General features: G+C 71.3%; 50 protein-coding genes. 39 read left to right on the top strand and 11 right to left on the bottom strand.

All coding sequences use genetic code 11. The annotated features are described in order from the left end of the window. Nucleotides 1-1,245 (bottom strand): FG-GAP-like repeat-containing protein (locus VGN50_RS01165; RefSeq protein WP_327442797.1); only part of this gene is annotated, 1,245 nt, incomplete at its 3' end. Nucleotides 1,246-1,517: 272 nt separating this feature from the next. Here VGN50_RS01165 and VGN50_RS01160 point away from each other — a divergent pair. The 3 genes from VGN50_RS01160 (at nucleotide 1,518) to VGN50_RS01150 (ending at nucleotide 4,500) form a co-directional block, all read left to right on the top strand. Then, a complete protein-coding gene (locus tag VGN50_RS01160) occupies nucleotides 1,518-2,213 on the top strand; it encodes a hypothetical protein (RefSeq protein WP_327442796.1) in 696 nt (231 codons plus the stop codon). A gap of 82 nt (nucleotides 2,214-2,295) precedes the next feature. Further along, a complete protein-coding gene (locus tag VGN50_RS01155; protein WP_327442795.1) occupies nucleotides 2,296-3,204 on the top strand; it encodes a GNAT family N-acetyltransferase in 909 nt (302 codons plus the stop codon). Between the two features lie 111 nt (nucleotides 3,205-3,315). Continuing rightward, nucleotides 3,316-4,500 carry a thiolase family protein gene (locus tag VGN50_RS01150; protein WP_327442794.1) on the top strand — a complete coding sequence of 395 codons (1,185 nt, stop codon included), beginning with the start codon at nucleotides 3,316-3,318 and terminating at the stop codon, nucleotides 4,498-4,500. Between the two features lie 60 nt (nucleotides 4,501-4,560). On the opposite strand, the gene VGN50_RS01145 is transcribed toward VGN50_RS01150, so the two are convergent. After that, nucleotides 4,561-6,132, bottom strand: coding sequence for an alkaline phosphatase family protein (locus VGN50_RS01145; RefSeq protein ID WP_327442792.1), 1,572 nt, complete (start codon nucleotides 6,130-6,132; stop codon nucleotides 4,561-4,563). A 158-nt stretch (nucleotides 6,133-6,290) separates the two neighbouring features. After that, nucleotides 6,291-7,328, bottom strand: a complete 1,038-nt coding sequence (locus VGN50_RS01140; protein ID WP_327442791.1) for a LacI family DNA-binding transcriptional regulator — start codon at nucleotides 7,326-7,328, stop codon at nucleotides 6,291-6,293. A 170-nt stretch (nucleotides 7,329-7,498) separates the two neighbouring features. Between VGN50_RS01140 and VGN50_RS01135 the strand changes: the two genes are divergently transcribed. The 4 genes from VGN50_RS01135 to VGN50_RS01120 are packed head-to-tail and all read left to right on the top strand — an operon-like array spanning nucleotide 7,499 to nucleotide 10,830. Next, nucleotides 7,499-8,536, top strand: coding sequence for a substrate-binding domain-containing protein (locus VGN50_RS01135; RefSeq protein WP_327442790.1), 1,038 nt, complete (start codon nucleotides 7,499-7,501; stop codon nucleotides 8,534-8,536). Between the two features lies 1 nt (nucleotide 8,537). Then, nucleotides 8,538-9,563 carry an ABC transporter permease gene (locus VGN50_RS01130; protein WP_327442789.1) on the top strand — a complete coding sequence of 342 codons (1,026 nt, stop codon included), beginning with the start codon at nucleotides 8,538-8,540 and terminating at the stop codon, nucleotides 9,561-9,563. Next, nucleotides 9,563-10,423, top strand: coding sequence for an ATP-binding cassette domain-containing protein (locus tag VGN50_RS01125; protein WP_327442787.1), 861 nt, complete (start codon nucleotides 9,563-9,565; stop codon nucleotides 10,421-10,423). Before VGN50_RS01130 ends, VGN50_RS01125 begins: the two co-directional genes overlap by 1 nt. Next, nucleotides 10,420-10,830 carry a universal stress protein gene (locus VGN50_RS01120; protein ID WP_327442786.1) on the top strand — a complete coding sequence of 137 codons (411 nt, stop codon included), beginning with the start codon at nucleotides 10,420-10,422 and terminating at the stop codon, nucleotides 10,828-10,830. Before VGN50_RS01125 ends, VGN50_RS01120 begins: the two co-directional genes overlap by 4 nt. Here VGN50_RS01120 and VGN50_RS01115 read toward each other — a convergent pair. After that, entirely contained in the window at nucleotides 10,821-12,389 is a 1,569-nt protein-coding gene (locus tag VGN50_RS01115; RefSeq protein WP_327442784.1) for a phospholipase D family protein, read from the bottom strand. The two genes, VGN50_RS01120 and VGN50_RS01115, sit on opposite strands and share 10 nt — an antisense overlap. Nucleotides 12,390-12,618: 229 nt before the next feature. Here VGN50_RS01115 and VGN50_RS01110 point away from each other — a divergent pair, with 229 nt between their 5' ends. Genes VGN50_RS01110 through VGN50_RS01095 form a run of 4 tightly spaced genes read left to right on the top strand, consistent with a single transcriptional unit; the run spans nucleotide 12,619 to nucleotide 16,547 of the window. Further along, a complete protein-coding gene (locus tag VGN50_RS01110; RefSeq protein ID WP_327442782.1) occupies nucleotides 12,619-13,521 on the top strand; it encodes a DMT family transporter in 903 nt (300 codons plus the stop codon). 9 nt (nucleotides 13,522-13,530) lie between these two features. Beyond that, nucleotides 13,531-14,193, top strand: a complete 663-nt coding sequence (locus VGN50_RS01105) for an MBL fold metallo-hydrolase (protein WP_327442781.1) — start codon at nucleotides 13,531-13,533, stop codon at nucleotides 14,191-14,193. Between the two features lie 42 nt (nucleotides 14,194-14,235). Beyond that, nucleotides 14,236-15,006, top strand: coding sequence for an ABC transporter ATP-binding protein (locus VGN50_RS01100; RefSeq protein WP_327442780.1), 771 nt, complete (start codon nucleotides 14,236-14,238; stop codon nucleotides 15,004-15,006). Then, entirely contained in the window at nucleotides 14,982-16,547 is a 1,566-nt protein-coding gene (locus tag VGN50_RS01095; protein ID WP_327442779.1) for a hypothetical protein, read from the top strand. Before VGN50_RS01100 ends, VGN50_RS01095 begins: the two co-directional genes overlap by 25 nt. A 25-nt stretch (nucleotides 16,548-16,572) precedes the next feature. Here VGN50_RS01095 and ppgK read toward each other — a convergent pair whose 3' ends face one another. Continuing rightward, nucleotides 16,573-17,334, bottom strand: a complete 762-nt coding sequence (gene ppgK / locus VGN50_RS01090) for a polyphosphate--glucose phosphotransferase (RefSeq protein WP_327442778.1) — start codon at nucleotides 17,332-17,334, stop codon at nucleotides 16,573-16,575. A gap of 55 nt (nucleotides 17,335-17,389) precedes the next feature. Then, a complete protein-coding gene (gene map / locus VGN50_RS01085; protein WP_327442777.1) occupies nucleotides 17,390-18,256 on the bottom strand; it encodes a type I methionyl aminopeptidase in 867 nt (288 codons plus the stop codon). Between the two features lie 49 nt (nucleotides 18,257-18,305). Between map and VGN50_RS01080 the strand changes: the two genes are divergently transcribed. Next, the gene (locus VGN50_RS01080; protein ID WP_327442776.1) at nucleotides 18,306-18,494 is read left to right on the top strand and encodes a methionine aminopeptidase; all 189 of its coding nucleotides are present in this window, start codon (nucleotides 18,306-18,308) and stop codon (nucleotides 18,492-18,494) included. Between the two features lie 40 nt (nucleotides 18,495-18,534). On the opposite strand, the gene VGN50_RS01075 is transcribed toward VGN50_RS01080, so the two are convergent. From VGN50_RS01075 to VGN50_RS01060, 4 genes are all read right to left on the bottom strand, one after another. Beyond that, nucleotides 18,535-19,170 carry a class I SAM-dependent methyltransferase gene (locus tag VGN50_RS01075; RefSeq protein WP_327442775.1) on the bottom strand — a complete coding sequence of 212 codons (636 nt, stop codon included), beginning with the start codon at nucleotides 19,168-19,170 and terminating at the stop codon, nucleotides 18,535-18,537. A gap of 84 nt (nucleotides 19,171-19,254) precedes the next feature. Continuing rightward, nucleotides 19,255-20,268, bottom strand: coding sequence for a glucose-6-phosphate dehydrogenase (coenzyme-F420) (gene fgd, locus VGN50_RS01070; RefSeq protein ID WP_327442774.1), 1,014 nt, complete (start codon nucleotides 20,266-20,268; stop codon nucleotides 19,255-19,257). Between the two features lie 19 nt (nucleotides 20,269-20,287). Beyond that, complete coding sequence (gene panB / locus VGN50_RS01065; protein ID WP_327442773.1) at nucleotides 20,288-21,187, bottom strand: 3-methyl-2-oxobutanoate hydroxymethyltransferase; 900 nt, start codon at nucleotides 21,185-21,187, stop codon at nucleotides 20,288-20,290. A 92-nt stretch (nucleotides 21,188-21,279) separates the two neighbouring features. Next, a complete protein-coding gene (locus tag VGN50_RS01060; RefSeq protein ID WP_327442772.1) occupies nucleotides 21,280-21,573 on the bottom strand; it encodes a hypothetical protein in 294 nt (97 codons plus the stop codon). A 277-nt stretch (nucleotides 21,574-21,850) separates the two neighbouring features. On the opposite strand from VGN50_RS01060, the gene VGN50_RS01055 reads away from it, so the two are divergent. The 11 genes from VGN50_RS01055 (at nucleotide 21,851) to VGN50_RS01005 (ending at nucleotide 35,264) form a co-directional block, all read left to right on the top strand. Continuing rightward, nucleotides 21,851-23,401, top strand: a complete 1,551-nt coding sequence (locus VGN50_RS01055) for an NAD(P)/FAD-dependent oxidoreductase (protein WP_327442771.1) — start codon at nucleotides 21,851-21,853, stop codon at nucleotides 23,399-23,401. Between the two features lie 58 nt (nucleotides 23,402-23,459). Next, a complete protein-coding gene (gene glnA, locus VGN50_RS01050) occupies nucleotides 23,460-24,797 on the top strand; it encodes a type I glutamate--ammonia ligase (protein ID WP_327442770.1) in 1,338 nt (445 codons plus the stop codon). 29 nt (nucleotides 24,798-24,826) lie between these two features. Beyond that, nucleotides 24,827-27,856, top strand: a complete 3,030-nt coding sequence (locus VGN50_RS01045; protein WP_327442769.1) for a bifunctional [glutamine synthetase] adenylyltransferase/[glutamine synthetase]-adenylyl-L-tyrosine phosphorylase — start codon at nucleotides 24,827-24,829, stop codon at nucleotides 27,854-27,856. A gap of 164 nt (nucleotides 27,857-28,020) precedes the next feature. Continuing rightward, nucleotides 28,021-29,367 carry a histidinol dehydrogenase gene (gene hisD, locus VGN50_RS01040; RefSeq protein WP_327442768.1) on the top strand — a complete coding sequence of 449 codons (1,347 nt, stop codon included), beginning with the start codon at nucleotides 28,021-28,023 and terminating at the stop codon, nucleotides 29,365-29,367. Further along, a complete protein-coding gene (locus VGN50_RS01035; protein ID WP_327442767.1) occupies nucleotides 29,364-30,521 on the top strand; it encodes a histidinol-phosphate transaminase in 1,158 nt (385 codons plus the stop codon). The genes hisD and VGN50_RS01035 overlap by 4 nt, the downstream gene beginning before the upstream one ends. Then, entirely contained in the window at nucleotides 30,518-31,132 is a 615-nt protein-coding gene (gene hisB / locus VGN50_RS01030; protein ID WP_327442766.1) for an imidazoleglycerol-phosphate dehydratase HisB, read from the top strand. The genes VGN50_RS01035 and hisB overlap by 4 nt, the downstream gene beginning before the upstream one ends. After that, nucleotides 31,129-31,749 (top strand): hypothetical protein, encoded by a 621-nt coding sequence (locus VGN50_RS01025; RefSeq protein ID WP_327442765.1) that lies wholly within the window; start codon nucleotides 31,129-31,131, stop codon nucleotides 31,747-31,749. The genes hisB and VGN50_RS01025 overlap by 4 nt, the downstream gene beginning before the upstream one ends. A 1-nt stretch (nucleotide 31,750) precedes the next feature. Further along, nucleotides 31,751-32,434 carry an imidazole glycerol phosphate synthase subunit HisH gene (gene hisH, locus VGN50_RS01020; protein ID WP_327442764.1) on the top strand — a complete coding sequence of 228 codons (684 nt, stop codon included), beginning with the start codon at nucleotides 31,751-31,753 and terminating at the stop codon, nucleotides 32,432-32,434. A 49-nt stretch (nucleotides 32,435-32,483) separates the two neighbouring features. Then, entirely contained in the window at nucleotides 32,484-33,227 is a 744-nt protein-coding gene (priA, locus tag VGN50_RS01015; RefSeq protein ID WP_327442763.1) for a bifunctional 1-(5-phosphoribosyl)-5-((5-phosphoribosylamino)methylideneamino)imidazole-4-carboxamide isomerase/phosphoribosylanthranilate isomerase PriA, read from the top strand. Further along, a complete protein-coding gene (locus tag VGN50_RS01010; protein WP_327442762.1) occupies nucleotides 33,224-33,958 on the top strand; it encodes an SseB family protein in 735 nt (244 codons plus the stop codon). The genes priA and VGN50_RS01010 overlap by 4 nt, the downstream gene beginning before the upstream one ends. A 79-nt stretch (nucleotides 33,959-34,037) precedes the next feature. Continuing rightward, nucleotides 34,038-35,264: an MFS transporter gene (locus VGN50_RS01005; RefSeq protein ID WP_327442761.1), complete on the top strand. Its 1,227-nt coding sequence runs from the start codon at nucleotides 34,038-34,040 to the stop codon at nucleotides 35,262-35,264. 30 nt (nucleotides 35,265-35,294) lie between these two features. Here VGN50_RS01005 and VGN50_RS01000 read toward each other — a convergent pair whose 3' ends face one another. After that, nucleotides 35,295-35,654 carry a DUF1844 domain-containing protein gene (locus VGN50_RS01000; protein ID WP_327442801.1) on the bottom strand — a complete coding sequence of 120 codons (360 nt, stop codon included), beginning with the start codon at nucleotides 35,652-35,654 and terminating at the stop codon, nucleotides 35,295-35,297. A gap of 379 nt (nucleotides 35,655-36,033) precedes the next feature. Between VGN50_RS01000 and infC the strand changes: the two genes are divergently transcribed. The 16 genes from infC to argH all read left to right on the top strand — a co-directional run. Further along, entirely contained in the window at nucleotides 36,034-36,699 is a 666-nt protein-coding gene (gene infC / locus VGN50_RS00995; protein ID WP_414694498.1) for a translation initiation factor IF-3, read from the top strand. 86 nt (nucleotides 36,700-36,785) lie between these two features. Continuing rightward, on the top strand, nucleotides 36,786-36,980 hold the full coding sequence (gene rpmI, locus VGN50_RS00990) for a 50S ribosomal protein L35 (protein WP_327442760.1): 195 nt from the start codon (nucleotides 36,786-36,788) through the stop codon (nucleotides 36,978-36,980). 78 nt (nucleotides 36,981-37,058) lie between these two features. Continuing rightward, the gene (gene rplT, locus VGN50_RS00985) at nucleotides 37,059-37,436 is read left to right on the top strand and encodes a 50S ribosomal protein L20 (RefSeq protein ID WP_327442759.1); all 378 of its coding nucleotides are present in this window, start codon (nucleotides 37,059-37,061) and stop codon (nucleotides 37,434-37,436) included. Nucleotides 37,437-37,477: 41 nt separating this feature from the next. Continuing rightward, the gene (locus VGN50_RS00980; protein WP_327442799.1) at nucleotides 37,478-38,290 is read left to right on the top strand and encodes an RNA methyltransferase; all 813 of its coding nucleotides are present in this window, start codon (nucleotides 37,478-37,480) and stop codon (nucleotides 38,288-38,290) included. A 28-nt stretch (nucleotides 38,291-38,318) separates the two neighbouring features. Then, on the top strand, nucleotides 38,319-39,440 hold the full coding sequence (locus VGN50_RS00975) for an ATP-binding protein (protein WP_327442758.1): 1,122 nt from the start codon (nucleotides 38,319-38,321) through the stop codon (nucleotides 39,438-39,440). A gap of 135 nt (nucleotides 39,441-39,575) precedes the next feature. Further along, a complete protein-coding gene (gene pheS, locus VGN50_RS00970) occupies nucleotides 39,576-40,682 on the top strand; it encodes a phenylalanine--tRNA ligase subunit alpha (RefSeq protein WP_327442757.1) in 1,107 nt (368 codons plus the stop codon). Next, complete coding sequence (pheT, locus tag VGN50_RS00965; RefSeq protein WP_327442756.1) at nucleotides 40,682-43,246, top strand: phenylalanine--tRNA ligase subunit beta; 2,565 nt, start codon at nucleotides 40,682-40,684, stop codon at nucleotides 43,244-43,246. The genes pheS and pheT overlap by 1 nt, the downstream gene beginning before the upstream one ends. Further along, nucleotides 43,243-43,977 carry an SDR family NAD(P)-dependent oxidoreductase gene (locus tag VGN50_RS00960; RefSeq protein ID WP_327442755.1) on the top strand — a complete coding sequence of 245 codons (735 nt, stop codon included), beginning with the start codon at nucleotides 43,243-43,245 and terminating at the stop codon, nucleotides 43,975-43,977. The genes pheT and VGN50_RS00960 overlap by 4 nt, the downstream gene beginning before the upstream one ends. 44 nt (nucleotides 43,978-44,021) lie before the next feature. After that, nucleotides 44,022-45,059, top strand: a complete 1,038-nt coding sequence (gene argC, locus VGN50_RS00955) for an N-acetyl-gamma-glutamyl-phosphate reductase (RefSeq protein WP_327442754.1) — start codon at nucleotides 44,022-44,024, stop codon at nucleotides 45,057-45,059. Further along, a complete protein-coding gene (locus VGN50_RS00950; protein ID WP_327442753.1) occupies nucleotides 45,056-45,466 on the top strand; it encodes an ACT domain-containing protein in 411 nt (136 codons plus the stop codon). Before argC ends, VGN50_RS00950 begins: the two co-directional genes overlap by 4 nt. Then, complete coding sequence (gene argJ / locus VGN50_RS00945; protein WP_327442752.1) at nucleotides 45,463-46,614, top strand: bifunctional glutamate N-acetyltransferase/amino-acid acetyltransferase ArgJ; 1,152 nt, start codon at nucleotides 45,463-45,465, stop codon at nucleotides 46,612-46,614. Before VGN50_RS00950 ends, argJ begins: the two co-directional genes overlap by 4 nt. Then, nucleotides 46,611-47,594, top strand: coding sequence for an acetylglutamate kinase (gene argB, locus VGN50_RS00940; protein WP_327442751.1), 984 nt, complete (start codon nucleotides 46,611-46,613; stop codon nucleotides 47,592-47,594). The genes argJ and argB overlap by 4 nt, the downstream gene beginning before the upstream one ends. Beyond that, complete coding sequence (locus VGN50_RS00935) at nucleotides 47,591-48,799, top strand: acetylornithine transaminase (RefSeq protein WP_327442750.1); 1,209 nt, start codon at nucleotides 47,591-47,593, stop codon at nucleotides 48,797-48,799. The genes argB and VGN50_RS00935 overlap by 4 nt, the downstream gene beginning before the upstream one ends. Then, the gene (gene argF / locus VGN50_RS00930) at nucleotides 48,796-49,734 is read left to right on the top strand and encodes an ornithine carbamoyltransferase (RefSeq protein ID WP_327442749.1); all 939 of its coding nucleotides are present in this window, start codon (nucleotides 48,796-48,798) and stop codon (nucleotides 49,732-49,734) included. The genes VGN50_RS00935 and argF overlap by 4 nt, the downstream gene beginning before the upstream one ends. Further along, the gene (locus VGN50_RS00925) at nucleotides 49,731-50,285 is read left to right on the top strand and encodes an arginine repressor (protein ID WP_327442748.1); all 555 of its coding nucleotides are present in this window, start codon (nucleotides 49,731-49,733) and stop codon (nucleotides 50,283-50,285) included. The genes argF and VGN50_RS00925 overlap by 4 nt, the downstream gene beginning before the upstream one ends. Nucleotides 50,286-50,359: 74 nt before the next feature. Continuing rightward, on the top strand, nucleotides 50,360-51,406 hold a 1,047-nt coding region (gene argH, locus VGN50_RS00920; protein ID WP_327442798.1), incomplete at its 3' end, for an argininosuccinate lyase.

The following is a 51,406-nucleotide window of genomic DNA, read 5'->3' as shown; positions in this document are numbered from 1 at the left end:
GTCGTAGGCCGCGTTCCACTGCTTGCCGTTGGCCGGGACGGTGCCGCCACCGGCAGGCGTCGTGACATCGAAGCTGGACGGCAGCGACGTGAACGAGCTCAGCGGGTAGCTGACGTGCTTCTGCGTGTCCGGGTAGGTCTTGACGCTGTCGTCGCTACCGGTACCGGGCTGGTTCGAGGTCACCGACCACTGGTGCCACGAGCAGGCCGAGATGGTCTGAGGACCGGCATCTCCGCTCCACATGTTGTTGTTGACCACGTAGTCGCCGGTGCTGAATGACCCGTCCGAGGCCGAGGACGTCCAGGTCGGCGTGCAGGAGGCAGGCCCGTCGGAGGCAGGCTGGTCGGGGAACCGGATGCTGTTCCAGCCGGTGCCGATGACGGGGTACGGGCTGATCCAGCCGCCGGCGCCGTCGCCGCGGTACATCCGCAGCGTGCCATCGCTCAGCCGGGCCAGCACGTCGCTGTGGCCGTCGCCGGACCAGTCTCCGGCACCGAGGAGCGCCGTGAAGCCGCCCCAGTTGGTCCCGACGACTCGCGTGGCGGCGAAACCGCCAGTGCCGTTGCTCCGATAGAGATCGAGCTGGCCGGTCGCGGTGTTTCGCGCGAGGAAGTCAGGTGCGCCGTCGCCGTCGAAGTCACCGGTCGGCATGAAGGAGTCCATGGGTCCCCACCCACTGCCGATCACGCTCATGCCGAGGAAGCCACCAGCCCCGTTGCCGCGGTAGAGCCGGAGCGTGCCGTCGCTCTTGACGGTCGCCAGGAGGTCCGGATGGCCGTCGCCGTCCCAGTCGCCGGGGGAGAAGATATGGCTGAAGGCCTGCCACCCGTTGCCGATGGTCCGGCTCGGCGCGAAGCCCCCGGCGCCGTTGCCGGGGTAGAGCATCAGTGCACCGGTGGAGGGGTTGCGGGCGATGATGTCCGTCCCGCCGGTGCCGTCCCAGTTGCCCACCATCCGGATCTGGTCGAGGCCGTTCCACCCCTGACCGACCTGGGTCGGTGCGCCCGCGAACCCGCCCGCACCATCGCCGCGGTACATCCACAGACGCCCGTCAGCCGTCGGTGCCACGATGTCGGCCCTCCCGTCGCCGCTCCAGTCGGAGGCAGCGGTGGGATTGACGGCGGCGGGGGCTCCCTGCGCCGGCAGGCTCTGCGCCGGTAGGCTTCCCATCGCGAGGGTGACTGTGGCTGCCGCCACCAGCGCAGACAGGGTTGCCTTGAGAGTCATCGTTGCCTTGAGGTTCATCGCTTTACCACCTTCCGCAGCGCGGATGCTCCGGAAGACCTGTGGTCATGCGGTTCGGCGGGGCTCGCGGCTGCTCGGCCCACGGAGCGCAGTGCAGTGTCGGTCGTCTCCATGACGTACTCCTTGGCTCGCAAGACCACGGAAGCGTACCCTCAGGCCTCGCTTGCGGCCTGTTGCGGCGGGTTCCGTCTCATAGAGTGAAGAGGTCCGGTCTCAGAGAATGAGCCAGACGCCGGTGTTTCATGATGGGTGCGGCTGGGTAGTGGTGCGTGGTGAGTACTACTGAGTCCAGAGACAATGGCGAGTTCAGCCGCGACGCCGCGACCGTCGACGAGCCCGTCGATGAGCGCCGTGACACCGATCCCGCGGTCGTGGAGCGTCGCCGAGACACCATGGCCGCCGCACACGGCACGGCCCTGCAGGCCGAGCGCGAGCAGTTCGGCGGGATGAAGTTCGGGTCGGCCTTCTTCGGCTGGCTCACCGCCATGGGGATGGGCGTGATTCTCACCGCGATCCTGGCCGCAGCAGGTGCTGCCGTGGGCGTGACCAAAGGCGCCGACGCCTCGAAGGTGAGCACCCAGGCCAGTCAGAATGTCGCGAGCGTCGGCATCATCGGCGCCATCGTGCTGGCCGTCCTCGTCTTTCTCAGCTACTTCGCGGGCGGCTACGTCGCCGGTCGGATGGCGCGCTTCAACGGTGCTCGCCAGGGCGTTGCCGTATGGCTGTGGGCGCTGCTCGTCGCCATCCTCGTCGCCGTGGCCGGTGCGGTTGCGGGAAGCAAGTACGACGTGCTGTCCAGGCTCAACGGGTTCCCGCGGATCCCGGTCAGCCAGGGCACGCTCAGCACGGCGGGCATCGTGGCGCTGGTCCTCGTGGCGGTCACCAGCCTGGTCGGGGCGGTCCTCGGCGGCCTGGCGGGCATGCGCTACCACCGGCGGGTGGACCGGGCAGGTCTCGAGGCGATCTGACCGCCGCTGGCTCCCCGGCGATCGCCGGCGATCCGGCGGTAAATGGCGAGCCTCGGCCGGCGCGCCTGGCTAGCCTCCCCTGGTGAGCGCGAACCCAGCCGACGGCCTCAGCCTCGAGTTCTCCACCGACCCCGGCGAGTTCCTCGACACCGCCGGTGGCTACCTGGCCGCAGATCCCCTCGTCAGCACCGTCGTGACCACCGTCGCCGACCGGGCGCGGGCGCAGCAGGCAGCGGGCGTAACGCAGCCCGAGCGCGACTGGTGGCTCGTCGTCAGGGGCGGCGGCGATGCCGTGGTCGGGGCGGCGATGCGGACGGCGCCGTTCGCGCCATACCCGCTGTTCCTCCTGCCCATGCCGGAGGAGGCCGCCACCGCGCTCGCGACCGCCCTGCACGAGCGTGGCGAGGAGGTGAGCGCTGTCAACGGCGCGCTGCCCGCGGCGGAGCGCTGCGCCGCCGAGCTGGCCCGCCTCACCGGCGGAAAGCTGGTGGTGGCCCAGCACACGAGGCTGCACGTGCTCGAGCAGCTCGTCCAGCCGGAGCGCGTTCCCGGCCGGCTCGTGGCCGCCACGCAGGCCCACGCCGACCTCGTTATGGAGTGGCTGACCGCCTTCATGGGCGATGCTGACGAGCAGGCCGGGCGCCCGCGCGGCTCCAGTCCCCACGAGCTCGACCCCCACACGGTGGCCCGGCGCCTGGACGCAGGCGAGCTGTGGTTCTGGGTCGACGACGCGGGCCGGCCCGTCCATCTCACCGCGGTGAACCCGGCGTCGTTCGGGGTGTCCCGGGTCGGACCGGTCTACACGCCGCCGGAGCACCGCGGCCATGGCTGGGCGAGCAACGCCGTGGCCGAGGTCTCTCGGCGGGTCCAGGCCGAGGGTGTGCGGGTGTGCCTGTTCACCGACCAGGCGAACCCGACCTCGAACAAGCTGTATGCCGCCCTGGGCTACCGGCCTGTGGTCGACATGGCCAACCTGCTCGTGATCCGCTGACCTGGGAGTCCGCGCACCATGGGAGGCTGCGACCAGCTGTTCGCCCGACCACCGAAGGAGCCGCCCCGTGCCTGACGTCGATGCCACTGAGCTGACTGAGGGAGCGTCCCGGTGAGCGAGGTGTTCGTCTACGACGCCATCCGCACCCCGTTCGGGAGGTATGGCGGTGCCCTCGCCGGGTCCCGCCCGGATGACCTGGCCGCGCTCGTGCTGCGTACGCTGCTTCAGCGCAGCCCGGACCTGGACCCCGCCCAGGTGGGCGAGGTGGTCCTGGGCAACGCCAACGGGGCCGGAGAGGACAACCGCAACGTCGCGCGCATGGCGGGGCTCCTGGCCGGACTCCCCGTCACCATCCCGGCCACGACGGTGAACCGACTGTGCGGGTCGAGCCTCGACGCGACCATCGCCGGTGCCCGGCAGATCGCGCTGGGGGAGTCCGACGTCGTCGTGGTCGGCGGTGTGGAGTCGATGACGCGCGCCCCCTGGGTCCTGCCCAAGTCGAGCCGGGCGTTTCCCGCGGGCAATGCCGAGCTCGTCTCGACCACGCTCGGGTGGCGGCTCGTCAACCCCGCGATGCCCGAGGTCTGGACCGTCTCGCTCGGCGAGGCCACCGAGCAGCTGCGGGAACGGGAAGGCGTCTCCCGCGAGGACCAGGACGCGTTCGCTCTGCGCTCCCACCGGCTCGCCGCACAGGCCTGGGACGCCGGCTTCTACGACGGTCTCGTCGTGCGAGTCCCCGGCGTGGAGCTGGACCGCGACGAGTCGATCAGGGCGGACACCACCCCCGAGAAGCTTTCCGCGCTGGCGCCGGTGTTCCGCAGGGAGGGCACCGTGACCGCAGGCAACGCCTCACCACTCAACGACGGCGCCTCGGCTGCAGTGCTGGGCAGCGCGGGAGCCGCCGAGATGCTCGGGCGCGCTCCGGTCGCCCGGGTCGCAGGGTGGGGTGCGGCGGCGAACGAACCCCAGCTCTTCGGCTTCGCGCCGGTCGAGGCCGCGAACACCGCACTCCAGCGGGCCGGCATCGGCTGGGGAGAGGTCGGCGCGGTCGAGCTCAACGAGGCCTTCGCCGCACAGTCGCTCGCCTGCATCCGCGCATGGGACGTCGACCCGGACCTGGTCAACCAGCACGGTGGGGCCATCGCGATCGGTCACCCGCTCGGCGCGTCGGGCACCCGCGTCCTGGGCACTTTGGCGCGCTCGCTCGAGCGCAGTGGCCGGCGCTGGGGGGTGGCGGCGATCTGCATCGGCGTGGGTCAGGGTCTTGCCGTCGTCCTCGAGAACATGGCGGCCTGAGGCACGGGCCGCGACCCCTGACCGGCTGGCGTTCTGCCAGCCGGTCAGGGGGCCCGTCGGCTAGTCGGTCGGCTGACCGGTGCTCGGGTCGAGCACCAGGTGCCGGGTCGCGCGCCGTCCGCCGTGGAAGGCGAACAGGTTGTCCAGAGTGCCGGCCTTGGCGTCGAAGGAGCTGTCGCCGATCCGTCCTGTGCTCCAGTTGTCCTCGACGAACCTCAGGATCGAGCTCTGGTCCGTCACGGTGTGGTCGACGAAGTTGCTCTTCGCGTAGGGAGAGATGACCAGCAGCGGCTGACGCGGACCGTAGCCGCACCGGTCCTGGTATCCGCCGGACACCCGTGCCGGGTTGGCGCCGCACTGCCCCGGTGCCGTCAGCGCGTCGGTGGGGTCCTGCGACTGGTTGACGATCGGAGACATCTGGTGGTCGTACCAGCCGTCACTGTCGTCGTAGGCCACGACGACGGCGGTGTTCTTCCAGTCGGGGGTCTTCTGGAGCCGGTTGACCGTGTCGACGAGGAAGCGCTGCTCGTCCAAGGGCGTGGAGTAGCCGGCGTGGCCGTCCTGGTATGCGGCGGCCTTGAGGTAGCTGACCGACGGCATGGTGCCGGCCTTCACCGAGGCCCAGAAGTCGGAGAGGTCGTACTGGTGGTTGGCGGGGCCGGCGTGACCGATCTCGGCGACCGACGCGGGCCGCGTGTGCTGGAGGTTGGCCGTGCTGGGGTAGTACTGGAAGGGCTCGTGGTGGGGGATGTAGTCCTTGCTGGTGACCCCGCCCACGTCGGTGTGGGTGGCCGTGCAGTCGGCGAAGCCGCCCTGGAACCAGCCCCAGCTGACGCCCTTGGCGTTGAGCAGGTCACCGACGTTCTTGTTCGTGGACCCGGGCACCGTGCTGCTGGTGTCGCGGGTGTCGCACTTGTCGCCGGTGGGCTGGGGGTCGCCGATGACAGTGCTGCTGCTGGCGGGCACCGCGGTGCCGTCGGTCGTGAAGCCGTGGGTCTGGCCCGAGACGAGGTTGAGCGCCCCAGGCGTGGAGGGACCGAACGTGCTCGAGTACGAGTTGTCGCTCATGGCGAAGTGCTGGGCGTAGTTCCACAGTCCGGTGACGGTGTTGCCGTCGTAGTAGCCCATGACCAGGCCCTTGCCCGTGCCGTAGTCGGCACAGGTGCCCGCGCCGCGGCCGACGGTCTCCACGAACTTGTCCATCGCGCCGGCGTCGAACGCCTTCTGCTCGTCGGTGTAGCTGTGGTCCTGGTCGCACGTCTGCGCCTGGTTCCGGCCCAGGCGGAACGGCTGCACCGAGTTCGGGTTGTTGGGAGCCTGCAGCGACGGGCCCAGCCCGTTGACGCTGGGCGTGCCGGGCTTGGCGACGAAGCGCGGCTCACCGGCGGTGTTGGCGGCATGGGGGTAGGTCGCGAAGTAGTGGTCGAACGAGACGTTCTCCTGGTAGATCACTACCAGGTGCTTGATCGGCGTCGTCGTGGTCGCGGACACGCGACCAGCTCGGGGTGACGCGGTGGCCGGCCCGGAGGCGGACGCCGCGATCGCGGGCAGGCCGGCAGCCAGCAGAGAGGCCGCGACGGCCGTGGTGAGCAGGGGGCCGCGCCCCCGGCGTGTGGTGGTTGAGGAAGTCATCGACGAGCTCCTTGGAGGTTGTCAGGTGGCCGCAGCGTGCGGCTCCCGCCACGCTCACGCGCCTCGCGAACCGCCGGGGGCGCAGCACATGTCGTCCAGGTGAACACTGGCCCAAGGGACGGCGGACATCTGGACGACGAGCCCCGGAGACGGCGGCTTCAGCCCACACTCGCGCTCACGGCGTCGGGGCGGCATCCGCAGCTCTCGCGGTGCTCGATCTCGGCCGGGAGCCGCACGATGTGCCGTGGCGCGAACGGGTCCGCCAGCCGGCGCAACAGTAGCTGCACCGCCTGGGCGCCCATGGCGTGGAAGGGCTGGGCAGCCGCGGTCAGGGCCGGCGACATGGCGCTGGCCCACTCGAAGTCGTCGAAGGTGACCAGTGCCACGTCGTCCGGCACGTGACGGCCCGCCTCCTTGAGTGCGAGCAGCGCGCCGATCGTCATGGCGTTGTTGCCGCTGAAGATCGCCGTGGGCGGGTGGTCGAGCCGCAGCAGCTTCGCGGTGGCCGCGCGACCACCGGCCACCGTCGAGTGAGCGGCCACGGCCAGCCCGGCGTCGACCGGCACGCCGAGGAGCTCGTGGGCGCGGACGTACCCGCGCCAGCGCTCCTTCGTGGTGGACAGTCCCTCGAGGCCGGTCAGCATGCCGATCCGGCGATGCCCGAGGTCCAGCAGGTGCTCGACCAGCGCGACGGAGACGGCCTCGTTCTCCGTGCCCACCTGGTCGCAGCGCACGTCACTCATCCGGTCGACGAGCACGAACGGGGTCTGGTGTTTGCGTAGCAGAGGCAGGGTCACCGACTCCCACCCGGGCGTGGGAGCGATGACGATTGCCTCGACGTTGTGGGCCAAGAGCATCGCCACGGCGGCCGCCTCGCGCTGAGCGTCGTCGTGGGTGTCACACAGCAGCAGCGCGAAGCCCGCGCGGCTCGCCTCCGACTCCACCCCCTGGATCAGCTCACCGAAGTAAGGGTTGGAGGCGCCGGTGATGGCCAGCCCTAAGACTCGTCCGGTGCGGGGACGCACGGCCAGGGGTGGTGGCTCGTAGCTCAGGCTCTCCAGCGCGTGCCGCACACGGTCGCGGGTGTCGGGGGCCACGAACCTCGTCCCGTTCACGACGTGCGAGACGGTCGTGATGGAGACCCCCGCCAGCGCTGCGACATCGGCCAGGCGCGAGGCGCGCCGTGGGGGCTTCATTGCCACATCGTCAGGGGGCCGGAACATTTCGCGCAACCATTTGCGCAAACTATTTTCCTCGAGTTGCGCGACTCCTAGATTGGCCGAAACCTTTGTTGCAGAGGGCAGTACCCAGACAAAGGAGCCGAGTCCCAACCAACGCCGCTTCGGCCTCGACCAGGAGAAGTCCTATGAACCGCCCCAGCATCGCCCGCCCGGCCGTCCTGGCCATCGCACTGGCATCGACCGCAGGCCTGTGCCTCGGCGCCTGTAGCACCACCAAGACCTCCGGGCCCGGCTCCGCCGGCAGCAGCGGAGGCTCCAACGGCCCCATCAAGATCGGGCTCGTCACCAAGACCGACAGCAACCCGTACTTCGTCAAGCTGCGCGAGTCCGCGAAGGCGGAGGCCGCCAAGCACGGGGACAGCGTCATCGCGCTGGCGGGCAAGTTCGACGGTGACAACGCCGGCCAGGTGACCGCCATCGAGAACCTCGTCCAGCAGGGTGTGAAGGGCATCCTCATCACCCCCAGTAACTCCGGCGGTGTCCTCGACGCCATCAAGAAGGCCCAGGACGCCGGGGTCATCGTCATCGCGCTCGACACGGCGACCACGCCGGCGAACGCGGTCGCCGCCACCTACGCGACCAACAACGAGCAGGCGGGCAAGCTGCTGGGCCAGTACGTCAAGGCGCGCATGGGCAGCACCAAGCCGCAGATCGTCGCCATGGACCTCGACCCCAGCGCCTCCGTCGGCATCCAGCGCCACAACGGCTTCCTCGAGGGGATGGGCCTGCCGCTGCAGACGCCCGACGTCATCGGCAGCGCCCTGACCCAGGGTGACCAGACCAAGGCGCAGGCGGCGATGGAGAACCTCCTCCAGCGCGTCGGCGGCCAGGTCAACGTGGTGTACAACATCAACGAGCCCGCGGCCCGTGGCGCCTACCAGGCCCTCAAGGAGAAGGGGCTCAACGGCAAGGTGATCGTGGGCGCCATCGATGGTGGCTGCGCCGGCGTCCAGAACGTCAAGGACGGCGAGTTCGTCGCCACGGTCATGCAGTTCCCGAAGAAGATGGCCGAGGACGGCGTCAACGCCGTCGTCGCGTATGCCAAGTCAGGGACGAAGCCGTCCGGCTTCATCGACACCGGCGCGACCCTCATCACTGACAAGCCCGTTCCCGGCCTGGCGTCCAAAGACACCACCTGGGGCGCCGCGAACTGCTGGGGCTGACATGTCCACGACGACGAACGCCACGTCCGGACGAGCCTCCGAGCCCGCGCCGCAGCCGCGCCGCGGCCGCGGTGACGGCATAGGCAGGCTCTTCGCCCGCAACCCGGTCCTCGGGCCGACGGCGGCGCTGGTGCTGGCCATCGTGTTCTTCTCGGTCAGCACGAGCACGTTCTTCAACATCGACAACTTCTCGCTCATCGTGCAGCAGTCGGTGGTGATCGGGACGTTGGCGCTCGGACAGACCCTGGTCATCCTCACGGCGGGGATCGACCTGGCCAACGCCTCGATCGCGGTGTTCGGGACTCTGCTGCTCACGCGGCTGACGATCGGGCACCTCCCGAGCGGGCTGGCCATCCTGGCCGGCCTGGTGGCCTGCACCCTGGCCGCGACCGTCTCGGGGCTCTTGGTGACCCGCATCAAGCTGCCCCCGTTCATCGTGACCCTCGGCATGCTCGCCGTGATGACGGCCGTGACCAACCTCTACAGCACGGGCACCACCTTCGCCGTGCCGAACGGGGCGCTGACCTGGCTGGGCAACTCGCTCTACCTCTTCGGCCGGGTCCAGTTCACGATGGGCATGATCCTGGCGGCCATCCTCTTCGCCGTGATGTGGTTCGTCCTGGGCAAGACCGCCTGGGGCAGACATGTGTATGCCGTGGGCAACGAGCCCGAGGCGGCCCGCCTGACGGGCATCCACATCGACCGGACGCTGGTCAGCGTCTACGCCGTGGCCGGTCTCATCTACGGCTTCGCCGCGTGGATGGCCTTGGGCCGCACGCCGACGGCGGACCCGAACGCCTACCAGACGGGCAACCTCGACAGCATCACCGCCGTGGTCATCGGAGGCACCAGCCTCTTCGGTGGTCGCGGGGGAGTCGTGGGGACGGTCGTGGGCGCGCTCATCGTGGCGATCCTGCGCAGTGGCCTGACGCAGATGGGCATCGACTCCAACTACCAGAACCTGGCAACCGGTGTGCTCGTCATCGCCGCTGTCGCGTTCGACCAGGCGACCCGGAGGAGGGCGTGATGAGCACGGTGACCCAGGACGACACGACGGTGCGGAGCACCGCAGCACCCGAGCCGGTGATGACGGGCCGAGGCCTGGTCAAGCGCTACGGCCATGTGACCGCCATCAACGGCGCGGACTTCGACCTCTATCCCGGCGAGGTGCTGGCCATCGTCGGGGACAACGGGGCCGGCAAGTCGAGCCTCATCAAGGCACTGACCGGGGCCGTGACACCGGACGAGGGCACGATCACCCTGGACGGCAAGGAGGTGAGGTTCCACTCCCCGCTGGAGGCGCGGCGGGAGGGCATCGAGACGGTCTACCAGACGCTGGCGGTCGCGCCCGCCCTCGATATCGCCAGCAACCTCTTCCTCGGCCGCGAGCAGCGCAGGGAGGGTCTGTTGGGCAGGCTCCGTCTGCTCGACAAGAAGAAGATGCGGACCGCGGCTCGGGACGAGCTCAACTCGCTCGGCATCGCCACCATCCAGGACATCACCCAGCCGGTGGAGACCCTGTCCGGTGGTCAGCGACAGGCGGTCGCCGTGGCCCGAGCGGCCATGTTCGGCAGCAAGGTCGTCATCATGGACGAGCCGACCGCGGCCCTCGGCGTGCGCGAGACCGCGCAGGTGCTCGAGCTGATCAGGCGGATCAGCGGCCGCGGCCTGCCGGTCGTGCTGATCAGCCATGACATGCCGGCCGTCTTCGAGGTCTCCGACCGGATCCACGTCCACCGGCTCGGCCGGCGGGCCGGGGTCGTCGACCCCAAGCAGGTGTCGATGAGCGACGTCGTCTCCTTCATCACGGGCGCGGAGCAGATCCCCGCGAACGCCGACATCACGAACGTGGCTCCGCGCTCCACCGGTCATGGAGGTGCGTCGTGACCATCGTCGTCGGGTACATCCCCACAGATGAGGGCATGGCGGCGGTGGACCACGCCATCGCTTTCGCGCAACGCGACGACAGCCGCTTGGTGGTCGTGAACACCGGGCACCACGGCGACAACGCGCATCCGCTGTTCGCGTCGGGGGCTGACCTCGACGCCCTCGACGCCCGGCTCGAGGAAGCCGGCGTCGAGCACGAGATCCGCCAACCGACCGCCCACACCTCGGCGGCGGCCGAGATCCTCTCGGCGGCGAGCGAGGTCGGCGCGGAGCTGATCGTGATCGGCATACGCCGTCGTTCTCCCGTGGGCAAGCTTGTCACGGGGAGCACAGCGCAGCAGGTACTGCTGGACTCCGAGTGCGCGGTGCTCGCGGTCAAGCCGGCGAAGCCGCAGCGCTACAGCTGACCGCGCAGCCGCATGGTCAGGGGTCGCCCGTCGGGGTCGTAGACGACGCGATAGAGCACCTCCGCCCAGGAGCGGGTGCGCGCTGACAGCACCGGGTCCTTGATGGGCCGCAGCTGTCCCGGCGGCCGGGTCCCGACCCGGCCGCCGTCGTGCCAGGCCGACAGTGCGGCCGCGGCTGAGGCGTACGCGTCGAACACGTCCGAGAGGGGCAGCGGGGCAGAGTCGTCGTCGAGCCGCCCGAGGTGCTCACGGGCCAGCGTCGTCCGCAGGCCCCGCGCATAGTCCTGGTGGTAGACGGCGGCGGACACCTCGGAGTCATGGGTCCACGAGCGCCGGTTGAAGTTGTCCGACCCCACGTTGGCCCACTCGTCGTCGACGATGCACACCTTGGCATGCACGTAGACCGGTGTGCCCGCGGCATTCTCCACTCCGTAGAAGGCAACGCGGCCGGGGGCCGCCTCCTTGAGCTGGTTCATGAGATGGCTGCGGCCCAAGAGGTTCGGTGGCTTGGAGATGCGCCCGTCCTGGTCGGGCAGGTGCGGTAGCACGGCGACCAGGCGCAGGCCGGGCTCGCGCTTCAGAGCGTCGGCGAAGGCCGTCGCGACCTGTGGCGACCAGAGGTACTGGTCCTCCACGTAGATGAGGTGCTTGGCTCCGGCCAGCGCCTTGGTGATGCCCCTTGCCACACTGCGCTCACCGCGCGGCGCGAAGGGGTAGCCACCCAGCCGCTTGGGATAGGTGCGCAGCAGCTGGACAGGGTGAGACCCCGTCGGGGCGGGGTCGGGCTCCTGGGGCGGCAGGGGAGTGGTGCGGATGTTGTCGTGGTGGAGCCGGTCGCCGAGCCAGCGCAGGGGTGAGCGTCCCGGTGGTTGGGGGTCGTCCCAGCGCTCGCGGAACACCGCCTCGACGTCGCCGACCGCAGGGCCGGTGATGGCCAGCTGCACGTCGTGCCACGGAGGCCGGCTCCCGTATGCCGCTGCCATGGGCTGGGTCTGCGGGTCACCTCGGTGCGAGTGGTCGTCGCGCCGGCTGTGGCACAGGTCGATGCCCCCGAGGAAGGCGATGTCCAGATGCGGCCGCGCCGGATGACGCAGGACCACGAACTTCTGATGGTGGGACCCGCCGACCCGGACGCGCATGTCGAGCAGGCACTGGCCGCCGGCCGCGTTGATCTCCTCGCCGATGTGCCGGTTCTCCGCGCTGGAGAACGACAGCCGGTCCCAATGTGAGCGCCAGATGAGGCCGCGCACGTCGACTCCCCGCGCTGCCGCACGCGCCAGTACCGCGCCGATGGCGCTGTCCGGGCTGCCGTCGAGCCGCTCGTCGGGGTCGCCGCGCCAGTCGACGAACATGACCAGGTCGCCCGCCTCGAGAGCGTCCAGCCGCCGTCTCAGCTCCCCGAAGTAGGTGGCGCCGTGGACCAGCGGTACGACGTGGTTGCCCTCGGTCCACGGGGTGCCGCCCGGATGACGCCGGTCGAGGACGGTCGCGGGGTTGCCGCGTTCGGCCGCGCTGAGGAACCAGTCCCTGACGTCCATGCCCGCCTCTCTCGTCTGCACCTGACCCGTTCAGGTGCGCTGGTCACCCTACGGGCAGGGATACCGCTGCGGCTCGGGAACCCGTCGAGAGTGACGCGCGGGGTCTTCGCCGGGGCGTGTGAGGCCGCCGCCATGGACGCGCGGGACGTTCAGGACTGCGTACTGGAGGCCCGCACCGGGTACGTTTCCGTCTTGGGGTGTCGCCGAGCGCGCGGTCGCCCGAACACCCAGCCGAGCCGACGAGAGGGACGTGAACCACTCCATGGTCATCATCGTGACCCTCTGTGCCACCGTGTTCTTCGCCCTGTCGACGGCGCTCAAGCACCGCAGTGCCTCGACGCTCCCCGAGTCCAGTGCGAAGGGACGCGCTCGACTAGGGCATTTCGTGACCGCCACCTTGGCGCACCGGTGGTACCTCGCCGGGCTCGCGGCCGATGCCGTAGGCCTGGCGCTGCAGGCCCTCGCGCTACACATCGGTGCGGTCTCCGTCGTCCAACCGCTGCTCGCGACGGCACTGCTCTTCTCACTGGTCCTGAACCACGCCGCAGCCCGGACCCGGATCAGCCGCGCCGAGCTCGGCTGGGGGGCGCTGCTCGCGGCCTCAGTCGTCGCCTTCCTCGTGTGGTCGGGCGCCTCCACCGCGGGCATCCATGCCAGCACGGCGGACCGCGGCGCCGCTGTTGCCGTGGCCATCCTGGCCGTCGTGCTGGGGACGATCTGCGTCATCGTCGCCCGCAAGCTGCCGTCCGGAGCCAGGGCGGCGCTGCTGGGGGTGGTGGTCGGCACGATCTATGCCTGCACGGCAGTATTGATCAAAGCGGTCACCAGTGTGGCCGCCCGCGGGGGTCTGGCGGCAGTGCTGACGAGCTGGCAGCTTCCGGTGCTCATCCTGGCGGGGGCCGCCGGCCTCGTGCTGGCCCAGGTCGCCTTCCGGTCGGGCCCGTTGAACGCCAGCCTGCCCGCCATGGCCACGCTGGACCCTTTGCTCAGCGTCGTCCTCGGCGTCATCGTCTATGACGAGCAGCTCCGCACGGGGTTGTGGGACACCGCGGGAGAGGTCGTCTCGCTCGCTGCGCTGGCCCTGTCCGCGGTCGCGCTGAGCCGCCTGACGGCCGACCGTGAAGAGGTGCAGGCCGCGTCCGCTCGGGGCTAGGTTTGAGCAATGCGGATCACCCACCTGGGCCACGCCTGCCTGCTCGTCGATGTCGCAGAGGCGCGCATCATGGTCGATCCTGGCGGCTGGTCGCCGCAGGCTCACGAGCAGCGGGACCTCGACGCCGTGCTGGTGACGCACCAGCACCCCGACCATCTCGACCGCGCACGCCTGCCCGACCTGCTGCGCGCCAACCCCCGGGCCCGCCTCCTCACCGACCCCGAGACTGCCGCGATCCTGCGCGAGGACGGTGTCGAGGCGCAGCCCTTCGGCCCGGGCGACGAGGCCACCGTCGGGGCGGCGACCGTCACCGGGGTCGGTGAGCTGCACGCGCTCATCCACGACGAGCTGCCCCGGGTGCACAACACGGGCATGCGGGTCACCGCCGAGGGCGAGCCGGTCTTGTTCCACCCCGGCGACGCCCTGGACGCCGAGCCCGGGGACGTCGACGTCCTGGCCTTCCCGCTCAACGCGCCCTGGCAGCGCAGCCGGGAGATGACCGCGTTCCTGAGGCGGCTCGCCGCGCCCCACGCGGTCCCCGTCCACGACGCGCTGCTCAGCGAAGCCGGCCGGGCTCTCTACCTCGGACAGGCGCGCAGCCTGGGGTCGAGCCGGACGCAGGTCCACGACCTGGCGGGCTCCGGACCCACCGAGTTCACCGCCACCTCGTGAGAAGCGCCGTACGCGAGGCCCAGCGCCGGTAGCGTCGCGCCCATGCCCGACCGCCAGCCCGCACTCACACTCCGGGGCCTCACGAAGCACTTCGGCGCCACCGTGGCGGTCGACCGGCTCGACCTCGACGTGCCTCGCGGCTCGTTCTACGGTCTCGTCGGCCCCAACGGCGCCGGGAAGACCACCACCCTGTCGATGGCGACGGGACTCCTGCGCCCGGACGCCGGCCTGGTGAGTGTGCTCGGCATCGACGTCTGGTCGGACCCCGTGGGCGCCAAGGCGCGCATCGGGGTACTCCCGGACGGGCTCCGCGTCTTCGACCGGCTCACCGGCCGCCAGCTCGTGACGTATGCCGGGCTGCTGAGGGGCATGGACCGGGCTCTGGTGGCCCAGCGCGTCGACGAGCTGCTGGTCGCCCTCGGCCTCACCGAGGCCTCGGAGAAGCTGGTCATCGACTACTCCGCGGGCATGACCAAGAAGGTGACGCTGGCCTGTGCCTTGGTGCATGCACCGCGGCTGCTCGTGCTCGACGAGCCGTTCGAGGCCGTGGACCCGGTCTCGGCCAGAACCATCCGGTCGATCCTCGAGGACTTCGCCGGCAGCGGGGGCACCGTGGTCCTGTCGAGCCATGTCATGGATCTCGTCGAGCGGATCTGCACCGACGTCGCGATCATCGTCGACGGCAGGGTGCGGGCCGCAGGTCCGGTCGAGCTGGTGCGCGCAGGCGGCACGCTCGAGGACCGTTTCCTCGACGTGGTGGGTGGCAGCACCGACGTGAGGGGACTGGCATGGTTGCGCACCTCCTCCGACTGAAGCTCCACCTGTTGCGCAACGGGCTGCGCCGGGGCGTGGCCGCCGTCATCGGGATGGCGCTGGGCCTGATCTACGGTGGCGGCTTCGTCGTGCTGGCCGTGGCGGTGCTGGTCGCCCTGCGCGTGCACGCGGACCTCTCGGCGACCCGCATGGTGGTCGTCCTCGGCGGTGCCGGCGTCATGGCCGGCTGGGCGCTGCTGCCGGTGGTGGTGTTCGGCATCGACCCCACCCTCGACCCGGTCCGCTTCGCCACCTATGCCGTGCCTGAGCGCACCCTGGCGCTGGGACTCGCGCTGACCGGGCTGGTGGGCCTGCCGGGCCTCGGGACAGTGGTGCTGGTGCTCGGGATGGTCGTGGGCACCTCCTATGGTGCGGGTGCGGTGCTCGTGGCCGTGGCAGGGGGGCTCTGCGGCCTCGCGGCGTGTGTCCTGCTCAGCCGGATCGTTACGGGTGTTGCCGCCGCCGTGCTCGCCACGCGGCGCGGGCGTGACCTGGCCGGCCTCGGCGGTGTGCTGGTCGTGTTCGCCGCGATCCCCGCCATGACCATGACCGGGGGCGGATCGCGACGAGCGCTGCTCCACGGCCTCGCCGACGTCCTGGCCTGGACCCCGCTGGGTTGGGCGTGGGGCGCCCCGGTCGACGCCGCACTCGGCAGCTGGGGGCCGGCGCTGCTGCGCCTCGTGCTCGCCGCAGGCTGGTGTGTCGCGCTGTTCGCGGTGTGGCAGCGAGTCCTGGTCAGTGCCTTACGCAACCCCCGCACGGTCACCTCCGAGGGCGGCAGCCGTGGCGGGCTGGGCCTGTTCGCGAGGCTTCCCGCGACCCCGATGGGGGCGATCGCCGCGCGCGCCGGCACCTACTGGGTGCGCGACCCACGCCTCAACCTGCCCGCCGTGATGACCGTCCTGCTGCCCGCCGGGCTGCTGGTCCCCGGGATCGGCTCCGGGTCGGAGCTGGCCCTGGCAGCGATGCCGGTGGCGTCGGCATACCTCATCGGCTGGGGCCAGCACAACGACGTGGGCTACGACTCCACCGCGTTCTGGATGCACGTCGCGGCCGGGGTGGACGGGCGCAGCGACCGGCTGGGGCGGCTGTTCCCGTCCGGGCTCATCGCGGCCTTCTGCGTGCCCGCCTACGCCCTGCTCGGGCCGCTGGCCGGCGGCTCCTGGCGGCTTCTGCCCGCGTCGCTCGGGGCGGGCCTCGGGGTGGCCCTGAGCGGCTTCGCCGTGGCGTGCGTGACCAGCGCGGTCAAGCAGTATGCCGTGCCGGCGCCGGGCGAGAACCCGTTCACCAGCCGCCCGGGGTCGGTGGGCGTCACGATGGCCGTGCAGACCCTGTGTGGCGCTGCCGTGGTCGGGCTGTCACTTCCGGTCCTGGTACTCGCCCTGCTGTCGTGGCTGGGGTGGTCGTGGGCTCCGTGGGCGGCGCTGGTCGTCGGGCCGCTGGTGGGCGCCGCCGTCCTGGCTGTCGGGGTGCGGGTCGGCTCGGAGCTGTTCCGGCGACGCCAGTCAGACCTCCTGCAGGACCTCGTGTCGATGCGCTGACCTCGACGCGCTCAGACTGCAGAGCTCAGTCGTTCTTGTGAGCCGCCAGGTGTGCCGCCCCGATGATTCCGGCCTTGTTGCGCAGCGTGGCGGGCACGATCGGGGTGCGCAGCTTCAGCAGGGGCAGGAACTGGTCGGCGTCCTTGGAGACGCCACCGCCGACGACGATGAGGTCGGGCCACAGCAGCGCCTCGAGCTGGCTGTAGTAGCGCTGCAGGCGGGTGGCCCATTCGGCATAGCTGAGCCCTTCCTTCTCCTTGATGGACGAGGCGGCCCGCGTCTCCGCGTCGTGCCCGTCGATCTCGAGGTGGCCGAGCTCGGAGTTGGGGATGAGCACGCCGTCGTAGATCAGGGCCGATCCGATGCCGGTCCCGAGGGTCGTCATGACCACCAGACCCTTGTGCCCCTTGGCCGCCCCGTAGTGCAGCTCAGCGACGCCCGCGGCGTCCGCATCGTTGACCAGGATGATGTCGTGCTCGAGGACCTTCTCGAGCATGGGTTCGGCGTCGAAGTCGAGCCAGAGCTTGTCGATGTTGGCGGCCGAGCGCACCACGCCGTGGGTGACGACCCCGGGGATGGTCACGCCGATGGGCGAGTCGCCCCGGACGTCGTCGAAGTGGTCGGCGACCTGCGCGATCACCGCTGCCACCGCCGTGGGCGTCGAGGGCACCGGTGTGTCGACCCGCATCCGCTTGGCGGCGAACTCTCCGGTGGTCAGGTCCACCGGGGCGCCCTTGACGCCACTGCCACCGACATCGATCCCCAGGGGGAGTCCGTGCTTGGCCAACTGTCCGCCTCCTTGCGGGTCGCCCGGCTCACGTCAGGTGGTCAGGGCAGGGTGGTCAGGGCAGAGTGAGGATCTCGTTGCCGCTGTCGGTGATGAGGATGGTGTGCTCGAACTGCGCCGAGCGCAGCCTGTCCTTGGTGACCACGGTCCAGCCGTCGTCCCACATCTCCCACTCGTGGCCACCGCCGAGGTTGAGCATCGGCTCGATCGTGAACGTCATGCCGGGCTCGATGAGCGTGCGGTACGACGGCGCGGCGTCGTAGTGGGGGACGACCAGCCCGCTGTGGAACATCCGCCCGATGCCGTGGCCCGTGAAGTCGCGCACGACGCCGTAGCCGAACCGCCGGGCATAGCTCTGGATGACCCGACCGATCACGTTCAGCTCGCGCCCGGGCATGGCCGCCCTGATCCCGCGCATCATCGCCTCGTGGGTGCGCTCGACCAGCAGCCGGGACTCCTCGTCGACATCGCCACACAGGTAGGTCGCGTCGGTGTCGCCGTGGACCCCGTCGATGTAGGCGGTGATGTCGATGTTGACGATGTCGCCGTCCTCGAGCGGGCGGCTGTCGGGGATGCCGTGGCAGACCACCTCGTTGACCGAGGTGCAGAGGGACTTCGGAAAACCCTTGTAGCCCAACGTCGAGGGGTAGGCCCCGTGGTCGAGGAGGAACTCGTGGCCGACCCGGTCGATCTCGTCCGTCGTCACCCCCGGCGCGATGACGGCGGCGGCAGCCTCCATGGCCTGGGCGGCGATCCGGCTCGCCACCCGCATCCTGGCGATGGTCTCGGCATCCTTGACCTCCGACGCGTGGTCCTGGGCCGGCGCGGGCTTGTCGACATACTCCGGGCGCTCGATGGACGCGGGCACGGGTCGGCGCGGCGACACGACGCCCGGGGCCACGCTTGCGTACGTCAACGGCATACGGTGGAGTCTAGGGACGTCCGCGGATCCGTCGACATGGAGGGCACTGATGGCCTACTGGTACAACCTCACCACCGGCCAGGTGGAAAGCGAAGACAACAAGAGTCAGAGCGACGACCTCATGGGGCCGTACGACTCGCAGGCCGAGGCCTCCAAGGCTCTCGACACTGCACGTCAGCGCACCGAGGCCTGGGACGAGGAGGACAAGGCCTGGGACGAAGGTCCGTCTGACCGCTGAAGAGTCCCGCGTCCAGTCGTAGCGGGTCAGCCGTAGTGGCTCAGTCGTTGCGCCGGTGCACGGACACCGCATACCCGGCATCGGGTCGCCACGATGCACGGTCCCAGCTGGCGTAGCGCCGCAGGAACGACAGGCCGGCGACCTCGCAGGCCCGGTCGTAGTCGGCGAGCGGGGTGACCGGGCACCCGGGCGGGAGATGGTCGGTGTCGAGGCCGAACCCGGCGACGAGCAGACCGCCCGGCTCCAGGTGCGCCGTGAGTCTCTCGACGGCTTCGAGCAGGGTCCCCGGGGCGAGCAGCGGGATGACGTTTCCGGCCAGGATGGCCAGCGCGAAGGCCTGCGTGCGCAGCTCGAGGCGGCTGAGGTCCTGGCGCACCCAGCGCGTGGCAGGGTCGCGGCGCTCGGCCACGGCGACCATCTCGGCGTCGGCGTCGACACCCACGCAGTCGTAGCCCAGGCTCGTGAGCTGGGTCGCGACGCGGCCGGTGCCGCAGCCGGCGTCGAGCACCCGGGCGGGTGCGGGCAGGAGCGACTCGACGAACGCCGCCTCGCCGTGGATGTCGACTCCACTGGCCGCGAGATCGTCGAAGCGCTGCTGGTATGCCGTCGCGCCGCCCAGTCCGCCGGAGACCTCCGACCACCGTGTGCGGGGCTCGGGAGAGGTGGTCTCGCTCATGGCTCCAGACTAGGTTCGCGGCTGGTTCGAGGGAACCCGGGGAGAGGCGTGTTCGCCTACGGCCTGGCGCTCGCGGCTACCGCCTCAGGCGAGCTCGCGAAGCCCCGGCAGCACCCGCTCCGCGAAGGTGTCGAGGAATCGCGCCTGGTCGGGCCCGGGCCCGTGGAACACCAGGTGGGTGAAACCCCAGTCGACGTACTGCTTGACTGCGGCGACGACCTCCTCCGGGTCGTCGGAGACGATCCACCGCTGTGCCACCTGCTCGTCGGGCAGGGCGTCGCCGAGGCGCTCCATCTCCAGCGGGTCGCTGGTGCCGTGCTTCTGCTCGGCGGTCAGCGACAGAGGCGCCCAGAAACGGCAGTTCGCGACCGCCTGGTCGCGGTCGGGGTCCCACGACAGCTTGATCTCGATCATCCGGTCGAGCTCGTCGTGTCCACGGCCTGCCTTGGTGAGCCCCTCGTCGACGGCCGGAAGCAGCTTGTCGCGGTAGAGCTCCTCGCCCTTGCCGGAGGTGCAGATGAACCCGTCACCCGAGCGACCGGCGTAGCGGGCCACGAGGGGGCCGCCGGCGGCGACATAGACGGGCACGGGCTCGTCCGGGCGGTCATAGACCGTGGCGTCGACGGTGCGGTAGTAGTCGCCTTCGAAGGTCACGCGCTCCTGGGTCCAGAGGGCGCGCATCAGGCTGACCGACTCTCGCAGGCGTGCGAACCGCTCCTTGAACTCCGGCCACTGGTCGCCCCCGACCGACCCGACGACGACCTCGTTGAGCGCCTCACCGGTGCCGACGCCGAGCATGACCCGGCCCGGGTAGAGGGACCCGAGCGTGCCGAAGGCCTGGGCCACCACCGCTGGGTTGTAGCGGAAGGTCGGCGTCATGACGGAGGTGCCGATCTGGACTCGCTCGGTGCGCTCGCCGAGGGCAGCGAGCCACGCCAGCGAGAACGGCGCATGGCCGCCGTGGTGGCGCCAGGGCTGGAAGTGGTCCGAGATCATCACGCTGTCGAACCCCACGCGCTCGGCCTGGACCGCGTAGTCCAGCAGCTCGCGGGGTGCGAACTGCTCGGCCGATGCCTTGTACCCGATGCGCAGCGTCATGGGCCCCACCGTATGCCGCCTACTCGAGGAAGGAGTTCTCGGCCGCCGGGAACGCACCTGAGGCGACGTCCGCGGCATACATCGAGGCGGCCTGGCTGAGGGCGCCGCGCAGGTCCGCGTACTTCTTGACGAACCGGGGGGCCTTGCCGCCGCGCAGTCCCGCCATGTCCTGCCAGACGAGGACCTGGGCGTCGCAGTGTGGGCCCGCGCCGATGCCGATGGTCGGGATGCTCAGCACCTCGGTGACCCGGGCCGCGAGGGGAGCGGGGACCATTTCCATCACCACGGCGAAGCAGCCCGCGCGCTCGAGGGCGACGGCGTCCTCGACCAGGCGGTCGGCGCTGTCACCGCGGCCCTGGACGCGGTAGCCGCCCAGGACGTGCTCGCTCTGGGGGGTGAACCCGATGTGGCCCATCACCGGTATGCCGGCGCGCACGAGCAGCTCGACCTCCGGCACCATCGGCTTGCCGCCCTCGAGCTTGACGGCGTGCGCCATGCCCTCCTTCATGAACCGGGTGGCGGTGGCCAGAGCCTGCTGGGGGCTCGCCTGGTAGGACCCGAACGGGAGGTCGGCGACGACCATCGCGTGCTTGGCTGCCGAGGTCACGGCGCGCACGAGCGGGACGAGGTGGTCGACCGTCACGGGCACGGTCGTCTCGAACCCGTAGACGTTGTTGCCTGCGGAGTCGCCGACAAGGAGCACCGGGATGCCGGCCTCGTCGAAGATCTCGGCGGCATACATGTCATATGCCGTGAGCATCGCCCACTTCTCGCCCTTCTCCTTCATCGCCTGGAGATGGGGGACCCGGACTCGGCGTTGAGGGGCGGCCTGGGCTCCCGTTCCGTAGGGGGCGAGGGTCTCGCTGAGGCCGGAGGACGGGTTGCCGGAGGCGGACGGGGAGGTGGGCTGGTCGCTCATGTCCGCATCCTAGGAGGCAGGTCCGGCCGGCAGGCGGCTTTGACCAGCCGCGTGCCGGCGCGCTCGGGCGCTCGGATCGCGAAGGCACGGGTTCAGCGCAACGGGTCGCGTTCGAGGGCCCGAGCCCGGGCCCGCGTGACGAGCAGGGCGCACCCAGCCGGGCGCGAGAGCGGTCCCCAGGCGGTGGCCATGAACGGGGTGCGCCTCCACGGCGTCATCCGGTCGCCTGGTCGCATCATGGCCTCCGACGGGCACCGGGCGCCCTGCGCCGGCCGCGCGCTGACCGTGTGGGCGTGAGAGTCGGCCGGGACGACGGTCGAGGGGGTGCTCTGGGCGAGCAGGAGAACGGCTGCCGCGGCGGTGGTCAGTGCCAGCTGAGTGCTCATTGCCAGTGCCTTCTGGCCCTTCTGGCTCCCTGTGGCCCGTTGGGTGGTGGTGCGTGTGGTTGGCCCCTAGTGCTCCCTATCGTCTCGCGGGTCGAGCCACGACGGTTCCGTCCAATGTCGTAAGTCCTCTTGGCACCGTCACGACTGCAGCCTTGGCGCCAGTACTCGTGGCGGGTTCAGTCGTGTAGCCACGACTGCTGTCAAGCGGGCAACACAGGGGGAGGCCGAGCCGGCGTGAAGCGGGCCACGGCGACGGCTCCACCCGTAGAGTGCCGCCGTGGACTACGACGACGTTGTCATCGGTGCCGGTCACAACGGGCTCACTGCCGCTGCCTACCTTGCTCGAGCTGGCCGGCGCGTGCTGGTTCTGGAGGCCGCCGACCACGTGGGGGGCGCTGCCGTGTCCGCGCAGGCGTTCACCGGCGTCGATGCACGGCTCTCGCGCTACTCCTACCTGGTCTCGCTGCTGCCCCGGCAGGTCGTCACCGACCTCGACCTCGACGTGCGCCTCGTTCGCAGGCGGTTCTCGTCCTTCACCCCGGTGCCCGGAGACCCGGCGAGGAGCCTGCTCGTCGACCAGGGCGACGCGTCCTCGACGGCGGCGGGCTTCGCGGCCCTCACCGGCGGGGCTGGCGCGTATGCCGCGTGGCAGGGCTTCTACGGCCGGGTGCAGCGCATGGCTGAGAGGGTCTTCCCGACGGTTCTCGAGCCGTTGCGCAGCGAGGCGGATCTCGCCGACCTCGTCGACGACGACGAGCTCTGGGAGGCCCTGGTCCGGCGCCCGCTCGGCGAGGTGCTCGAGAAGTGGTTCGACGACGACACCGTCCGGGGGATCGTCGCGACGGATGCTCTGATCGGCACCTTCGCCGACCTGGGAGGCGAGGACCTGCGCCAGAACGTCTGCTTTCTCTACCACCTGATCGGGGGCGGCACGGGGGACTGGGACGTGCCCATCGGCGGCATGGGCGCGGTCACCGACTCGCTCGCCCGAGCGGCCGCCGCCGCGGGAGCAGACCTGCGCACCGGCGTGAGGGTGACCTCCGTCGACCCCTCCGGCACGGTGAGCTGGTCCGGTGGGTCCGCCACCGCGCGCACCGTTCACGCAGCATGCGCTCCCGCTGTGCTCAACCGGCTGCTCGAGGCGGCCGGCGCGGACCCGGTGGAGACCGAGCCGTCGCCCGAGGGTGCCCAGCTCAAGGTCAACATGATGCTCTCCCGGCTGCCGCGACTTCGCGACAGCACGGCCGACCCTCGGGCTGCGTTCGCCGGGACGTTCCACGTCAACGAGGGCTACGGCCAGCTCCAGCGCGCTTTCGAGGAGGCGAGCGCCGGCCGGGTGCCGGAGGTCCCGCCCTGCGAGATCTACTGCCACAGCCTGTCCGACCGGTCGATCCTCGGCCCGGAGCTGGCCGGCACCGAGGCCCAGACGCTCACCCTCTTCGGGCTGCATCTGCCGGCGCGCCTCTTCGCAGGCACCGAGCAGGAGCATGCCGACGTCAAGGACCTTGCCCTGGCCCGCACGCTGGCATCGTTGAACTCGGTGCTGGCCGAGCCCATCCAGGACGTTTTGCTCGTGGACGGCGACGGCAGGCCGTGCCTCGAGGCCCGGACGCCGCGCGAGCTGGAGGCCGACCTCGGGCTGCCCGGCGGCAACATCTTCCACCGATCGCTGCAATGGCCATGGGCCGAGCGGGCCGCCGAGGTCGGCACCTGGGGCGTCGAGACGCAGTACGACCAGCTGCTCGTCGCAGGAGCCGGCGCGCGGCGGGGTGGTGGAGTCAGCGGCATACCCGGTCACAACGCGGCCCAGGCCGCCCTGGGCCGCTGAGCCGGCCCCCTCGTTGCCGGACATCTTCCTGAAACACGACTAGGGCAGGATTCGTTACATGGATCGTCAGCAGGAGTTCGTCCTCCGCACCATCGAGGAGCGCGACATCCGTTTCGTGCGCCTGTGGTTCACCGATGTCCTCGGGACGCTCAAGTCGGTGGCCGTGGCCCCAGCCGAGCTGGAGGGGGCGTTCTCGGAGGGCATCGGGTTCGACGGGTCGGCGATCGAGGGGTTCGCCCGCGTCTACGAGGCCGACATGCTGGCCAAGCCCGACCCGAGCACGTTCCAGGTGCTGCCCTGGCGCGGCGACAACCCGGGGACGGCGCGCATGTTCTGTGACATCACGCTGCCCGACGGGTCGGCCAGCCACGCCGACCCGCGCCACGTCCTGCAGCGCGCCCTCGGCCGGGCCAGCGACCTGGGCTTCACCTTCTACACGCACCCCGAGATCGAGTTCTACCTGCTCAAGCAGGGTTTCGCGCCGGGGGAGAGCCCGGAGCCGGTGGACCATGCGGGCTACTTCGACCACGTGCCGCACGGCACGGGCCACGACTTCCGTCGCGCTGCCATCACCATGCTCGAGTCGATGGGCATCTCCGTCGAGTTCAGCCACCACGAGGGCGGCCCGGGCCAGAACGAGATCGACCTGCGCTACGCCGACGCGCTCTCGACAGCAGACAACATCATGACGTTCCGCACGGTCATCAAGGAGGTGGCTCTCGAGCAGGGCATCTTCGCCTCCTTCATGCCCAAGCCGTTCGCGCAGCACCCCGGGTCGGGCATGCACACCCACATGTCGCTGTTCGACGGCGACAGCAACGCCTTCTACGAGGCGGGTGCCCCCTACCAGCTGAGCAAGGTGGGGCGACAGTTCATCGCGGGCCTGCTGCGTCATGGCGCCGAGATCACCGCGGTGACGAACCAGTGGGTCAACTCCTACAAGCGGCTGTGGGGCGGCGGCGAGGCGCCCGCCCACCTGACCTGGGGTCACAACAACCGCTCGGCCATGGTCCGCGTCCCCATGTACAAGCCGGCCAAGGGCCAGAGCAGCCGCGCCGAGGTCCGCACGCTCGACGCAGCCTGCAACCCCTACCTGGCCTTCGCCGTGATGCTCGCCGCTGGTCTCAAGGGCATCGAGGAGGACTACGAGCTGCCCCCGGAGACCGAGGACGACGTGTGGGGGCTGACCTCCTCGGAGCGCCAGGCGATGGGCATCGAGCAGCTGCCCACCACGCTCTACGAGGCCATCCGCGTCATGGAGCGCAGCGAGCTGGTGGCCGACACGTTGGGCGAGCACGTCTTCGACTTCTTCCTGCGCAACAAGCGGGCGGAGTGGGAGGACTACCGCGGCGAGGTCACGCGCTTCGAGCTCGAGCGGTACCTTCCCGGCCTCTGAGCCGGCTGTCTCCTGCGTAGGGTGACGGGGTGAGCTCCGGTCGCCCCACCTCCCAGACCGCGACGCTTGCGCGCCGCGGCTTCGCCGACCCAGGGCGAGCGGCGCAGCTGCTCGGCGACCGGGCCCTGGCGGGGCTGGTGGACCCCCTCGACGACGTCTTCAGCGACGGGCTCTCCGACGCCCTGTCCGCGGTGGCCGACCCCGACCTGGCACTCCTCAGCCTGGTGCGGCTCATGGATGCCCTGCGCGCCGGCGAGCGGTCTCGCCGCGACGTCGAGAACGGCGCGGGACGTGAGGTCCCGGAGCTGATCGCCGCTCTGCGGCACCACGGCCCGGCCCGCGACCGGCTGCTCGCCGTGCTCGGCGCCTCGACGGCGCTCGGGGACCACCTGGTCACCCACCCCGAGCACTGGAGCAGCGTCGCCCACGCCGGTCCGATGGGGCCGCGGGAGCGGGTCGACGACCTCGTCGCGGCCGTGAGCAACCCCGGTGAGCACACGGCATACGACGCCTTGCGCATCGGCTATCGACGCCAGCTCCTCGGCATCGCAGCCCTCGACCTGACCGCCAACGACCCGCTCAGCGCGCTTCCCGAGGCGGCCGCGGCCCTGGCCGACCTCGCCGAGGCCGCTCTCGAGGCCGCCCTGGTCATCGCTCGCGCGGAGGTCGGGGAGCAGAGCGAGCTCTGCGACTTCGCCGTCATCGGCATGGGCAAGACCGGTGGTCGCGAGCTCAACTACGTCAGCGACGTGGACGTCATCTTCGTCGCGGAGCCGCGCCCAGGTGTCGAGGAGCCTGTGGCGATCGCCGCAGCGACCGCCTTGGCCACCCATCTGATGCGGGCGTGCTCGACGTCCACCGGTCAGGGGACATTGTGGCCGGTGGATGCTGCGCTGCGGCCCGAGGGCAAGAACGGTCCACTCGTGCGCACGGTCGAGAGCCACCGCGCCTACTACGAGCGCTGGGCCAAGACGTGGGAGTTCCAGGCACTGCTGAAGGCGCGGCCCGTGGCCGGCGACCGGGCGCTGGCCCAGAGCTATCTCGACGCGGTGCTGCCGATGGTGTGGCGGGCCGCGTCCCGCGAGAACTTCGTCGAGGACGTCCAGGCGATGCGGCGCCGGGTCGAGCAGCACGTGCCGCCCGCCGAGGCCGACCGCCAGCTCAAGCTCGGGCCCGGCGGCCTGCGCGACGTCGAGTTCAGCGTCCAGCTGCTCCAGCTCGTGCATGGCCGTTCCGACGACACCCTGCGCTCTGGTACGACGCTCGAGGCACTGGGGGCGCTCGCGGCCGGCGGCTATGTGGGCCGAGAGGATGCCGCAACGCTCGACGCCTCGTACCGGCTGCTGCGCACGCTGGAGCACCGTGTGCAGCTGTACCGGCTGCGCCGCACCCACCTGATGCCGACGGGCGAGGCCGACCTGCGCCGCCTCGGCCGGGCGCTGGGGCATCGTTCCGAGCCGGCGGCGGCGGTGGTCGCCCAGTGGCAGCAGCAGGCGCGAGAGGTGCGCCGCATCCACGAACGCCTCTTCTACCGGCCCCTGCTGGCCGCGGTCGCGCGGCTGAGCTCGACGGACGCGCGACTGGCTCCGGAGGCTGCCCTGGACCGGTTGGCAGCGTTGGGTTTCCGTGACCCCGCGGGTGCCATCCGCCATCTCGAGGCGCTGACCTCGGGGGTCAGCCGCCGGTCGTCGATCCAGCGCACCCTCCTGCCCGTGATGCTGGGCTGGTTCGCCGACGAGGCCGACCCGGACGGTGGGCTGCTCGCCTTCCGCAAGGTGAGCGACGAGCTCGGCTCCACCCACTGGTACCTGCGGCTGCTGCGGGACGAGGGCACGGCGGCCGAGCGCCTCGCCCACACCTTGGCCCGCAGCCGGTATGCCGCGGACCTGCTCATGGGCGCGCCCGACTCCGTAGCCATGCTCGGCGATGCCGGGGGCCTCGTCCCTCGGTCGCGTCCGGACCTGCTCCGCCGGATGGCTGCGGCGGCCTCCCGGCAGGAGGACCCCGAACGTGCCGTGCGAGCAGCCCGGGCGATCAGACGCCAGGAGCTGTTCCGGGTGGCCGTCGCGGACCTGTCCGGCGAGCTGGCGCTCGCCGGTGTCGGTATGGCCCTCACCGACCTCACTGCTGCGCTCGTCGAGACTGCGCTGGGCGTGGCACAGCGCACGGTGGCGGAACGCCGTGGCACGCCGCTGGTGACACGCCTGCTCGTCGTCGGGATGGGCAGGCTCGGTGGCGGCGAGCTGGGGTACGGCAGCGACGCCGACGTGATCTTCGTGCACGACCCGGTCGAGGGTGCTCCCGAGGGGGAGGCGCAGGACCAGGCCCTCGAGGTGGTCCAGGAGCTGAGGAGACTGCTCGGGTCAGCCGGCCCGGACCCCCAGCTGGGCCTCGACGCCGACCTGCGGCCCGAGGGCAAGAGCGGGCCGTTGGTGCGTTCGCTGACGAGCTACCAGGCGTACTACGAACGCTGGTCGCTCACCTGGGAGTCGCAGGCGCTCCTGCGGGCGACACCGATCGCCGGCGACGAGGACCTGGCTCGCCGGTTCGTCGAGCTCGTCGACCCCCTGCGCTGGCCGCCGGCGCTGACCGCGGTGCAGGTCCGTGAGATCCGCACTCTCAAGGCCCGTATGGAGGCCGAGCGGCTGCCCCGCGGCGCCGACCCACGCAGTCACTTCAAGCTGGGCCGCGGCGGCCTGTCGGATGTCGAGTGGTCGGTGCAGCTGCTCCAGCTTCAGCACGCCCACGCCATACCGGCGCTGCGCACCACCGGAACGCTGCCGGCCCTGGCCGCCGCGGTCGACGCCGGGCTCGTCGTCGAGGAGCAGGCCGAGGCGCTGCGCGAGGCATGGGTGCTCGCGTCGCGGCTGCGCAACGCGGCCATGCTCCTGCGGGGGCGTGCAGTCGACAGCGTGCCGTCGGACCTGCGGATCGCCGACGGCATGAGCCGGATCCTGGGTGGTGAGCCGGGCAGCGGCGCGGACCTCGCCGAGAGCTACCTGCGGGTCGCCCGCAGGGCGCGCGCCGTCACGGAGTCGGTGTTCTACGGGTCTCGCTGACCGCGGGCTGTGGTGGTCGCCGCCCACCCGAGTTCTGTCCGATGGGCAGCACTCGTGGCGAAAAGGCCGAACCAGCCTCGACTACTGCCGCCATGGCAGCAGTCGTGGCTCGGGACCTGAGACCGAGACCGGGGCCGCGGCACGCCCCGCCTAGACTTGCCTTCATGATGTCCACGATCGACCTGCGCGGGCGCGCGCTGGGCACCCGTGAGCTGCGCCAGCTGCTCCCGCGTGCGGAGTTCGACGTCGCGGCGGCCGTCGAGACCGTCCGGCCCCTGTGTGAGGACGTCAGGCATCGCGGCGCTGAGGCGCTCTACGAGCTCGGTGAGCGGTTCGACGGCATCCGGCCCACCACCCTGCGCGTTCCAGCTGCCGTCCTTGACGCCGCGCTCGCGGCCCTCGACGCCGGGGTCCTCGAGGCCCTCGAGGAGTCGATCCGCCGGGCCCGGTTGGTGCACGAGGAGCAGCGTCGGCAGGACACGGCCACCACGGTGGTGCCCGGCGGCACGGTCACCGAGCGGTGGATCCCCGTCGACCGGGTCGGCCTCTATGTGCCCGGTGGGCGGGCCGTCTACCCCTCCAGCGTGGTCATGAACGTCGTCCCGGCCCAGCTGGCCGGAGTCGGCTCGCTGGCCGTGGCGAGCCCGCCGCAGCGTGAGAACACCGGCGAGTTCGCCGGGTACCCCCACCCGACGGTGCTCGCTGCCTGCGCGCTCCTGGGCGTCGACGAGGTCTATGCCATCGGGGGCGCCCAGGCGGTCGCCGCCTTCGCGTTCGGGTTCGAGGACGGTGCCGGCGTCGTCTGTGAGCCGGTCAGCCTGGTGACCGGCCCCGGCAACATCTACGTCGCTGCCGCCAAGCGCTATCTCAAGGGCGTCATCGGCATCGACGCGGAGGCCGGCCCCACCGAGATCGCCGTTCTTGCCGACGACACGGCGGTTCCCGCTCACGTCTCGGCCGACCTGGTCTCCCAGGCCGAGCACGACCCCCAGGCCGCCTCGGTCCTCGTGACCGACAGCGTGGCGCTGGCCGAGGCGGTCGCCGTCGACCTCGAGGCGAGGGTGGCCGCGACGAAGCACTCCGAGCGGGTGCGCGAGGCCCTGTCCGGACGGCAGTCGGGCGTCGTCCTCGTCGACGATCTGGACGCCGGTCTGGCGGTGGTCAACGCCTATGCCGCCGAGCACCTCGAGATCCAGACCCGTGACGCGGCCGTCATCGCAGCCCGGGTCCGCAACGCTGGAGCGGTCTTCGTCGGTCCCCACGCGCCGGTGAGCCTGGGCGACTATCTGGCCGGCTCCAACCATGTGCTCCCCACGGGCGGATGCGCCTGCCACAGCAGCGGTCTGTCCGTGCAGTCGTTCCTGCGCGGCGTGCACGTCATCGACTACTCCGAGGCCGCGCTGCGCGACGTTGCACACCTCGTGGTGACCCTGGCCCAGGCTGAGGACCTGCCCGCGCACGGCGAGGCGGTCCAGGCCCGGTTCGACGGCGAGGCGCGGGCCGACCGATGAGCGGCATCGAGAACCTCCTTCGCGAGGACCTGCGTGGCGTGACCCCTTACGGCGCGCCCCAGTTCGACGTCCCTGTGCGCCTTAACACCAACGAGAACTCCTACCCGGTCCCGCCCGAGGTGGTCGAGGAGATCACCCGCGCCGTCGCGGCGGTCGCAGCCGACCTCAACCGCTACCCCGACCGTGAGTTCACCGACCTGCGCGCTGCGCTCGCGGCATACCTCACCGACACCTCCCGCGACCACGACGTCACGGTGACGCCCGAGCAGGTGTGGGCCGGCAACGGCTCGAACGAGGTCCTGCAGCACCTCGTGCTCGCCTTCGGCGGTCCCGACCGCACCGCCCTCGGGTTCACGCCCGCGTACTCCATGCACCCGATCATCAGCGGCTCGGCCGGCACGACCTGGGTCGACGGGCTGCGCGGGCAGGGCGGCGAGCCGTTCGACCTCACCCTCGAGTCCGCCGTCGCCCAGGTGCGCGAGCACCAGCCTCACCTGGTGTTCCTCTGCTCGCCCAACAACCCGACCGGCACGGCTCTCGGGCTCGACGTCGTGGAGGCCGTCTACGCCGCGGCCGAGCGGGCCATCGTCGTCGTGGACGAGGCGTATGCCGAGTTCGCCCGGCGCGGGACGCCCAGCGCCCTGACGCTGCTCGAGGGACGTCCGCGCCTAGTGGTGACGCGCACGATGAGCAAGGCGTTCGCGTTCGCCGGTGGCCGACTGGGCTACCTCGCGGCTGACCCGGCTCTCGTGGACGCGCTGCGGCTGGTGCGCCTGCCCTACCACCTGTCCGCGCCGACCCAGTCGATCGCGTTGGCGGCCCTGAGGCACGCGGCGTCGCTGCTCGGGACCGTCGAGGTCATCAAGGAGCAGCGCGACCGGATCGTCGGGCAGCTGACCGTCCTCGGCCTCGAGCCGGTGCCCAGCGACGCCAACTTCGTGCTGTTCGGCGGCCTGTCTGACTCCGCACAGACCTGGCGCGACCTGCTCGACCGCGGAGTCCTGGTCCGCGATGTCGGCATTCCCCACTATCTTCGTGTCACGGCTGGCACGCCGGCCGAGACCGACGCGTTCCTGGCCGCCATGGCCGAGATCGCACCAAAGGCAATCGCACCGAAGGCAATCGCACCAGCAACGGACAGGAGCGGGTTGTGAGCGTGGGTGACCGCACGGCCTCGCTGAGCCGGTCGACGTCCGAGTCCAGCGTCCAGCTGGAGCTCAACCTCGACGGCAGCGGCATCGCCGACATCGACACGGGCGTGCGCTTCTACGACCACATGCTCACCTCGCTGGCCAAGCACTCCCTGATCGACCTCCGCGTCAAGGCGACCGGCGATACCGATGTCGACGCACACCACACCGTCGAGGACGTCGCGATCGTGCTCGGCGACGCACTGCGCGAGGCCCTGGGCGACAAGAGCGGCATCGCCCGGTTCGGCGACGCGACGGTGCCGCTCGACGAGGCGCTCGTCCAGGCCGTCGTCGACGTCGCTGGCCGGCCCTACGTCGTGCACACCGGGGAGCCAGAGGGCCAGGCCTACGTCGTCATCGGGGGCGACTACGTGGGCTCGCTGACCCGTCATGTCTGGGAGTCGCTCGCAGGTCGTGCCGGCATCGCCCTGCACGTGCGCGTGCTCGCCGGCCGCGACCCCCACCACATCGTCGAGGCCCAGTTCAAGGCCGTCGCCCGAGCATTGCGGGCTGCCGTGGCCCGCGACGAGCGAGTCAGCGGCGTGCCGAGCGCGAAGGGCAGCCTCTCCACGTGAGCGTCCCGCGGCAGTCCGCGCGTGCCTCGCGCGGGCTGCTTCTCGTGAGCGGCGAACCCGCTCGCGTCGCGGCCTGGGTGCGACGCGGCCTGGTGCCCTGTCACGTCGTAGCGCTGGGGCGATGGACCGCGGTCGTCCCCGCCGAGGCGGCGAGCCGGGCCGAGCCTCCGTATGACGACGCCGCCATGGTCCTCGCCGCTCGCCCCGTTCCGCACCGCTTCCGCCCCGCGCTGGGGTTCTGGTCCCTCGGCGACCGGGCCGTCGCCACAGTGACTCCGCGTGCCTGGCGGGCGGCCCCTCGCTGGCTCGTCTGGGGACCGGGGCAGGGTGCGGTGCCCGCTCCGGGCCTGCGGCTGGCCCGGGCCCTGGACCTGGCGGCAGCGGCCGGCCGCCCGGGCGCGGGGCACGACGTGGCCCGCCTGGTGAGCCAGCCGGGTGGCGATGTCGATGCCCTGCTGCTCGACCTGATGGCGTTGTTGGAGGTGCCGGGTGGCCAGCTGCTCAGCGGGACACCCGAGGGCGCGTCGTTCGTCGAGCCCGCTCCCCGCCTGGTCGCCCGGTTCAACGGCCGGGTGGCCGAGGACGCACGCCACCGTGCCGAGCTGGAAGGTCTGTGACATGCCTGGTGAGATGAGCGATGGCCGCCCCCACGGCCGCTCCGGCAAGCCCAGCGTGGTGGTCTTCGACTATGGCAGCGGCAACGTCCGCTCGGCCGTGCGCGCCCTCGAGCACGTCGGCGCTCAGGTGGAGCTGACCTCCTCGCGCGAGGCCGCGCTGGCCGCGGACGGGCTGTTCGTGCCGGGAGTCGGCAACTTCCATGCCTGCATGGCCGGGCTGCAGGTCGCCGGGGGTGCTCTGGTCGTCGACCTTCGGCTGTCCGGTGGTCGACCGGTCCTGGGGGTGTGCGTGGGCATGCAGGTGCTCTTCGACGGCTCTGACGAGCCCAGCGACGTACGCCGCGAGGGTCTGGGGGAGTGGCCTGGCACCGTCAGCAGGCTGCGCGCCGACGTCATCCCGCACATGGGTTGGGCCACCGTCGACCCTCCCGCTGGCACGCGGCTGTTCGTCGGCGTGGAGTCCGAGCGCTTCTACTTCGTCCACTCGTATGCCGTGCAGGACTGGGTCCTCGAGCCGCCGACGGGTCCGTTCGCGGCGGTGGCGCCGAAGGTCACCTGGGCCGAGCACGGGGGCCGGTTCGTCGCGGCGGTCGAGAACGGCCCGTTGTCGGCCACTCAGTTCCACCCCGAGAAGTCCGGGGACGCCGGGCTGACCCTGCTCGAGAACTGGGTGCGGTCCCTGTGAGGCGCTCCCTCGCATCTCCCCTGTCGTCCGTACCTCCCCAGGAGCCATCATGACCACCACCCCAGCCGCCCGGCTCGAGCTGCTGCCCGCCGTCGACGTGCAGGACGGCCAGGCCGTCCAGCTGGTGCAGGGCGTGGCAGGCACCGGCGGACAGTTCGGTGACCCATGGCAGGCCGCCCTGGCCTGGCAGGAGCAGGGGGCCGAGTGGCTCCACCTGGTCGACCTCGATGCTGCCTTCGGGCGAGGGTCGAACCGGGAGCTGCTGGCCGGCATCGTGGGCAGGCTGGACATCAAGGTCGAGCTGAGCGGCGGCATCCGCGACGCCGCGTCGCTGGCGGCCGCGCTCGCCACCGGCTGTCGCCGGGTGAACCTCGGGACGGCCGCTCTGGAGGACCCCGAGTGGACGGCGCGGGCGATCGCCGAGCACGGAGACCGGATCGCGGTGGGTCTGGACGTCCGTGGCACCACCTTGGCGGCGCGGGGCTGGACCCAGGAGGGCGGCGACCTCTGGGAGACGCTGGAGCGGCTCGACCGCGAGGGGTGTGCGCGCTACGTCGTCACCGATGTCAACAAGGACGGCATGCTCAAGGGTCCGAACCTCGAGCTGTTGCGCGACGTGTGTGCCCGCACGGGCCGGCCGGTCGTCGCGTCAGGTGGTGTCTCCACCCTGCAGGACATCGCCGACATCCGCGAGCTGGTCGGCCTGGGCGTCGAGGGGGCCATCGTGGGCTCGGCGCTCTACCGCGGCGCGTTCACGCTGCCGGAGGCGCTCGACGTGGCAGGGCGCCCGTGACCGGCGCGCACGACTCTGCGGGTGTCCCCTTCGGCGGTCGCGAGCTCACCGGGACCGGCTTCGACGGCGACACCGGTGCGGCTGACGAGACGCTGCTGACGGCCTTGGCCGCCGACACGGTCACGCCGGCGGACGAGCGATCCTTGATGCGGGCCGTGGCCGAGGCTCGACTGCTCGTGCCGATCGTCGCCGAGCCCGCCGAGGTCGACCAGTCCGGCACCCTGGCCGTCGAGAAGCGGACCGACATGGCGGCCGTGACGCTCGTGGCTCCGGACGGCGCCCGGGCGCTGCCGGTGTTCTCCTCGATGACCGCTCTGGCCGCCTGGGACCCGTCGGCGCGGCCGGTTCCCGTCACTGCCGCGCGTGCTGCCCAGGCTGCCGTGTCGGAGCGTTGCGACGTGATGGTGCTCGACGTGGCGGGCCCGCGGACCATGGCCCTGCGCCCGAGCATGGTGTGGGCGCTGGCCCAGCAGCGCGAATGGGTGCCGGCGCACGAGGACGAGACCGTCCGGCGCGCCGTCGAGCTGGCCGTCCGGGACCAGCACGGGGTGCTGGCGCACAGCGTCGGCCCAGGCGCTGCCGGCGAGGGGGTGCTCCAGGTGTCCCTGACGCTCGCTCCAGGGCTGGACCAGAGCACCGTGCGGCACATCGCGACCGCTATCGGCGAGCGCCTCGCCACCGACGGGGAGATCCGGGCCCGGATCGACGGCCTGGCCTTCTCGATCTCCTAGAGGACCAGCGGGGTCCCGACCGGGGGTCACGAGTGAAACTCGTTTGGCCAGTGTCAGTCGTCGCTGACACGATGAGCGGGTGCTCGTCGCCGGCTCCCGATACCGCAGTGTCCTCTCCAGCGCCGCCTTGCGCCGGGCACTGGTTCTCGGCTTCCTCGTCAGGGTGCCGATCTTCGCCGGTGGGGTCGTCCTGACGCTGCACGTCGTGTCCGCGCTGCACCGCTCCTACGGGGCGGCGGGTCTGGTCTCGGCGGCGGCGACCATGGCGATCGCCGTGAGCGGGCCGTGGCGTGGCCGGCTCCTCGACCGGGTCGGGCTCCGGCGGGTCGTGCTGCCCTCGATCCTCGTGGCCGCCGGGTGCTGGTCGATCGCGCCGTTCGTGGGGTACTGGTGGCTGCTGACGCTGGCTGCGCTCGCCGGTCTCTTCGTGATCCCGTCGTTCTCGATCATCAGACAGGCGGTCATCGCGGCGGTGCCCGAGGGCGAGCGACGCACCGCGATCTCCCTCGATGCGGTCGCGGTGGAGCTGTCGTTCATGGTCGGGCCGGCAGCCGCGGTCTGGGCCGCGACGACGTGGCCCACGGCATGGGTGCTGTTCACGATAGAGATGCTCGGTGTCGCGGCGGGTGTCCTGTTGTGGTTCGCCAACCCGGTGCTGCACGACGAGGCGGCCGAGCCGGTCGACGATGAGGGCGTGCCGGTGCGTTCGGCCACGGCGGTGACGAGGTCATCCTGGTTCCGGGCGGGGTTCCTGGCGGTGTGTCTCGCGTCGGCAGCCTCCACGCTGGTCCTGGGTGGCACCGACCTGGGCATCGTCGCGGCGCTGCGCGACTTCGGCTCGCCCGGCTCCATCGGCTGGGTCCTGGCCGTATGGGGGTTCGGGTCACTGCTCGGAGGCCTGGTCTACGGCGGCCTCAAGCGCTCCATCTCGGCCTTCTGGCTGCTCGGTGGCCTCGCGGTCGTGACGGCTCCCATGGGTTGGGCGACCAACGCCGTGACGCTGGCCTTGCTGTCGTTCGTCGCCGGACTCCTCTGCGCGCCGACCATCACGGCCACCGTCGACCAGGTGAGCCGCGTCGTTCCCGCTGCGGCTCGAGGTGAGGCGATGGGCTGGCACGGGTCGTTCATGACCGCCGGCTCGGCTCTCGGCGCTCCGCTCGCAGGGCTGGCAGTCGACCGTCTCGGGTGGGGCGCAGGGTTCGTGGTGGTCGCGGTCGTCGGTCTGGGCATCGCCACGGCCGGAGTGCTGGCGACGACCTCACGGCGCCGCACAGCGAGCCAACGGACCCGGCTGACCGCCTCCTGACCCGCCGACGTCTCTCACACCACCGACGTCTCAGACCACCGAGCCGGTGAGCTTCTCGCCAGGCCCCTGACCTGGGGCGTCGGGGATGACCGAAGCCTCACGGAAGGCCAGCTGCAGCGACTTCAGCCCGTCGCGCAGGGGAGCGGCATGCTGGCTGCCCAGGTCGGGGGCCGAGGCTGTGACGAGGCCGGCCAGGGCGGTGATGAGCCGACGGGCCTCGTCGAGGTCGAGGTGCTCCTCGGCGTCCGGGCCCTCGGCCAGCCCGCACTTCACGGCGGCCGCACTCATGAGATGGATCGCCGCGGTGGTGATGACCTCCACCGCCGGCACCTCGGCGATGTCACGTGCGGCCTGCTGGTGGGGATCCGCGGTTGGCTTCGCACCGGCCACAGCGCTGGGCTCGGCGGTGGGAACCTGGGAGGCGGGGGCGTCGGGATTGGGAGATTCGGTGCTCACGCTGGTAGCCTTGCAGATCGACCGGCTGTGTCCGCCGCGGGGTGACCCGCACCAGGGCACGGTGTGCAAGAGAAGCAGCACCTGCTTCCACCCGCGTCGACCTCACGGTCGCCGGGTCCATGAGGTCACTGAGGCATGTGCCGCGAGCGTCAGCTCCGCGGCATACCGGCTCGGTGGGTTCGTCTCGGGCCAGGTGAGGCTTCTCCCGCAACGGCGGTGAGGAGCCTCTTCTCGTTGCCGCGGACGACAGACCTACCGAAGGAGCACCAACATCAGCGAGCCTCGCATCAACGACCGCATTCGGGTTCCCGAAGTGCGGTTGGTTGGCCCCAACGGAGAACAGGTCGGCATCGTGCGCGTGGAAGACGCGCTGCGTCTGGCCGCCGAGGCTGACCTCGACCTCGTCGAGGTGGCCCCGATGGCCAAGCCTCCGGTCGCCAAGCTCATGGACTTCGGCAAGTTCAAGTACGAGGCGGCCCTCAAGGCTCGAGAAGCCCGCAAGAACCAGGTCAACACGGTCATCAAGGAGATCAAGCTCCGCCCGAAGATCGACCCGCACGACTACGGCACCAAGAAGGGCCACGTCGAGCGGTTCCTCAAGGGTGGCGACAAGGTCAAGGTGACGATCATGTTCCGCGGTCGCGAGCAGTCGCGTCCCGAGCTTGGTTTCCGGCTCCTTCAGCGACTGGCTCAGGACGTCCTCGAGCTGGGCACGGTGGAGTCCGCGCCCAAGCAGGACGGGCGCAACATGATCATGGTGCTGGCTCCGACCAAGAAGAAGTCCGAGGCCATGGCCGAGCAGCGCCGCGCGCGCACCACGACCGAGCACGCGGAAACGTCCGCCGCCGGCGAGACGGCTCACGCCGAGACGGCTCACGCCGAGACAGCTCCTCAGAACGAGACGGCTCAGACCGCAGCAGCTCAGACCGCAGCACCCCAGCCGCAGGCTCCCCGGCCCGAGGCGCCCCAGGCCCAGTAGGGCCCCGCAGATCTCGCACGACCCGTTCCATCCCCCAGGCCCCGCGGCCACCCGCAGGTCCGACGACAGCTAGGAGATCGGCAGCCATGCCGAAGATGAAGACGCACTCCGGTGCCAAGAAGCGCTTCCGCCTGACCGGGAAGGGCAAGGTCATGCGCGAGCAGGCCAACGGCCGCCACCTGCTCGAGCACAAGTCCTCGCGCTACACCCGCTCGATCGCCGGCGACGTCGAGGTCTCCAAGCCCGACGCCAAGAAGGTCAAGAAGCTCCTCGGCCGCTGAGCCGAGCCCACCCAACCCCATGTTTGACAGGGCTCAGCACGCAGCCTCGCAAGCAGCTAGACAGCAAGGAGAACTCACGTGGCACGCGTGAAGCGGGCGGTCAACGCCCAGAAGAAGCGCCGGGTCGTCCTCGAGCGCGCCAGCGGCTACCGCGGGCAGCGCTCGCGCCTTTACCGCAAGGCGAAAGAGCAGGTCACCCACAGCCTCGGTTACGCCTACCGTGACCGTCGCGCCAAGAAGGGCGACTTCCGCCGCCTGTGGATCCAGCGCATCAACGCCGGCGCCCGCGCCAACGGCATGACCTACAACCGGTTCATCCAGGGCCTCAAGGCCGCGGAGATCGAGGTCGACCGCCGCATGCTGGCCGAGCTCGCCGTGTCCGACGAGGCCGCCTTCACCGCGCTGGTCGAGATCGCCCGCGCCAACGTGCCGGCGACCGCCGACGCGGCCGTCTGAGCCTGACTCCGACCACACCCGAGCGCCGGGACGTGCCCTCGCTGTCCACCCCACTGACCAACGTCAGGTCAGAGCGGGTCAAGACAGTCCGGGCGCTGTCCCGGCGCTCGGTGCGTGAGAAGACCGGCCGCTTCCTGGCCGAGGGACCGCAAGCGGTACGTGAGGTGGTCGCGCACCACCCCGACCGGGTCGTGGACCTCTACGTCACTCGGGAGGCCGCGCGACGGCATACCGACATCGTCTCCGCCGCCCAGGCGGCGGGGGTCCACCTGCACGAGGTGAGCGACGAGGTCCTCGCGGCCCTGTGCGACACCCAGGCACCGCAGGGCCTGGCAGCCGTATGCCGTGTGCTCACCGCCTCCCTCGACGACGTCCTCGCCACCGGTCCACGTCTGCTGGTGCTGCTGACGCACGTCCGGGACCCCGGCAACGCAGGCACCGTCATCCGCGGCGCTGACGCGGCCGGAGCGGATGCGGTACTGGTCAGCGATGCGTCGGTCGACGTGTTCGCCCCCAAGGTGGTGCGGTCCACGGCCGGTTCGCTGTTCCACCTGCCGGTGGTCACGGGGCTGAGCCTCCAGCCCACCTTCGCTGCCCTGCGCGAGCGGGGAGTCAGGCTGCTGGCCGCCGACGGGGCCGGAACGGTGCTGCTCCCGGACTGCGACCTGACCGCTCCGCACGCGTGGGTGATGGGCAACGAGGCCTGGGGCCTGGACATCGCCACCCGGGACGAGTGCGACGAGGTCGTGCGCGTGCCGATCTACGGCAAGGCGGAGTCCCTCAACCTCGCCATGGCCGCCACGGTCTGCCTCTATGCCTCGGCGAGCGCCCAGAAAGCCGCCCAGACCGGCTAAGAGCGTCCGAAACCACTAAGGTCGGGCCATGGATTTCACCCCGGGGATGCTGATGGACCCGGAGACCGCGGGACGTGCCGCAGAACTGGTCCCTGACGGACTGATCTCTGCCGGCGAGGACGCCCGGATCCTGTTCGCCAACACCCGGGCGACCACCATCGTCGGCCTCTCCCGTGAGGAGCTGATCGGCGAGGACATCCGCGAGGTCGTCGACCTGCAGGACACCGACGGGCGGTCATGGTGGCAGGTGACCGACCCGTGGAACCCCCACGGGCTGAACATCCGCAGCGGGCACCGCGAGAAGCTCCTCATGCTGCGCAACGGCCGGGAGGTGCTCGTCACCGCGAAGTACCTCCGCCCCGGCCGCAACCGGCCGGTGAACCGCGTCAACATCATGATGAGGGACGCCCTCTACCGCCGGCGCGCGGAGGCCAACCACGCGGCGCTCATCTCCACGGTGGCCCACGAGCTCCGCTCACCGCTCACCTCGGTGAAGGGCTTCTCCTCCACGCTGCTGCGCCGGTGGGACCGGTTCACCGATGACCAGAAGCGGCTCATGATCGAGACCATCGAGGCCGACGCCGACCGCGTCACCCGGCTGATCACGGAGCTGCTCGACGTCTCCAGGATCGACGCCGGCCGGCTCCAGATCCGGCCGCAGCCGATCGACGTGCCCGCAGTGTTCGAGGCCCACGTCGCGCGGGCAGTCGCGAGCGGGCACGACTTCGAGCGCTTCCGCCTTGACATCGCCGACTCGCTGCCGGAGGTCTGGGCCGACCCAGATCGTCTCGACCAGATCCTGTCCAACCTCGTCGAGAACGCCCTGCGCCACGGTGACGGCATCGTCACGCTGGCGGCCGCCCAGGCGCAGCACGCGACCAGGGCGGCCCTGGTGTCCCGCGGGCACGAGGGTCCGGGCGTCGACCTGGTGGTCAGCGACGAGGGCAACGGCATCGACCCGAGCCAGCGTGAGCTGATCTTCAGCCGGTTCTGGCACGGCTCGTCGCGCGGCAGCACCGGGCTCGGCCTCTATGTCGTCAAGGGCCTCGTGGAGGCCCACGGTGGGCAGGTCGTCGTCGAGACGGCTCCCAGCGGGGGTGCGCAGTTCCGGCTCAGCCTGCCCTCGGACCCGCCCAGCTATCTCGCCTGACCTGGTGGTCGGACCATCCCTCGGGACAGCCCTCGGGATATGCCCTCGGGATATGCCCCGGCGAGCCCGGATCCGGCCCCTCTAGACTTCGGTGCGCCGTGCCGAACCCGTGCCGACGACCAGATGTGGAACGTGATGTCCGGACCCAACACCCAGTACGACCCGGTCGAGGTCGCCGCCTTGGACCCTGCCCAGATCGACGCAGCGGTCACCGGGGCGCTCGAGGCCATCGCCGCCGCGTCGACGCTGGACGAGCTCAAGGCCGCCCGGCTGGCGCATCAGGGTGACAAGAGTCCGCTTGCGCTGGCCAACCGCGAGATCGGCGCGCTGCCGCCGAGTGCCAAGGCCGAGGCGGGCAAGCGGGTCGGGCAGGCCCGGGGCGCCGTGGCGCAGGCCCTCGCCGCGCGACAGGTCGAGCTCGAGGCGGAGCGCGACGCCCGCATCCTCGTCGAGGAGACCGTCGACCTGACTGTCCGCGTGCCCCGCCGACGGCTCGGCGCCCGTCACCCGATCAGCCTGGTCACCGAGCGCGTCGAGGACATCTTCGTCTCGATGGGCTGGGAGATCGCCGAAGGCCCCGAGATCGAGTCCGAGTGGCTGAACTTCGACGCCCTCAACATCGCTGCAGACCACCCGGCCCGCCAGGAGCAGGACACCTTCTTCGTCGACCCGCCCGGCTCCGGGCTGGTTCTGCGGACGCACACCTCCCCGGTCCAGGTGCGCACCATGCTCGAGCGCACGCCCCCCGTCTACGTGCTCTGCCCAGGCAAGGTCTTCCGTACCGATGACCTCGACGCCACGCATACCCCCGTCTTCCACCAGTTCGAGGGACTGGTCGTCGACGAGGGCATCACCATGGCCCACCTCAAGGGCACGCTGGACGCGTTCGTCCAGCGCCTCTTCGGCGAGGACGTCGTCACCAGGCTGCGTCCGAACTACTTCCCGTTCACCGAGCCCAGCGCAGAGATCGACTGCCACTGCTGGATCTGTGGCGGCACGGGCTCGCTCGACGGCTCGTCCTGCCGCACCTGTGGCGGCACCGGATGGATCGAGCTGGGCGGCTCGGGCATGGTCAACCACCGCGTCCTGCGGGCGGCCGGCGTCGACCCCGAGCGCTACTCGGGGTTCGCGTTCGGGCTGGGCATCGAGCGGTCGCTGATGCTGCGGCACAACGTGGGGGACATGCACGACATCGTCGAGGGAGACGTCCGCTTCTCCCAGCAGTTCGGAATGGAGATCTGATGTACGCGCCCGTCTCATGGCTGCGCGAGCTCGCCGACCTGCCGCCGGAGGTGACCGGTGCCGACGTCGCCGCGAGCCTGGTGCGCGTCGGCCTGGAGGAGGAGGGCCTGCACGGCGGCGACATCTCCGGACCGCTGGTCGTCGGGCGCGTCCTGACCGTCCAGCCCGAGCCCCAGAAGAACGGCAAGACGATCAGCTGGTGCACGGTTGACGTCGGCCAGAACGGCCAGCGGCTGACCGAGGGCAAGCCCCAGGAGATCGTCTGCGGAGCCCACAACTTCGGTCCCGGTGACCTGGTCGTGTGCGTGCTTCCCGGTGGGGTGCTGCCCGGCGGCTTCGAGATCTCGGCGCGCAAGACCTACGGCCACGTCTCGCACGGCATGATCTGCTCCGCCAAGGAGCTGGGGCTCGGCGAGGACCACAGCGGCATCATCGTGCTGAACGAGCTCCTGGGGGAGGAGGCCGCCGCGCGGCTGGAGCCCGGTCAGGACGCCATCGAGCTGCTCGGGCTCGCCGACGAGGTCGTCGAGGTCAACGTCACGCCGGACCGCGGCTACTGCTTCTCGCTGCGGGGCGTCGCGCGTGAGTACGCCCTGTCGACCGGCGTGGCCTTCCACGACCCCGCCGAGCCGCCTGGGCTCAGGGCCCCCGAGCCCAACGACGCCGGGTATGCCGTGCACCTCGCCGACGACGCGCCCATCGCCGGCCGTGTGGGCTGTGACCGCTACGTGGCCCGCGTGGTGCGTGGCGTCGACGTGACGGCAGCCTCCCCCCAGTGGATGCGCAAGCGCCTGACCCAGGTCGGTATGCGACCCATCTCGCTGCCCGTGGACGTCACCAACTACGTGATGATGCTGCTCGGCCAGCCGCTGCACGCGTTCGACCTCGACACGCTCTCCGGCTCGGTCGGCACCCGGCGGGCGCGAGCGGGGGAGAGCCTCATGACCCTCGACGACGTGCGCCGCGACCTCGACCCCGAGGACCTGCTGATCGTCGACGGCGCCGACACGCCTCTGGCCATCGCCGGCGTCATGGGTGGTGCCTCGAGTGAGGTCTCCGACACGACGACGAACGTCCTGGTCGAGGCTGCGCACTTCGATGCCACGACGGTCGCCCGCTCCTCGCGGCGGCACCGGCTGACCACCGAGGCGTCGCGCCGCTTCGAGCGGGGGGTCGACCCCGCGGTGACCGCAGCGGCGGCGCAGCTCGCCGTGGACCTGCTCGTCGACCTGGGCGGCGGCACGGCGGACCGGGGCGTGACCGACGTCGACCACCGAGTGCACCCTGAGCCCTTCGACTTCGACACCACGTTGCCGACGCGGTATGTCGGCCTGGAGTACCCCCGGGACGAGGTGCTGCACACGCTGGAGGCCATCGGCTGCGAGGTGACTTCGGCCGGCTCAGGCGCGGGGAGGCCCGACACCACCGTCCGCGTGCTGCCCCCGACCTGGCGCCCCGACCTCACCGACGGTCCCGAGCTCGTCGAGGAGGTCGCGCGAGTCCGCGGGTACGACCAGATCCCGTCGGTCCTGCCCCAGCCGAAGTCGGCGGGCCGCGGGCTGACGCATGGACAGCGCGTCCGCCGCGTCATCGCCACGACCCTGGCCCACCAGGGGCTGGTGGAGGTCCTCAGCTACCCGTTCGTGGCACCCGAGCTGTTCGACCGGCTCGGCTACGCCGGTGACGACGAGCGGCGCAGGTCCGTGCGACTGTCCAACCCGCTGTCCGAGGCTGCGCCGGTGATGCGCACCTCCGTCCTCGACACGCTGCTGGACACCTTGCGGCGCAACGTCTCCCGGGGGGCGCGCGACGCCGCCGTCTACGAGCTCGGCCTGGTGACTCGAGCTGCTCCAGACCCGGTCCCGGCTCCCGTGCCGGGCATCGAGTCACGCCCTGACGATGCGACGCTGGCCGCCATCCTCGCCGCCGTGCCCCCCCAGCCGCGCCACGCGGCATACGCCGCTGCCGGTGAGCTGGAGCCGGCCGGACCGTGGGGCTCGGCCCGACACGCCGAGGCGGCCGATGCGGTCGCGTGGGCGCTCGCGGTCGGGCGCGCGCTGGGGCTGGAGCTCACGGTTCGCTCCACGGACGTGGCACCGTGGCACCCGGGTCGGTGCGCCGAGCTCACGCTCGCCGACGGCACCGTGGTCGGCTACGCCGGCGAGCTGCACCCCAAGGTGGCGTCGGCACTCGAGCTGCCCGCGCGCACCGTGGCCGGTGAGCTGGACGTCGACGTCCTCGTCGCAGCCACCGGCACGCCCCTGCAGGCGTCGACCCTGTCGACCTACCCGGTGGCCCACACCGACGTCGCCCTGGTGGTCGAGGAGTCGGTGCCGGCGGCCGAGATCGAGTCCGCTCTGCGGGCCGGGGCCGGCGGGAGCCTGGAGTCCGTGGCGCTGTTCGACCTCTACCGCGGCGAGCAGACGGGGGCCGGCAAGAAGTCGCTGGCCTTCCGGCTCACCTTCCGCGCACCGGACCGCACGCTGACCACGGACGAGGTCAGCGCCCTGCGTGACACCGCGGTGGCGAGTGCGGCGGCCAGGACCGGGGCGGTCCAGCGGTGAGCACGCCGGTTGCCGTCGTCACGGGGGCCTCCCGGGGGATCGGCGACCACCTCGCCACGGCCCTGGAGCAGGCCGGGTATGCCGTCGAGCGCGGCTCCCGAGCCGTCGCCGAGGTGACCGACCGCGTCGCGGTCGAGAGATGGGTCGCCGACATCGTGGCGCGCCACGGGCGGATCGACCTGCTCGTCAACAACGCCGGTGTGATCGACACTGAGGTGTCGCTGATGGACAGCGACCCCGACGAGTGGTGGGGGACCCTCGAGACCAACCTGCGCGGGCCGTACCTCATGACGCGGGCCGTCCTGCCGCACATGGTCGCCACCGGGTCGGGTCGGATCGTCAACATCAACTCGGGCGCCGCCTACCGCAACGGAGACAGCGCGACCGCCTACAACGTCAGCAAGGGCGCACTGGCCCGGCTCACCTCCGCCACGGCCCTGAGCGCGGCGCACGGTGTCCGTGCCTTCGACCTGGCCCCGGGTGTCGTGCGGACCGACATGACCAAGGCCATGGTCGCCCACCGCGACCGCACCGAGTGGACCGACCCGCGCGAGGTCACCGAGCTGCTGCTCGCCCTGGCCGGCGGCGAGCTCGACGCGTGGAACGGGCGGCTGGTGAGGGCCGGCGTGGATACCCCGGACTCGCTGCACGAGCGGGCTGCTGGCGGCCTGCCGGACGGCGCCCGGTCGCTGGGGCTGATCCCCTGGGGAGATGACGACCCTCTGACGTGAGACGGCTGGTGCATGAACTATCGGATCTATGTATAGTCATGCACATGATCTCTGCGGCGGTGGCGGGTGCGAGCGGCTATGCCGGGGGTGAGATCCTGCGACTCCTGCTGGCGCACCCCGAGGTGGAGATCGGGGCGGTGACCGCGGGGTCGAGCGTCGGCGAGCGGCTCGGCGCCGTGCACCCCCACCTCCTGCCGCTCGCCGACCGGGTCTTCACAGACACCACCCCGGAGGCCCTCTCCGGCCACGACGTCGTCTTCCTGGCGCTGCCGCACGGGCATTCCGGGGCCCTCGCCGCACAGCTGCCCGACGTCGTCGTGGTCGACTGTGGCGCCGACTTCCGGCTGCGCGACGAGAGCGCCTGGACCACCTACTACGACACGACGTATGCCGGGTCGTGGGCCTACGGCATGCCCGAGCTGATGACCCGGGACGGCAAGCAGCGCGCCCAGCTGGCCGGGCAGCGCACCATCGCCGTACCGGGGTGCTACCCGACCGCCGTGAGCCTGGCGCTCGCCCCGGGCTTCGCCGCGGGCCTGCTGTCGCCCGACGACGTCGTGGTCGTCGCCGCCTCGGGGACGTCCGGGGCCGGGCGTGGCCTCAAGCCGCACCTGCTCGGCAGCGAGGTGATGGGCTCGATGGCGCCCTACGGCGTCGGCGGCACCCACCGGCATACCCCTGAGATCGAGCAGAACCTGAGCGCCGCCGGTGATGTCGACGTGCGGGTGTCGTTCACCCCAACGCTCGCCCCGATGGCGCGGGGCATCCTGGCCACCTGCACGGCCGCCCTGGCCGCTGACACGAACGCCGGGGCCGTCCGGCGCACCTGGGAGACCGCCTATGCGGACGAGCCGTTCGTCCACGTCCTTCCCGAGGGACAGTGGCCCTCCACGGGAGCCGTGCTGGGCAGCAACTGCGTTCAGCTCCAGCTGGCGGTCGACGACCGGGTGGGCCGGGTCGTGGTCGTGACGTCCGTGGACAACCTCACCAAGGGGACCGCAGGCGCCGCCGTCCAGTGCATGAACCTCGCGCTGGGCCTGCCCGAGACGCTCGGGCTGCCGATGGCCGGGGTAGCGCCGTGACCCTGCCCCTGCACCTGATGCGGCACGCGGATGCCGTGGCGTTCGCGCGCCTGCCCGCCGACGCCGAGCCGCACTGGGAGTGGCGCAGCGGGCCGCTGGCCTCCATCACCTACACCGACAGCGAGACCTCGGTGGTCTGTGCCTTCGAGTCGGTGCCCGACGGCGTCGTCGTGCAGGGGCCGCTCACCGCTTTCGAGATCGCCGGGCCGCTCGACTTCACCATGGTCGGCGTACTCTCCGGGCTCCTGGAGCCCCTCGCCCGCCAGGGCATCAGCATCCTCGCCCTCTCGACGTTCGACACCGACTGGATCCTGGTCGAGGCCGATCGCACGCAGGACGCCCAGACCACGTGGAAGCGCTCGGGCAACACCGTGGCTCCAGCCAGGCTCACCGGAGGTGCATCGTGAGCGTCACTGCTCCACAGGGTTTCCGTGCGGCAGGCGTCGCGGCCGGACTCAAGACGAGTGGCGCGCCCGACCTGGCGCTCGTCGTCAACGACGGCCCGGACCACCACGCCGCGGCCGTGTTCACGAGCAACCGGGTCCAGGCCGCCCCGGTCGTCTGGTCGCGTCAGGTCGTCCGCGATGGCCGGGCCGACGCCGTCGTGCTCAACTCCGGGGGTGCCAACGCCTGCACCGGCGCACAGGGTTTCGCCGACACGCATCGCACCGCCGAGCGCACCGCCGAGCTCCTGGGAGTCTCGGCGGGGGATGTCGTGGTCTGCTCGACCGGGCTCATCGGCGAGCTCCTGCCGATGCCGTCCCTCCTCGAGGGCGTGGCCCGCGCGGCCGACGCGCTGAGCGTCGACGGCGGTGAGGACGCGGCGGTGGCCATCAAGACGACCGACACCGTGCACAAGGTGGCCGTGGCGCAGCGCGACGGGTGGTCGGTCGGCGGCATGGCCAAGGGGGCCGGCATGCTGGCTCCCGCTCTGGCCACCATGCTCGTCGTCGTCACGACGGATGCCGTGGTCGAGCCAGGGTCGCTGGACGCGGTCCTGCGGGCGGCCACCGCGACGACCTTCGACCGCATCGACTCCGACGGGTGCCAGTCGACCAACGACACCGTCGTGCTGATGGCCTCCGGCGCGTCCGGCGTGGCGGTCTCGCGGTCCGACCTGACCGAGGCGGTGACCGAGGTCTGCGCCAGTCTCGCCCGACGGCTCATCTCCGACGCCGAGGGCGCCCATCACGACATCGCGATCGAGGTGCGGTCCGCCGCCACCGAGGCCGACGCGCTCGAGGTGGGCCGCGCCATCGCGCGCAACAACCTCTTCAAGTGCGCCGTGTTCGGCAACGACCCGAACTGGGGCCGGGTGCTGGCGGCGGTGGGGACGACGCGGGCGGCCTTCGAGCCGGATCAGCTCGACGTGTCCATCAACGGCGTGCAGGTATGCCGTGCCGGCGGGGTCGGCGAGGACCGGAGCCTGGTCGAGCTGGCCAGTCGCGAGGTGCACGTGCTCGTCGACCTGCACGCGGGCGACGAGGCCGCCACGATCTGGACCAACGACCTCACCCACGACTACGTCCACGAGAACTCGGCCTACTCCTCATGAGCGCAGCGAACACCGGCTCCAGCCCCGGCGCGAACACCGGCGCGAACACCAGGAACACCGTGCGCGGTCACATCGGCGCCGCCGCGCTCCGGGTGGCGCAGGCCAAGGCCCAGACGCTCGTCGAGGCGCTCCCGTGGCTTGAGCAGTTCCGCGGCGCCCTCGTCGTCGTCAAGTACGGCGGCAACGCCATGGTCGACGACACTCTGAAGGCGGCCTTCGCCCAGGACGTGGCCTTCCTGCGGTATGCCGGTCTGCGGCCCGTCGTCGTCCACGGCGGGGGCCCTCAGATCGCCGCCATGCTCGACCGGCTCGGCCTGCACAGCGAGTTCCGCGGGGGGCTGCGGGTCACGACTCCTGAGGTCATGGACGTCGTACGGATGGTGCTCACCGGTCAGGTCGGGCGCGAGCTGGTCGGCCTGCTCAACCAGCACGGGCCGGTGGCCGTCGGGCTTTCCGGCGAGGACGCGGGACTGTTCGGCGCGCGGCGTCGTGGCACCGAGGTCGACGGCGAGGCGGTGGACCTCGGCCTCGTCGGCGACGTGGAGACGGTCAACCCCGGTGCCGTGCAGGACATCCTCGACGCCGGGCGGATCCCGGTCGTCTCCACGGTGGCGCCTGACCTCGACGAGGACGGGCAGGTCCTCAACGTCAACGCCGACACGGCCGCCGCCGCGCTCGCGGTGGCGCTACGCGCGCACAAGCTGGTGATGCTCACCGACGTGGAGGGCATCTACAGCCGCTGGCCGGACCGCGACTCCCTCCTGTCGTCCCTGTCGGTCAGCGGCGCACGGGAGCTCCTGCAGGGGGTCGACTCGGGGATGATCCCCAAGCTCGAGGCGTGCATCCGGGCGGTCGACCAGGGCGTGCCGCAGGCGCACGTGATCGACGGGCGCCAGCCCCACTCCCTGCTCCTCGAGGTGTTCACCTCCGAGGGCATCGGCACGATGATCGTTCCCGACGACGATGAGGTGGACCGGTGACCGGTAGTCACAACGAGGAGCTGCTCGAGCGCTACCACCGCTCGGTGATGGGGGTCTTCGGACTCCCGCCGCTGGTGCTCTCGCACGGAGACGGGTGCTACGTCTGGGACGTCGACGGTCGCCGCTATCTCGACCTGGTGGGCGGCATCGCGGTCAATGCCCTGGGGCACGGCCACCCTGCGCTGGTCAGCGCGATCAGCAAGCAGGCCGGGGAGGCCATCCACATCTCCAACCTCTTCACCTCGCCCGCCCAGATCGCCCTCGCGGAGCGACTGCTCGAGATCGCCGAGGCTCCCGAGGGGTCGCGGGTCTTCTTCGCCAACTCCGGGGCCGAGGCCGTCGAGGCAGCGATCAAGCTGAGCCGTCGCACCGGCCGCAGCGGCCTGGTCGCCGCAGAGGGCGCCTTCCACGGGCGCACCACCGGAGCGCTGGCCCTGACCCACAAGGCCGCCTATCGCGAGCCGTTCGAGCCGCTCATCCCCGGAGTCACGCACGTGCCCTTCGGTGACGAGGAGGCGCTGCGCGCAGCGGTCGGCCCCGGCACTGCAGCCGTCGTCCTCGAACCCCTGCAGGGTGAGGCCGGCGTGCTCAGCGCCGACCCGGCATACCTGCGCCTGGCCCGCGAGCTCACCACCGAGCACGGTGCCCTCCTGATCCTCGACGAGATCCAGACGGGCATGGGCCGCACCGGCACGTGGTTCGCCTACCAGCAGGCCGGCGTCGTCCCGGATGCGATCACCGTCGCCAAGGGCCTGGGTGGTGGAGTTCCGATCGGTGCCCTGGTGGCGTTCGGGCCGGACGTCGCCGGGCTGCTCACGGCTGGGCAGCACGGCACCACCTTCGGGGGCAACCCGTTGGCGGCCAGCGCGGGCTTGGCGGTCATCGACACGATCGAGGAGCAGGGACTGCTCGCCCACGCCACGGCGGCCGGCCAGCATCTGGCGGACGCTGTGCTGGCGCTGGGGGACTCACGCATCACCGGGGTCCGGGGTGCCGGGCTGCTGCGCGCGGTCACGCTGGCCGACCCGGTCGCGGCCGAGGTGGCCACGCTCGCCCGCGAGGCCGGGTTCATCGTCAACCCCGTCGCACCGGATGCGCTCCGGCTCGCTCCTCCGTTGGTCGTGACCACCGACGAGCTCGACACCTTCGTCGAGGCGCTGCCGGCGCTGCTCGACGCCGTGACCACCGGGAAGGCCCAGCCATGACCGTCCGACACTTCCTGCGCGACGACGACCTCACAGCGGCAGAGCAGGCGCTCGTCCTCGACCGCGCTCGTCAGCTCAAGGCGGCGCCCTACTCCCGCCGCCCGTTGGAGGGCCCCCAGCTGGTGGCCGTCCTGTTCGACAAGCCGACCCTGCGCACCCAGGTCTCCTTCACCGGTGCCATCGCCCATCTGGGCGGTCACCCGCTCGTGGTGGACGGCACGCTGGCCCAGGTCGGGGTCCGCGAGTCGATCGCGGACACGGCCCGGGTGCTCGGCAGGCAGGCGGCGGCCATCGTGTGGCGCACGTTCGGGCAGGAGCGCCTCGAGGAGATGGCCCAGGCCGCCGGTGTGCCGGTGGTCAACGCCCTGACCGACCAGTTCCACCCGTGTCAGATCCTCGCGGACCTGCTGACCATCAGCGAGCACAAGGGCGAGCTGTCCGGTCTGACCCTGGCCTACGTCGGCGACGGGGCCAACAACATGGCGCACTCCTACCTGCTCGGCTGTGCGCTGGCCGGGATGCACGTGCGGATCGGCACGCCCGCGAGCCACCGGCCCGACGCCGAGATCCTGGCGCGGGCCGCCGAGCTCGCAGCCGAACAGGGCGGCTCTGCCCTGGTGACCCAGGATGCCGTCGAGGCGGTCAAAGGAGCCGATGTCGTCGTCACCGACACCTGGGTCTCGATGGGCATGGAGGCCGAGAAGGGCGACCGGCACGGCGTCGACAGCCCCTTCGCCCCGTTCGCGGTCAGCCAGGTCCTGATGGGCCACGCGGATCCCGAGGCAGTCTTCCTGCACTGCCTGCCGGCCTACCGGGGGATCGAGGTCGAGGCGGCCGTCATCGACGGGCCACAGTCGGTCGTGTGGGACGAGGCGGAGAACCGGCTGCACGCCCAGAAGGCCGTGCTCTCCTTCCTGCTGGAGGGGCCGCGATGACGCTCGCGGCGACGCGCACCGGCAGGCAGCGCCTCATCGTCGAGATCCTCGGCCGCAACGCCGTGCGCTCGCAGACGCACCTGCTGGGGCTGCTGGCCGACGAGGGCGTCGAGGTGACCCAGGCGACCCTCTCGCGCGACCTGGTCGAGCTCGGCGCCGTGAAGATCCGGGCCGGCCGGGCACTCGTCTACGCGCTGCCGGGAGAGGGAGGCGACCGGACCCCGCGGCCGGCGCCGAAGGCGGAGGAGCGCAACGAGCGGCTGCGACGGGTGTGCGCAGAGCTGCTCGTGACGGCGACCGTCTCCCAGAACCTCGTCATCCTGCGCACCCCGCCCGGAGCCGCCGGCTTCCTCGCGTCTGCCCTGGACCACAGCGAGCTCTCCGACGTGCTGGGCACCATCGCCGGCGACGACACCATCATGCTGATCACCACCGGCACCGCGGCCAGCAAGCGCACCGCTGCCTACCTCCTCTCGATCGCCGACCATTCGCAGCCTTCCGACCAGGCGGCGCGCCCGGCACGCCCGGCATACCCAGGAGAAGCCCCGTGATCCCTGACGCGCCCCAGCCCTCACTCTCGGCGGCCGCGACAGGCGCCGCAGGCGCGGCGCCCGAGCGGGTCAGCCTGTGGGGAGGGCGCTTCGCCGGCGGCCCCGCCGACGCCTTGGCGGCCCTGAGCAAGTCCACCCACTTCGACTGGCGGCTGGCGCCGTACGACCTGGCAGGCTCGCGCGCGCATGCGCGGGTGCTGCACCACGCCGGTCTCCTGGACGAGGCCACGCTCGAGGCCATGCTGGCCGGGCTGGAGGCGCTGCGGGCCGACGTGGAGTCGGGTGCCTTCGCACCGGCGCCGGAGGACGAGGACGTGCACACCGCCCTGGAGCGCGGCCTCATCGAGCGGGCCGGACCCGACGTGGGCGGCCGGCTGCGGGCCGGACGGTCACGCAACGACCAGGTGGCCACGCTGTTCCGCATGTACCTGCGCGACCACGCGCGCTCTGTGGCGGCTCTGGTGCTCGATGTCGTCGACGCGCTCGTCGCGCAGTCGCGGCAGCATCTGGGTGTCGCGATGCCGGGCCGGACCCATCTGCAGCATGCCCAGCCCGTCCTGCTCTCTCACCATCTGCTGGCCCACGCCTGGGCGCTGCTGCGCGACGTGCAGCGGCTCCAGGACTGGGACGCGCGGGCAGCCCTGTCGCCCTATGGGTCCGGAGCGCTCGCCGGCTCGTCGCTCGGGCTCGACCCCGAGGCCGTGGCGGCCGACCTGGGCTTCGAGGGCGCGGTGGAGAACTCCATCGACGGGACGGCGTCGCGGGACTTCGTGGCCGAGCTCGCCTTCGTCGCCGCAATGACGGCGGTCGACATCTCTCGGCTGGCCGAGGAGGTGGTGCTGTGGGCGACGAAGGAGTTCGGTTTCGTCACGCTGGACGACGCCTACTCGACGGGCTCGAGCATCATGCCGCAGAAGAAGAACCCCGACGTGGCCGAGCTCGCCCGCGGCAAGGCCGGTCGGCTCGTCGGCGACCTCGCCGGGCTCATGACGACGCTCAAGTCGCTGCCGCTGGCCTACAACCGTGACCTCCAGGAGGACAAGGAGCCGGTGTTCGACGCGGTCGACACGCTCGAGGTCCTGCTGCCGGCGTTCAGCGGCATGGTCGAGACCATGGAGTTC

The organism is Pedococcus sp. (genome assembly GCF_036000045.1).
Classification (GTDB): domain Bacteria; phylum Actinomycetota; class Actinomycetes; order Actinomycetales; family Dermatophilaceae; genus Pedococcus.
Note: the sequence above shows the minus strand (reverse complement) of the source record. Positions and strands in the feature narration are given on the sequence as shown.

Excerpts from the sequence above, each read along its gene's own strand:
- VGN50_RS01105 (WP_327442781.1), top strand. The coding sequence starts at position 13,531 with ATGCGGATCACCCACCTGGGCCACGCCTGCCTGCTCGTCGATGTCGCA.
- argF (WP_327442749.1), top strand. The coding sequence starts at position 48,796 with ATGACCGTCCGACACTTCCTGCGCGACGACGACCTCACAGCGGCAGAG.
- glnA (WP_327442770.1), top strand. The coding sequence starts at position 23,460 with ATGGATCGTCAGCAGGAGTTCGTCCTCCGCACCATCGAGGAGCGCGAC.
- VGN50_RS01130 (WP_327442789.1), top strand. The coding sequence starts at position 8,538 with ATGTCCACGACGACGAACGCCACGTCCGGACGAGCCTCCGAGCCCGCG.
- VGN50_RS01095 (WP_327442779.1), top strand. The coding sequence starts at position 14,982 with ATGGTTGCGCACCTCCTCCGACTGAAGCTCCACCTGTTGCGCAACGGG.
- argB (WP_327442751.1), top strand. The coding sequence starts at position 46,611 with ATGAGCGCAGCGAACACCGGCTCCAGCCCCGGCGCGAACACCGGCGCG.
- VGN50_RS01100 (WP_327442780.1), top strand. The coding sequence starts at position 14,236 with ATGCCCGACCGCCAGCCCGCACTCACACTCCGGGGCCTCACGAAGCAC.
- pheS (WP_327442757.1), top strand. The coding sequence starts at position 39,576 with ATGTCCGGACCCAACACCCAGTACGACCCGGTCGAGGTCGCCGCCTTG.
- VGN50_RS01035 (WP_327442767.1), top strand. The coding sequence starts at position 29,364 with ATGAGCGGCATCGAGAACCTCCTTCGCGAGGACCTGCGTGGCGTGACC.
- map (WP_327442777.1), bottom strand. The coding sequence starts at position 18,256 with ATGCCGTTGACGTACGCAAGCGTGGCCCCGGGCGTCGTGTCGCCGCGC.
- rpmI (WP_327442760.1), top strand. The coding sequence starts at position 36,786 with ATGCCGAAGATGAAGACGCACTCCGGTGCCAAGAAGCGCTTCCGCCTG.
- hisD (WP_327442768.1), top strand. The coding sequence starts at position 28,021 with ATGATGTCCACGATCGACCTGCGCGGGCGCGCGCTGGGCACCCGTGAG.
- VGN50_RS01060 (WP_327442772.1), bottom strand. The coding sequence starts at position 21,573 with ATGAGCACTCAGCTGGCACTGACCACCGCCGCGGCAGCCGTTCTCCTG.
- VGN50_RS01080 (WP_327442776.1), top strand. The coding sequence starts at position 18,306 with ATGGCCTACTGGTACAACCTCACCACCGGCCAGGTGGAAAGCGAAGAC.
- VGN50_RS01075 (WP_327442775.1), bottom strand. The coding sequence starts at position 19,170 with ATGAGCGAGACCACCTCTCCCGAGCCCCGCACACGGTGGTCGGAGGTC.
- VGN50_RS00925 (WP_327442748.1), top strand. The coding sequence starts at position 49,731 with ATGACGCTCGCGGCGACGCGCACCGGCAGGCAGCGCCTCATCGTCGAG.
- VGN50_RS01135 (WP_327442790.1), top strand. The coding sequence starts at position 7,499 with ATGAACCGCCCCAGCATCGCCCGCCCGGCCGTCCTGGCCATCGCACTG.
- argC (WP_327442754.1), top strand. The coding sequence starts at position 44,022 with ATGATCTCTGCGGCGGTGGCGGGTGCGAGCGGCTATGCCGGGGGTGAG.
- VGN50_RS01125 (WP_327442787.1), top strand. The coding sequence starts at position 9,563 with ATGAGCACGGTGACCCAGGACGACACGACGGTGCGGAGCACCGCAGCA.
- panB (WP_327442773.1), bottom strand. The coding sequence starts at position 21,187 with ATGAGCGACCAGCCCACCTCCCCGTCCGCCTCCGGCAACCCGTCCTCC.
- VGN50_RS00975 (WP_327442758.1), top strand. The coding sequence starts at position 38,319 with ATGGATTTCACCCCGGGGATGCTGATGGACCCGGAGACCGCGGGACGT.
- pheT (WP_327442756.1), top strand. The coding sequence starts at position 40,682 with ATGTACGCGCCCGTCTCATGGCTGCGCGAGCTCGCCGACCTGCCGCCG.
- priA (WP_327442763.1), top strand. The coding sequence starts at position 32,484 with ATGACCACCACCCCAGCCGCCCGGCTCGAGCTGCTGCCCGCCGTCGAC.
- hisH (WP_327442764.1), top strand. The coding sequence starts at position 31,751 with ATGCCTGGTGAGATGAGCGATGGCCGCCCCCACGGCCGCTCCGGCAAG.
- fgd (WP_327442774.1), bottom strand. The coding sequence starts at position 20,268 with ATGACGCTGCGCATCGGGTACAAGGCATCGGCCGAGCAGTTCGCACCC.
- VGN50_RS01145 (WP_327442792.1), bottom strand. The coding sequence starts at position 6,132 with ATGACTTCCTCAACCACCACACGCCGGGGGCGCGGCCCCCTGCTCACC.
- VGN50_RS01140 (WP_327442791.1), bottom strand. The coding sequence starts at position 7,328 with ATGAAGCCCCCACGGCGCGCCTCGCGCCTGGCCGATGTCGCAGCGCTG.